The organism is Actinoplanes sp. NPDC048796, assembly GCF_040650035.1.
Taxonomy (GTDB): domain Bacteria; phylum Actinomycetota; class Actinomycetes; order Mycobacteriales; family Micromonosporaceae; genus Actinoplanes.
The window spans coordinates 225276-281468 of record NZ_JBEZGO010000009.1; the positions used below are offsets into that span (position 1 = coordinate 225276).

52 protein-coding genes and 1 pseudogene (2 of these 53 running past the window's edge) are annotated in these 56193 nt (G+C 71.9%); 18 read left to right on the top strand and 35 right to left on the bottom strand.

Annotation, left to right across the window (positions count from 1 at the left end; translation table 11 throughout):
• Nucleotides 1-31, top strand: partial view of a ricin-type beta-trefoil lectin domain protein gene (locus AB0C26_RS32315; RefSeq protein WP_360255209.1) — the 3' end only. Its footprint begins 1202 nt before the window's first position; only the last 31 of its 1233 coding nucleotides appear in the window; its start codon lies beyond the left edge, outside the window; its stop codon occupies nucleotides 29-31.
• 55 nt (nucleotides 32-86) lie between these two features.
• Here the strand turns inward: AB0C26_RS32315 and AB0C26_RS32320 are convergent, their stop codons facing one another.
• Nucleotides 87-725, bottom strand: coding sequence for a tetratricopeptide repeat protein (locus AB0C26_RS32320; RefSeq protein ID WP_360255211.1), 639 nt, complete (start codon nucleotides 723-725; stop codon nucleotides 87-89).
• Between the two features lie 132 nt (nucleotides 726-857).
• Between AB0C26_RS32320 and AB0C26_RS32325 the strand changes: the two genes are divergently transcribed.
• The gene (locus tag AB0C26_RS32325) at nucleotides 858-2054 is read left to right on the top strand and encodes a pectate lyase (RefSeq protein WP_360255214.1); all 1197 of its coding nucleotides are present in this window, start codon (nucleotides 858-860) and stop codon (nucleotides 2052-2054) included.
• 37 nt (nucleotides 2055-2091) lie between these two features.
• Here the strand turns inward: AB0C26_RS32325 and AB0C26_RS32330 are convergent, their stop codons facing one another.
• The 4 genes and pseudogenes from AB0C26_RS32330 to AB0C26_RS32345 form a co-directional block, all read right to left on the bottom strand.
• Complete coding sequence (locus tag AB0C26_RS32330; RefSeq protein ID WP_360255216.1) at nucleotides 2092-3693, bottom strand: DHA2 family efflux MFS transporter permease subunit; 1602 nt, start codon at nucleotides 3691-3693, stop codon at nucleotides 2092-2094.
• A 130-nt stretch (nucleotides 3694-3823) separates the two neighbouring features.
• The gene (locus tag AB0C26_RS32335) at nucleotides 3824-4132 is read right to left on the bottom strand and encodes a hypothetical protein (RefSeq protein ID WP_360255532.1); all 309 of its coding nucleotides are present in this window, start codon (nucleotides 4130-4132) and stop codon (nucleotides 3824-3826) included.
• Between the two features lie 74 nt (nucleotides 4133-4206).
• Nucleotides 4207-4475, bottom strand: a pseudogene (locus AB0C26_RS32340) (transposase); the annotation flags it as partial.
• Nucleotides 4476-4705: 230 nt separating this feature from the next.
• Nucleotides 4706-5992 carry a serine hydrolase domain-containing protein gene (locus AB0C26_RS32345; RefSeq protein WP_360255218.1) on the bottom strand — a complete coding sequence of 429 codons (1287 nt, stop codon included), beginning with the start codon at nucleotides 5990-5992 and terminating at the stop codon, nucleotides 4706-4708.
• A gap of 114 nt (nucleotides 5993-6106) precedes the next feature.
• Here AB0C26_RS32345 and AB0C26_RS32350 point away from each other — a divergent pair, with 114 nt between their 5' ends.
• Nucleotides 6107-6967, top strand: coding sequence for a tetratricopeptide repeat protein (locus AB0C26_RS32350; RefSeq protein ID WP_360255221.1), 861 nt, complete (start codon nucleotides 6107-6109; stop codon nucleotides 6965-6967).
• A 100-nt stretch (nucleotides 6968-7067) separates the two neighbouring features.
• On the opposite strand, the gene AB0C26_RS32355 is transcribed toward AB0C26_RS32350, so the two are convergent.
• The 3 genes from AB0C26_RS32355 to AB0C26_RS32365 form a co-directional block, all read right to left on the bottom strand.
• Nucleotides 7068-7871 carry an SAM-dependent methyltransferase gene (locus AB0C26_RS32355; protein WP_360255223.1) on the bottom strand — a complete coding sequence of 268 codons (804 nt, stop codon included), beginning with the start codon at nucleotides 7869-7871 and terminating at the stop codon, nucleotides 7068-7070.
• 25 nt (nucleotides 7872-7896) lie between these two features.
• The gene (locus AB0C26_RS32360; RefSeq protein WP_360255225.1) at nucleotides 7897-9231 is read right to left on the bottom strand and encodes an aromatic acid exporter family protein; all 1335 of its coding nucleotides are present in this window, start codon (nucleotides 9229-9231) and stop codon (nucleotides 7897-7899) included.
• A gap of 113 nt (nucleotides 9232-9344) precedes the next feature.
• Nucleotides 9345-9515, bottom strand: coding sequence for a hypothetical protein (locus AB0C26_RS32365; protein WP_360255227.1), 171 nt, complete (start codon nucleotides 9513-9515; stop codon nucleotides 9345-9347).
• A gap of 368 nt (nucleotides 9516-9883) precedes the next feature.
• Between AB0C26_RS32365 and AB0C26_RS32370 the strand changes: the two genes are divergently transcribed.
• Nucleotides 9884-10291, top strand: coding sequence for a YhjD/YihY/BrkB family envelope integrity protein (locus AB0C26_RS32370; protein ID WP_360255229.1), 408 nt, complete (start codon nucleotides 9884-9886; stop codon nucleotides 10289-10291).
• Nucleotides 10292-10308: 17 nt separating this feature from the next.
• On the opposite strand, the gene bla is transcribed toward AB0C26_RS32370, so the two are convergent.
• Entirely contained in the window at nucleotides 10309-11220 is a 912-nt protein-coding gene (bla, locus tag AB0C26_RS32375; protein ID WP_360255231.1) for a class A beta-lactamase, read from the bottom strand.
• Nucleotides 11221-11352: 132 nt separating this feature from the next.
• On the opposite strand from bla, the gene AB0C26_RS32380 reads away from it, so the two are divergent.
• Nucleotides 11353-11670, top strand: coding sequence for a hypothetical protein (locus tag AB0C26_RS32380; protein WP_360255233.1), 318 nt, complete (start codon nucleotides 11353-11355; stop codon nucleotides 11668-11670).
• Nucleotides 11663-12250 carry a phosphoesterase PA-phosphatase gene (locus AB0C26_RS32385; RefSeq protein ID WP_360255236.1) on the top strand — a complete coding sequence of 196 codons (588 nt, stop codon included), beginning with the start codon at nucleotides 11663-11665 and terminating at the stop codon, nucleotides 12248-12250. The genes AB0C26_RS32380 and AB0C26_RS32385 overlap by 8 nt, the downstream gene beginning before the upstream one ends.
• 98 nt (nucleotides 12251-12348) lie before the next feature.
• On the opposite strand, the gene AB0C26_RS32390 is transcribed toward AB0C26_RS32385, so the two are convergent.
• From AB0C26_RS32390 to AB0C26_RS32405, 4 genes are all read right to left on the bottom strand, one after another.
• A complete protein-coding gene (locus AB0C26_RS32390) occupies nucleotides 12349-15888 on the bottom strand; it encodes a pentapeptide repeat-containing protein (RefSeq protein ID WP_360255238.1) in 3540 nt (1179 codons plus the stop codon).
• A gap of 72 nt (nucleotides 15889-15960) precedes the next feature.
• Nucleotides 15961-16230: a hypothetical protein gene (locus tag AB0C26_RS32395; RefSeq protein WP_360255240.1), complete on the bottom strand. Its 270-nt coding sequence runs from the start codon at nucleotides 16228-16230 to the stop codon at nucleotides 15961-15963.
• A gap of 2 nt (nucleotides 16231-16232) precedes the next feature.
• Entirely contained in the window at nucleotides 16233-18008 is a 1776-nt protein-coding gene (locus tag AB0C26_RS32400) for a HAMP domain-containing sensor histidine kinase (protein WP_360255243.1), read from the bottom strand.
• Nucleotides 18005-18700: a response regulator transcription factor gene (locus AB0C26_RS32405; RefSeq protein ID WP_360255245.1), complete on the bottom strand. Its 696-nt coding sequence runs from the start codon at nucleotides 18698-18700 to the stop codon at nucleotides 18005-18007. The genes AB0C26_RS32400 and AB0C26_RS32405 overlap by 4 nt, the downstream gene beginning before the upstream one ends.
• A 90-nt stretch (nucleotides 18701-18790) precedes the next feature.
• Here AB0C26_RS32405 and AB0C26_RS32410 point away from each other — a divergent pair, with 90 nt between their 5' ends.
• The 3 genes from AB0C26_RS32410 to AB0C26_RS32420 are packed head-to-tail and all read left to right on the top strand — an operon-like array spanning nucleotide 18791 to nucleotide 21686.
• Nucleotides 18791-19858 (top strand): peptidoglycan-binding domain-containing protein, encoded by a 1068-nt coding sequence (locus AB0C26_RS32410; protein WP_360255247.1) that lies wholly within the window; start codon nucleotides 18791-18793, stop codon nucleotides 19856-19858.
• Nucleotides 19855-20526 carry an ABC transporter ATP-binding protein gene (locus tag AB0C26_RS32415; RefSeq protein ID WP_360255249.1) on the top strand — a complete coding sequence of 224 codons (672 nt, stop codon included), beginning with the start codon at nucleotides 19855-19857 and terminating at the stop codon, nucleotides 20524-20526. Before AB0C26_RS32410 ends, AB0C26_RS32415 begins: the two co-directional genes overlap by 4 nt.
• Nucleotides 20523-21686: an ABC transporter permease gene (locus AB0C26_RS32420; RefSeq protein WP_360255252.1), complete on the top strand. Its 1164-nt coding sequence runs from the start codon at nucleotides 20523-20525 to the stop codon at nucleotides 21684-21686. The genes AB0C26_RS32415 and AB0C26_RS32420 overlap by 4 nt, the downstream gene beginning before the upstream one ends.
• Nucleotides 21687-21712: 26 nt before the next feature.
• Here the strand turns inward: AB0C26_RS32420 and AB0C26_RS32425 are convergent, their stop codons facing one another.
• Nucleotides 21713-25258, bottom strand: a complete 3546-nt coding sequence (locus tag AB0C26_RS32425) for a hypothetical protein (protein WP_360255254.1) — start codon at nucleotides 25256-25258, stop codon at nucleotides 21713-21715.
• A gap of 88 nt (nucleotides 25259-25346) precedes the next feature.
• On the opposite strand from AB0C26_RS32425, the gene AB0C26_RS32430 reads away from it, so the two are divergent.
• Nucleotides 25347-26177, top strand: coding sequence for a hypothetical protein (locus AB0C26_RS32430; RefSeq protein ID WP_360255257.1), 831 nt, complete (start codon nucleotides 25347-25349; stop codon nucleotides 26175-26177).
• 61 nt (nucleotides 26178-26238) lie between these two features.
• On the opposite strand, the gene AB0C26_RS32435 is transcribed toward AB0C26_RS32430, so the two are convergent.
• The 5 genes from AB0C26_RS32435 to AB0C26_RS32455 form a co-directional block, all read right to left on the bottom strand.
• Nucleotides 26239-26817: a hypothetical protein gene (locus tag AB0C26_RS32435; RefSeq protein WP_360255260.1), complete on the bottom strand. Its 579-nt coding sequence runs from the start codon at nucleotides 26815-26817 to the stop codon at nucleotides 26239-26241.
• Between the two features lie 99 nt (nucleotides 26818-26916).
• Entirely contained in the window at nucleotides 26917-29772 is a 2856-nt protein-coding gene (locus tag AB0C26_RS32440; protein ID WP_360255263.1) for a glycoside hydrolase N-terminal domain-containing protein, read from the bottom strand.
• Nucleotides 29773-29793: 21 nt separating this feature from the next.
• The gene (locus AB0C26_RS32445; protein WP_360255265.1) at nucleotides 29794-31491 is read right to left on the bottom strand and encodes a ThuA domain-containing protein; all 1698 of its coding nucleotides are present in this window, start codon (nucleotides 31489-31491) and stop codon (nucleotides 29794-29796) included.
• Nucleotides 31492-31505: 14 nt separating this feature from the next.
• Entirely contained in the window at nucleotides 31506-34334 is a 2829-nt protein-coding gene (locus AB0C26_RS32450; protein ID WP_360255267.1) for a PQQ-dependent sugar dehydrogenase, read from the bottom strand.
• A 222-nt stretch (nucleotides 34335-34556) separates the two neighbouring features.
• On the bottom strand, nucleotides 34557-35015 hold the full coding sequence (locus AB0C26_RS32455; protein ID WP_360255269.1) for an SUKH-3 domain-containing protein: 459 nt from the start codon (nucleotides 35013-35015) through the stop codon (nucleotides 34557-34559).
• 31 nt (nucleotides 35016-35046) lie between these two features.
• Between AB0C26_RS32455 and AB0C26_RS32460 the strand changes: the two genes are divergently transcribed.
• Nucleotides 35047-37026: an AarF/ABC1/UbiB kinase family protein gene (locus tag AB0C26_RS32460; protein WP_360255271.1), complete on the top strand. Its 1980-nt coding sequence runs from the start codon at nucleotides 35047-35049 to the stop codon at nucleotides 37024-37026.
• On the opposite strand, the gene AB0C26_RS32465 is transcribed toward AB0C26_RS32460, so the two are convergent.
• The 3 genes from AB0C26_RS32465 to AB0C26_RS32475 form a co-directional block, all read right to left on the bottom strand.
• Nucleotides 37016-37432, bottom strand: a complete 417-nt coding sequence (locus tag AB0C26_RS32465; protein WP_360255274.1) for a hypothetical protein — start codon at nucleotides 37430-37432, stop codon at nucleotides 37016-37018. The genes AB0C26_RS32460 and AB0C26_RS32465 overlap by 11 nt on opposite strands.
• Before the next feature lie 38 nt (nucleotides 37433-37470).
• Nucleotides 37471-39900, bottom strand: a complete 2430-nt coding sequence (locus tag AB0C26_RS32470; protein ID WP_360255276.1) for a hypothetical protein — start codon at nucleotides 39898-39900, stop codon at nucleotides 37471-37473.
• A gap of 62 nt (nucleotides 39901-39962) precedes the next feature.
• Nucleotides 39963-40886 carry a DMT family transporter gene (locus AB0C26_RS32475; protein ID WP_360255278.1) on the bottom strand — a complete coding sequence of 308 codons (924 nt, stop codon included), beginning with the start codon at nucleotides 40884-40886 and terminating at the stop codon, nucleotides 39963-39965.
• A gap of 72 nt (nucleotides 40887-40958) precedes the next feature.
• Here AB0C26_RS32475 and AB0C26_RS32480 point away from each other — a divergent pair, with 72 nt between their 5' ends.
• On the top strand, nucleotides 40959-41897 hold the full coding sequence (locus tag AB0C26_RS32480) for a LysR family transcriptional regulator (RefSeq protein WP_360255281.1): 939 nt from the start codon (nucleotides 40959-40961) through the stop codon (nucleotides 41895-41897).
• Here AB0C26_RS32480 and AB0C26_RS32485 read toward each other — a convergent pair.
• From AB0C26_RS32485 to AB0C26_RS32505, 5 genes are read right to left on the bottom strand one after another with little or no spacing between them, the layout of a single operon-like run.
• Complete coding sequence (locus tag AB0C26_RS32485; protein ID WP_360255284.1) at nucleotides 41839-42441, bottom strand: DUF6346 domain-containing protein; 603 nt, start codon at nucleotides 42439-42441, stop codon at nucleotides 41839-41841. The two genes, AB0C26_RS32480 and AB0C26_RS32485, sit on opposite strands and share 59 nt — an antisense overlap.
• 22 nt (nucleotides 42442-42463) lie before the next feature.
• Complete coding sequence (locus AB0C26_RS32490) at nucleotides 42464-43483, bottom strand: hypothetical protein (protein WP_360255286.1); 1020 nt, start codon at nucleotides 43481-43483, stop codon at nucleotides 42464-42466.
• Entirely contained in the window at nucleotides 43483-43788 is a 306-nt protein-coding gene (locus AB0C26_RS32495) for a type VII secretion target (RefSeq protein WP_360255288.1), read from the bottom strand. The genes AB0C26_RS32490 and AB0C26_RS32495 overlap by 1 nt, the downstream gene beginning before the upstream one ends.
• Nucleotides 43785-44171 (bottom strand): YbaB/EbfC family nucleoid-associated protein, encoded by a 387-nt coding sequence (locus tag AB0C26_RS32500; protein ID WP_360255290.1) that lies wholly within the window; start codon nucleotides 44169-44171, stop codon nucleotides 43785-43787. Before AB0C26_RS32500 ends, AB0C26_RS32495 begins: the two co-directional genes overlap by 4 nt.
• A gap of 59 nt (nucleotides 44172-44230) precedes the next feature.
• Nucleotides 44231-44713 (bottom strand): hypothetical protein, encoded by a 483-nt coding sequence (locus AB0C26_RS32505; RefSeq protein WP_360255293.1) that lies wholly within the window; start codon nucleotides 44711-44713, stop codon nucleotides 44231-44233.
• A gap of 588 nt (nucleotides 44714-45301) precedes the next feature.
• On the opposite strand from AB0C26_RS32505, the gene AB0C26_RS32510 reads away from it, so the two are divergent.
• Nucleotides 45302-46033, top strand: a complete 732-nt coding sequence (locus AB0C26_RS32510) for a trypsin-like serine protease (RefSeq protein ID WP_360255295.1) — start codon at nucleotides 45302-45304, stop codon at nucleotides 46031-46033.
• A gap of 4 nt (nucleotides 46034-46037) precedes the next feature.
• Complete coding sequence (locus tag AB0C26_RS32515) at nucleotides 46038-46880, top strand: polysaccharide deacetylase family protein (protein ID WP_360255298.1); 843 nt, start codon at nucleotides 46038-46040, stop codon at nucleotides 46878-46880.
• Here the strand turns inward: AB0C26_RS32515 and AB0C26_RS32520 are convergent.
• Both AB0C26_RS32520 and AB0C26_RS32525 read right to left on the bottom strand, forming a co-directional pair.
• Nucleotides 46861-47100, bottom strand: a complete 240-nt coding sequence (locus tag AB0C26_RS32520; RefSeq protein ID WP_360255301.1) for a hypothetical protein — start codon at nucleotides 47098-47100, stop codon at nucleotides 46861-46863. The genes AB0C26_RS32515 and AB0C26_RS32520 overlap by 20 nt on opposite strands.
• A gap of 14 nt (nucleotides 47101-47114) precedes the next feature.
• Nucleotides 47115-47903 carry a SigB/SigF/SigG family RNA polymerase sigma factor gene (locus AB0C26_RS32525; RefSeq protein ID WP_360255304.1) on the bottom strand — a complete coding sequence of 263 codons (789 nt, stop codon included), beginning with the start codon at nucleotides 47901-47903 and terminating at the stop codon, nucleotides 47115-47117.
• A gap of 186 nt (nucleotides 47904-48089) precedes the next feature.
• On the opposite strand from AB0C26_RS32525, the gene AB0C26_RS32530 reads away from it, so the two are divergent.
• Together AB0C26_RS32530 and AB0C26_RS32535 are read left to right on the top strand one after the other, a co-directional pair.
• Nucleotides 48090-48740, top strand: coding sequence for a lytic polysaccharide monooxygenase (locus AB0C26_RS32530; RefSeq protein WP_360255306.1), 651 nt, complete (start codon nucleotides 48090-48092; stop codon nucleotides 48738-48740).
• A 48-nt stretch (nucleotides 48741-48788) separates the two neighbouring features.
• Nucleotides 48789-49337, top strand: coding sequence for a hypothetical protein (locus AB0C26_RS32535; protein WP_360255308.1), 549 nt, complete (start codon nucleotides 48789-48791; stop codon nucleotides 49335-49337).
• Here AB0C26_RS32535 and AB0C26_RS32540 read toward each other — a convergent pair whose 3' ends face one another.
• Nucleotides 49338-50153 (bottom strand): SAM-dependent methyltransferase, encoded by an 816-nt coding sequence (locus tag AB0C26_RS32540; RefSeq protein WP_360255311.1) that lies wholly within the window; start codon nucleotides 50151-50153, stop codon nucleotides 49338-49340.
• A gap of 110 nt (nucleotides 50154-50263) precedes the next feature.
• Here AB0C26_RS32540 and AB0C26_RS32545 point away from each other — a divergent pair, with 110 nt between their 5' ends.
• Complete coding sequence (locus AB0C26_RS32545; RefSeq protein ID WP_360255313.1) at nucleotides 50264-51424, top strand: PQQ-dependent sugar dehydrogenase; 1161 nt, start codon at nucleotides 50264-50266, stop codon at nucleotides 51422-51424.
• A gap of 3 nt (nucleotides 51425-51427) precedes the next feature.
• On the opposite strand, the gene AB0C26_RS32550 is transcribed toward AB0C26_RS32545, so the two are convergent.
• From AB0C26_RS32550 to AB0C26_RS32570, 5 genes are read right to left on the bottom strand one after another with little or no spacing between them, the layout of a single operon-like run.
• Nucleotides 51428-52033, bottom strand: coding sequence for a hypothetical protein (locus tag AB0C26_RS32550; protein ID WP_360255315.1), 606 nt, complete (start codon nucleotides 52031-52033; stop codon nucleotides 51428-51430).
• Nucleotides 52030-53334, bottom strand: a complete 1305-nt coding sequence (locus AB0C26_RS32555; protein WP_360255317.1) for a hypothetical protein — start codon at nucleotides 53332-53334, stop codon at nucleotides 52030-52032. The genes AB0C26_RS32550 and AB0C26_RS32555 overlap by 4 nt, the downstream gene beginning before the upstream one ends.
• The gene (locus AB0C26_RS32560) at nucleotides 53331-54131 is read right to left on the bottom strand and encodes an ABC transporter ATP-binding protein (RefSeq protein WP_360255320.1); all 801 of its coding nucleotides are present in this window, start codon (nucleotides 54129-54131) and stop codon (nucleotides 53331-53333) included. Before AB0C26_RS32560 ends, AB0C26_RS32555 begins: the two co-directional genes overlap by 4 nt.
• Before the next feature lie 19 nt (nucleotides 54132-54150).
• Complete coding sequence (locus AB0C26_RS32565; RefSeq protein WP_360255322.1) at nucleotides 54151-54948, bottom strand: hypothetical protein; 798 nt, start codon at nucleotides 54946-54948, stop codon at nucleotides 54151-54153.
• The gene (locus tag AB0C26_RS32570) at nucleotides 54945-55478 is read right to left on the bottom strand and encodes an RNA polymerase sigma factor (RefSeq protein WP_360255513.1); all 534 of its coding nucleotides are present in this window, start codon (nucleotides 55476-55478) and stop codon (nucleotides 54945-54947) included. Before AB0C26_RS32570 ends, AB0C26_RS32565 begins: the two co-directional genes overlap by 4 nt.
• Before the next feature lie 210 nt (nucleotides 55479-55688).
• Here AB0C26_RS32570 and AB0C26_RS32575 point away from each other — a divergent pair, with 210 nt between their 5' ends.
• On the top strand, nucleotides 55689-56193 hold the start of the coding sequence (locus AB0C26_RS32575) for a histidine kinase (RefSeq protein ID WP_360255515.1). Its footprint extends 590 nt past the window's final position; the window shows 505 of its 1095 coding nt (coding positions 1-505); it begins with the start codon at nucleotides 55689-55691; its stop codon lies beyond the right edge, outside the window.

The window sequence follows — 56193 nt, forward strand, 5'->3', positions numbered from 1 at the left end:
CACCCCCAACCAGAAGTGGTCCCGCGCCTGACCGCAGGACCGGTGGCGATCGGCGCGCTCCGGCCCGCCGATCGCCACCGCCCGGGTCAGATCCGGCTTCGGGCCTGCTCGAGGTGCCGCGTGATGGCGTGCGCACCGTGATCGCGGGCGATGGCCTGGGCCTCGTCGAGTATGGCGAGCGCGTCCGGGCGGCGATCCTGCGCGGCCGCGATGTAGGCCAGGCCGACCATGTTGGAGGCCACACCGGCCAGTGACCCGGTCTCGCGGCGCAGCCGGGACGACTCCTCCAGGTACTGGCGAGCCTCGTCCAGCCGGCCGGCGGCGTGGGCCGCGATGCCCAGGTGCCGCAGAGCCTCGGATCGGGTGTGCTTGTCCCCGGCCTCCGCGGCGAGCTCCAGGTACGGCGTCGCGGTCTCGTTGTCGCGCCGGATGAACTGGTGGACACAGCCGATCCAGAACAGCGCCTCGGCCTCACCGCGCGCGTCGTTCAGAGCCCGGTACAGCTCGAGCGCCCGCTCGAACAACGGCAGCTCGGCCGGATCCTCGGCGGCCGGCCCGTCACCGCTCTGGAACCGCGCGTGCCGGATCTTCCCCCGCGCCAGGGCCGTGTCCGCCTCGAGCGCGTCCAGCGCCCGCTCGGCGTCCGTCAGCGGGCCGGGGTCACCGCCGTACACGGCCCGCTCGTACGCTTCCCTGGCCTGTTCGAGCCGATCTTCCGTGATCATGGCGAACAGTCTTTCACTGCAAATCCTGCAACTCCTTGTTTCGGCATCGACGCATATCTATCGTCCCGAGGTAAGCGCTTTCCTTCGTGGGCGGTAGCGCGACGCACCCGAACCGACGAAAGCGAGACGAGGATGAAACGATCGATCGCCCTCAGCGTGGGGGCCACCGCCGTCGCGGCCGCCACCATCATGCTGACCCTGCCGGCCGGCCCGGCCCTGGCCGCCGACAACCTGAGCCTCGGGGCCGGCGCCGACGGGTCCAGCAAGGCCAGTGGCACCAGCTACGGCAACGTCAAGGACGGGAACACCGGCACCTACTGGTCGCCCAACGGCTCGACCGGATACGTCTCGGTCAAGTGGGGCAGCGCCACCACGGTGTCCTCGGCCGTCGTCCGGCAGGCCTCCGGCGGCGGCTCGATCGGCGCCTGGCGGGTGCTCAACGCCGACAGCGGCGCCGTCCTGGCCAGCGGCAGCGGCAGCCCGAGCACCATCTCGTTCGCCTCGACGTCGCTGAAGAAGCTGACCCTCGACATCACCAGCGCGTCCGGCGCGCCGCGGATCGCCGAGTTCGAGACGTACGGCGGTGGCGGCGGCACGACGCCGACGACGCCACCCACCACACCACCGACCACCCCGCCCACGAACCCCGGCACGCCGACCGGCTCCTGGCCGTCCTCGGCCGGCTCGGCCAGCGTCTCGGGCACGATCAACGTCTCGGGCACCTTCGACGGGGGCATGAAGACGTACTGCTGCATCGGTGACGGCTCGCAGAACGAATCCCAGGACCCGATGTTCAAGATCGCGAACGGCGGCACCCTGCAGAACGTCATCATCGGCTCCCCGGCCGGCGACGGCGTGCACTGCGAGGGCACCTGCACGATCCGCAACGTGTGGTGGAACGACATCGGCGAGGACGCTGCCACCTTCAAGGGCACCGGCGGCGGCACCAGCTACGTCATCGGCGGCGGCGCCCGGTCCGGCAGCGACAAGACGTTCCAGCACAACGGCAACGGCACGGTCAGCATCTCCGGCTTCTACCTGAGCGGCTCCGGCAAGCTCTACCGCGCCTGCGGCAACTGCTCCAGCTCGTACCAGCGCCATGTCAAAATCGACAACGTGCTGCTGAACGACATCGACATGGTCGCCGGCATCAACAGCAACTGGGGCGACACGGCCACCATCACCCGCGTCACCCTGCGCAACAGCTCCAGCGCCACGGTCTGCGGCAAGTACCAGGGCGTGGCCAAGGGCAGCGAGCCCAAGTACCTCGGCGAGGGCTGGAACGACGCCAACTGCAAGGTCAACCGCAGCGACATCACGTACGGGTAGCGATGCCCCCAGCCGGGACCGCTCCGGCCGCGACGGGTCAAGACCCGCGTTCGGAGCGGTCTCGGCGAGAGCGACGGGTCAGCCGCACCGAGGCGATGAGGCCGATCAGCAGGAACCCGGCCGCCGTGAACGCCGTCCATCGGGTGGCCGTCGACAACGCCCGCTCGGCGTCGGCGGCCAGGGGTGCCGTCGGCGGGGCGGCGGCCAGACCGGGTATCGCCGCGCCCCCGCTGTCCTTGACCGCCGACACGATCGCCGAGCGCTGCCGCTCCGGCAGGCCGCGGTCCTGAAGCGCGGTGCTCAGCTGCCCGGCGAGGACGCTGAACAGGACGGTGCCCAGCACCGCGATACCCAGGGCCGAGCCGAGCTGCCGGGTCGTGCTCTGAGTGCCGGAGGCCTGGCCGCTCATCTCCACCGGCACGTCGGCCAGCACCACCCCGGTGATCTGGGCGGTGGCCAGGCCGACGCCGACGCCGTAGACGAACAGCATCGGCGCGACCTGCCACCAGGCGGCGCCGGGCGCGGCGACCAGCCCGACGCCGACGACCCCGGCGAGCTCCAGCAGAATCCCGAGCCGTACGGAGAAGACGGCGCCCCGGGCGGCCGTGAGCGGGACGGCCAAGCCGCTGGCCACAAAACTTCCGGCCGCCAGCGGCAGCAGGACCAGCCCGGTCTCGAACGCGCTGTAGCCCCGCACGTTCTGCAGCCACAGCGGCAGCGCGAAGAGCAGGCCGAACTCGCCCAGGCTGACCACACCGGCCACCACGTTGCCGTTGCGGAACGAGGAGATGGCGAACAGCCTCAAGTCGAGCAGGACGGGCCGGCCGGCCGCGTTGCGGCGCCGCTCCACCAGCACGAAAGCCAGCAGGCCGGCCACGGCCAGCGCGAAGGCGAACGGCACCGGCGACAATCGCGCCGTCCAGCTCAGGCCGGCCACGTCCACCGGACCGGTGCGCTCGAACCAGCCGTACTCGCGGCCCTCGATGAGCGCGAAGACGAGCGCGGCCAGGCTCACCACGGACAGGACGGTGCCGGCCCAGTCGTTGCCGCCACGGCGGCGAGGCTCGCGCGACTCGGGCAGCAGCAGCGGCGCGCCGATCAGCAACAGCAGCCCGAGCGGGACGTTGATCCCGAACGCCCACCGCCAACTGAACTCGGTGGTGAGCCAGCCACCGAGCAGTGGCCCGAGCGCTGCCGTGCCGCCGATGGTGGAGCCCCACACGGCGAACGCGATACCGCGCTCCCGCCCGGTGAAGTTGGCGTTGAGCAGCGACAGGGACGTGGGCAGGATCATCGCTCCGCCGATGCCCTGCACCAGCCGGCAGGCGATCAGCACGGGTGGCGTTGGGGCCAGGGCGCATCCGACACTGCCGAGGACGAAGACGCCGATGCCGGCCATGAACAGCCGGCGCCGGCCGGCCCGGTCGGCCGTACGGCCGGCGACCAGCAGGAGCGAGGCCAGGACCAGGGTGTACGACTCCTGGATCCACTGCGCGTCGCTCGAGGTGGCGCCGATATCGTCGATGATCGACGGCACCGCGACGTTCACGATCGTCGCGTCCACGATGATCATCGCGACACCGAGGCTGACCACGATCAGGCCCAGCCACCGCCGACGGCCAGATATCTCCGTAGTCATGAATCTTGTTATACAAGTATCTCGACCATCTAGCTACCTGAAGATCTTATGAACCCGTGCGGAGGGATGTCCCTATGGGTTCTGTCAAGCGGCGAGGGCGAGCTTTTCCGCCGGTTTGTGTCTCTTGCCCTCAGCGCGTTTGCGGTCGTAGGGCCCGGCTGAGCGGGTCGGACAGGGCCGCGAACGCAGACCGGAACAACGCGCGTTTGAGCTGCTTGTTGCCGCCCTTGGGCGGGTGCTCCCCGCAGATGCTGGTGTTCGAACGGCGGGCATCGAGCATCCCCTCGATCCGCCCGGCGAGCTCTTCACCCTGTTTCAGCAGCTCCCGCGGGCTATTGGCCAGCTTCGGCAGGATGGTCTCTGTCGCGGTCGTGCCGGGAACGACCACCGTCTGGGCGTCCAAGGCGGTAAAGATCTGCTCGACAAGGCGGGCACCCATGCACGGTGCCCGCGGCTTGACGATCTCGGTAAGACCAGCATCTCCAACTCGGCCAGAGTGTCATCACCGGCATCGACCCGACGCAGCGTGTGCGGCAACGTGCGAGCGGCGTCCGCGATCACATAGGCGTCACGGGCGTCGGTTTTCGCCGTGCCCGGGTGCGGATCGGCGAGCCGGCGCATGACCAGACCGGGCAGGTAAGCGATCTGATGCCCAGCGGCGAATCGCGCAGCCGTTTACCTGTTGGGTCCAGCGCGACCGCATGGTGATCGCTCTTGCCGACGTCCAAGCCGAGGAATACGCCGTACTCGTCGCTCACGTCTTCGTCTCCCACGATGTCCATCATGGGCTCGGCCGCCGTATCTGAGCGTCGGACTGCCGGCAGCCACGTTACGAAGAGACCGACCCAGAATGCGGGTGGCCGGGTCCCTATCAGCGGTCTCGCCGACGCCACCCGGCCCGGCGACAACACCCCCCGGATCATGCGTGCGACAGAAGCAGTAAGTCATACCGGACCGAGCGACCGAGCAGCCCCGGCTGGGGACGATCAAAAAGGTAACGGGCGCTGAGGGTCTACAAGTACCGGGCCAGCGTGGAAGCGACCTCGGCCCGCATCGGGTCGGGGTTGGCCCAGCTCCAGTTCGGGTGGGCCCGGTTGGTCATCAGCGACACCACCAGCTTGCGCCGCGGGTCGACCAGCAGCGAGGTGCCGGTGAATCCGGTGTGGCCGAACGTCGTGGGCGACGACAGGTTGCCCATGAACCAGGGCTGGCGCAGGGTCACGCCGAGACCGTGGTCGGACGGGCGGCCGGGCCGCTCCGGGTCGACGGCGGGCAGGCCGGCGTTCTGGTTGGTGAGCATCTGCTTGACGATGGCCGCCGACAACAGGCGCTTGCCACCGTAGACGCCCCCGGCCAGCAGCATCTGACCGGTCAGGGCGACGTCGCGGGCCGTGCCGAACAGCCCGGCGCTGCCGATCACCCCGCCCATCTGGGCCGCGATGTCGTCGTGCACGACCCCGCGCAGCAGACCGCGGGACGTCCGGGCGTCGGTCGCCACCAGCCGCGCCGCCTGGTCGGCCGCGGAGAGCCACTTGCGCGGGTTGAAGCCCATGTACCGCAGGCCCATCGGGGTGGTGATGCCGTTGCGGACGGCCACATCGAGGCTGGTGCCGGTGACCTTCTCGACGATCTGGCCGGCGACCATCAGGCCGGCGCTCGAGTAGCGGAACGTCTTACCGGGCACGGCCCCGCTGACCAGCGGCGTGGCCAGGACCCGGGCCCGCTGGGCGGCGGCCGACAGGCCCTTCACCCCGGTGACGCCGACCGGCAGCCCGCTCGTGTGCGCGAGCAACATCCGTACGGTCACCTTGGCCTTGTTCGTGCCGGTGAACCCGGGCAGATAGCGGGCGACCGGGGCGTTCAGATCGACCTTGCCCTTGTCGACCTGCTGAAGCAGGGCGATCGCCACGTACACCTTGGTCAGCGAGGCGAGATCGAAGATCGAGTCGGTTCGCATGGCCACCCGCTTGGCCGCGGCCAGCTCGACCGGCCCGGCGCCGTAGCGCAGCGCGTGCCCGACGGCGAGGTTCACGGTCGTCGAGTTGTTCACCATCACGACCAGCGCGGCCCCGGCATAGGTCGGGTGCTTCGGGTTGGCCGGGGTCGCTTTCAGATACTTGGTGAGTACGGCCTTGAGCGGCGCCACATACGCCGGGGCGGCCGCGGCGGCGACTCCACCACCCGTACCGCCGCTGTCCTGTCCTTTGACCCAGTCGTTCTTGTCCCGGCCACAGCCGGCGACGGCGGCGGTCAGCGCGGCGGCTCCGGCACCCAGGACATGGCGGCGACTCAGCGACATGGCCGAGATCATGCCATCCGCGCGCTTCGTTTGCTGTACCCCGCCGCCCACCATGTCGCCGAAGCCGGCATTTCCGTTCGCGCACGGCCCGGCCCGTGAGGCACGATCACGATCGTGGAGACGACCTCAGCTCAGTTGCTGCGCCGGGCGCACGCAACCTCCGACGTCGACGAGCTGATCGACATCGGGTGCGATCTCGCGGACAGCGGCGAGGCTGACGGCGCGGAGTGCTGCTTTCGGCGGGCCTCGGAGCTGGGTGACGCCGCCGGCGCCTTCAACCTCGGCAACACCCTGGCCGGCCAGAGGCGCTTCCCGGAAGCGGTGGACGCCTACGAGGTCGCCCTCGAGCGTGGCGAGACCGGCGCGTGGCTGAACCTCGGTCTGGTGTTGCACGAACTGGGCGACCTGGCCGGCGAGATGCGCGCCTACGAGCGGGCCGAACGGGCCGGCGACAGCGGCGGCGCCCTGGGGCTGGCCTTCTGTCTGCGGGAGCAGGGCGAGCGCCACGCGGCCATGGGGGCGATGGAACGCGCCGCTGCCGCGGGCAACGAACTGGCCGCGGCGGTGCTGGCCTGCTGGCGCTGGGACGAAAGCCTCGACCCTTCGCTCGAGCCGGCCCTGCGCGCCGGAGCGGAGCTCTACCCCTCCACCCGCGCGGACCTCGGCGACCTGCTGGTGACCACGGGCCGGATCGAAGAGGGCCGGCTGGTGCTGCTGCGCGGCATGGAGCTGGGCGAGACGGACAGCATGGTTCCGCTGGGGAACCTCTACGCCGATGTCCTCGGCGACGCCGGCGCCGCGGAAGCCGCCTACCGGGCCGGCGCCGAGCTCGGCGACACCCACGCCCATCACAACCTGGCGAACCTGCTCCAGAGCCACGGCGATCTGGCCGGAGCCGAGCGACATTTCCGCCTGGCCGCGGAGGGCGGAGACACCCTGGCCGCGGCGGCGCTGCACGACCTGCTCGGGAACTGAGCACGCGGTTCAGCATGGTCGAGCCCGCGACTGCGCCCAGCTGGTCATCGCCGCCTACGACGCGGGCCTGGTACGCCCGGCCCGGCCCCACTGAGCGGGTCTACTTACGCGCGACCGCGCCGTAGACGGACACCTGGTCGTCGGACGGCGCGGGCTCCGTGGGCTCGCCGAGGTCGGGCCGCCACGCCGGGACGACCCGCAGGCCCGGGTCGACCATCTCCAGGCCGGTGAAGAACCGTTCGATCTCCGGCTTGGAGCGGACCCGCATGGTGACGCCCTGCCGGCGGTAGATCTCGGCGACCTGGGCCCACGCCTCCGGGCGGAAGTCGCCGGTCAGGTGGGACAGCGCCAGGTAGCTGCCGGGCGGCAGCGCGGCCAGCAGCCGTTCCACGATCTTTCCCGGCTCGTCCTCGTCGCCGATGAAGTGCAGGATGGCGATGAGCAGCAGGCCGACCGGGCGGTCGAGGTCGAGGGCGCCGGTGCGGGTCGCCGCGCGGAGGATGGCGTCGACGTCGCGCAGGTCGGCGTCGACGTACTCGGTCCGCCCGCGGGGATCGCCGGTCAGCAGGGCCCGGGCGTGGGCCAGCACGATCGGGTCGTTGTCGACGTAGACGATCCGGGACCGGGGCTCGACCGCCTGGGCGACATGGTGCACGTTCGGAGCGCTGGGAATGCCCGTACCGATGTCGAGGAACTGGTCTATGCCCCGCTCGGCCAGGAACCGCACCGCCCGGCGCAGGAACAGCCGGTTCTCGCGTGGCGGGATCCGGCTGTCCGGGTTGGCCTTCAGGCCCCGGTGTGCCGCCTCGCGATCGGCCGCGAAGTTGTCCTTGCCGCCGAGCAGGTAGTCGTAGACCCGCGCCGGGTGAGGACGGTCGGTGTGCAGGTCGTCGTGCTCGGCCATTGACCGATCATCGCACGTCGATCTGTCAGCCGTCCGCCCCGCCGCCGCTCTTCGGGGTCACCGCCTTCTCCCAGAAGCTGCGGACGACGGGTACGACCTCGGACACCGCCGGGATGCCCGGGCCCTTCTCCCGTTCGCCGACGGCGAGGGCCGGGGCCGAACGCTCCAGCGATCCGGCCATCCGGTCGATGTCGGTGATGATCGAGCCGGTGAGCACCAGCACCCCGGTGTCCTCGATGCCCGTACGCACCTTGTGCAAGGTCTGCCGGCGGGCCTCGCGCAAGCCGTCGAGCAGGTCTTCCAGGTTGCCGGCGTCCTGCGTGGTGTCGGCGTCCGGGTCGGTCTCCAGCGTGGCGTGCGCGGCGAACGCCTCCGAGGCGGCCGTGAGCAGCGGGCCGATGTCGTCCGGCACGCCGGGGCAGTGTGGTGTCGCGGCCGCGTCGAACAGCGTCCGGGCCACCGAGTTCACCTGGTGCACCCCGTGCTCGAGGACCCGGAACGTGTGGTGCACCGGCGCCACCTCGGTCAACGGTGTGGTCAGCGACCAGCGGGCCTGCCGGTCCAGGTCCTCGACGGCGTCGACCGCCTCACCCAGCGTCTCGCCGAGCTCGCGGGACCGCGCCAGCCACTGCGCGGCCTGGTCCCGGCCGTACCCGCGGGCGGCGCCGGCCCCGAGGTCGCCGAGCAGGCTCGCGATCTCGGTCGACAGATGGGCCAGCTTGCCGTGCGCCCGTTCCAGCGGGGTCATCCCGCCGACCAGCGGGGACAGGATGATGCCGACCACGATGCCCAGGCCGGTCGCGCCGACCCGTTCCCACACGAAGGTCTCGGTGACGGCGCTGCCGGCGACCAGCACGCCCAGCGAGGTCGCGGGCACGGTGACCGAGCCGTCGCCCAGGCGCAGCACCCGGCCCACGATGAGCCCGCACCCGGCGATCACGGCGATGGACACCGGGCTCGGGCCGAACACCCCCCACACCCCCACCGCGACGCCGATCCCGGCCAGGGTGCCGACCAGGCGTTTCGTCCCGTCCCGGAGCGAGGCGTGCGAGCTGAGGTGCACCGACAGGATCGCCGAGATGGAGGCGGTGACCGCGCCGACGATCTGCAGGGTGGTGGCCGCCGACCAGGCGACACCCGCGGCGATCGCGGCCACCAGGATGGAACGGGCCGTGGCCGGGTCGACCCGCTCGTACCACCGGCGCGCCACCCGGCACAGGCCCGGCGGCAGATGCGGTTCCACCCACGCCAGCAGGTCCCGGCCGGCGGCCTCGACCACCGGTTTGACCTTGCGGCGCAGGATCAGCACGACCAGCGCGCAGAGCGTGAGGCTCCCGGCGACGATCGTGATCGGGTTCACGCTGCGGCTTCCTCTTGACGAGCGGGTGATCCGGTCGCAAAAAGTATCCGCAGACGCGATGGCAAATGTGCCGAATACGGGAATTGTGACGGAGCCCGCGCCGCCGCCTGACGTCAGATCACGTGCAGTCCCGCCGAGCCCCTGGCGTCGCGTAGCACCGCCTCGGCGTCGATGTCGTCGATCTGCGCCAGCGGCACGGCCTGCTCGACCGCGTCGGCCGCGAGCACTCGCCGCCGCGGCTCGTCCGGCAGCTCACCGCGCCGGCCCGGCACGGGGACCGTCACCGGCCGCGACCGGCCACCCCGGCTCCGGCCGGCAAACCAGCCGGGCGGCGGTACGACTGAGCCCGGCCGGCCGGGGTAGTCGGGCCGGATGGCTCGGCGTCCTCTCGCGTACCTCGTGGCGGCCGGCCGGCGGCTTCGCCGGCGGTTCGGCTGGATCGACCATCTGATCCGGGCCGGCGTCCGGTACGACCAGGCCGACGGCGGCCGGCTGTCCGCCGCGGTGACGTACTACGCGTTCTTCGCGACCTTCGCGCTTCAACTGGTGGCGTTCGCCGTCTTCGGGCCGGTGCTGGACGACCCGGGGGTGCTCCGTTCGATCCAGCACTACGTCGCGAAGGACCTGCCGACGATGGATGTGGAGGCGCTGCGTGACGCGCGGGCCACCGCCCGCCGGCTTGCCGCATCGGTGGCTCACCGCCCTGGGGTTCCTGCTGGGCGTCGCGGTGAACCTGGTCCTGGCCTGCGGTGCCCTGACCGGGTTGCCGCGGGTGCGCATGCCGTGGCGCCGGCTGATCGGGCCGGCGCTGCTGGTGGCGGTGGCCATGGAGTTGCTCAAGACGATCGGCGGTGTGTACGTACGGCTGACCGAGGCCAACCCCGTCTATCAGCTGGTCGCCGGAGCGGTCGGTCTGCTGGTCTTCCTCAACGCCATCAACCAGATGTTCCTGTTCGCCGCCGCGCTCACGGCGACCAGCACCACCGGCCGCCCCGCCGACCTCGCCGAACACGGCGGCCGCCCCGTGCCCGGCCCGGACGCGACACCGGTTGAGCGGTGAGGGCGGCGTCCGCAGAGTCACCCGGTGGCCGGCAGCTGGGCTACTACCGCCCGGGCCGCCTCGGCGATCAGGGTGTCGTCCGAGGACGCGCCGGGCGTACGGCGGTCCGACTGAATGGCGATGACCAGCGGGCCGCCAGTGGGCGGCCAGACGACGGCGATGTCGTTGCGGGTGCCGTGGCCGCCGCTGCCGGTCTTGTCACCCACCTTCCAGCCGGCCGGCACGCCGGCCCGGATGAGGGTGTCGCCGGTCGTGTTGCCCACCAGCAGGTCGATCAGCTTCTGCCGGCGGGGCGCGGGCAGGTCGTCACCGAGCACGAACCGCCGCAGATCGGCGCCGAGCGCCCGGGGCGTGCTCGTGTCCCGCCGGTCGCCCGGAACGGCCTCGTTCAGCGCGGGTTCGGTCCGGGTGACGTACGTCGTGCCGTCGATGATCCTCCGCAGTTCGCGCTGCAACCCCGGCGGGCCGCCGACCAGCCGGAACAGCAGATTGGCGGCCGTGTTGTCGCTGTGCTGGACCGCGGCGGCGATCAGGGCCTCGACCGGCAGGCCCGTGGCCACGTGCCGGGAGGTGACGGGCGCCCATTCCAGAAGGTCCGCTTCGGTGTACGTGACGGTACGCCGCAGCTCGGCGCCGGACAGATCCCGCAGCAGCACGCCGGCCAGCAGGGCCTTGAAGGTCGACGCGTACGCGAAACGCTCGTCGGCGCGGTGGGCGACCGTGCGCCCGGTGCCCGTGTCGACGGCGTACACCCCGAGCCGCGCCCCGAACCGGCGCTCGAGCTCACCGAACGCGCGGGTGTCCACGACCGGCGGCGCGACAGCGGCGGGTGAGGCCGAGCTGGACGGTGTCGCCGGCGGCTCCTTAGGGCCGTCGCAACCGCTCAGCAGCGCGCCGAGGAGCAGGAGAGGAAGAAGCGCACGGGTCATACCCGAAGAGCATGGTCGGCTCAGTCAACGCCCGTCTCAGATAGTCTCAGGCCGATGAGTGCGATGTTCCCAGGGCGCTTAGGCCCGCCGTACGCCGTTGTCGCGGCCTGCGTGCTCATCGGGATCGGATGCTTGTCGTTCTTCGTGGTCATGGTCCACGACGGCGGCAACGACAAGGTCAGCGGCGCCGAGTGGGTGATCGGCTCGCTGATCGTCTGCACGGCGGTCGGGGCCTCGTTCGCCTACAAGCTCCTGCGGCGGGCCCGCGGAATCGCCCGCTTCGTCATGGTGATCGCCGGCGTCCAGGTGCTCGCCGCGCCGGCCGAGTGGTTCTACCAGCATTCGGTCTCGGCCGGCAGTGTCCTCCGGGCCCTGATCGGTGGCGGCATCGCCGTCCTGCTGGCGCTCCCCTCCGCACGCGCCTGGTTCGACCCGGCCCTCGATGACTAGCTCCCGGCCGGCGCGGTTGATCACCGAGGTGTTCACGCCGGGCATCCTGGTCGCCGCGCTGCTCCTGCTGGTGGCGTGGCACTCGTCGGACACCGCGCTGCAGGCGGTGGTCTACGGCCTGGTCGCGACCGCGGCGGCGAGCGTGCTGCCGGTGCTGTACATCCTCCACGGCGTCCGAAAGGGAAGGCTCAGCGACAAACACGTCGTGGTGCACTCCCAACGACGGGTGCCCCTGCTGATCATCCTGCTCTCGACGGCGCTCGGAACCGCCGCGCTCGCCCTGGCCGGGGCGCCGAGGGAGCTGCTGGCCCTGATCGCCTCGATGGTGGCCGCCCTGCTGATCGCCGTGCCGGTCACCGTCTTCGCGCGGTGGGGCATCTCGCTGCACGCCCTGGTCGCGGCCGGCACCGTGGCCGCCCTGACCGTCGTCTACGGCCCCGCGGTGTCACCGGGCTGGCTCCTCGTCGCCGCGGTCGGCTGGGCCCGGGTCCGGCTGAAAGAACACACACCGGCCCAGGTCCTCGCCGGCGCCGCGGTCGGCGCCACCGCCACCGGCATCATGTTCCCGCTGCTGCTGTGAGGCCGCGACGGGGTGTGGCATGGGTCGGCCGACTGGGCGGGCCGAGGGCGGTGGCCGGCGGGTGGGGCCGGGTCGGCGCGGTGATCCGCTCGAGGCATTCAATCGACCAGGACCGCGCCGGCGAGGGCGAACGCGTCCAGCAGCTCCGCCTTCAAGCCGCATGATCGGGAGATCCGGGCGCCCCGTAGCCCTTCGTGAAGCGAGGTGCGTGCCACCAGGGCCCCGGTGTCGATCCGGCGGCGGCCTACTTCACCGGTGGCCGCCGCGTACAGGAACGTCTCCCCATCGGGATGGGCGTCGGTACCTGCGTGCAATCCTGAAATCCGCGCCGACCACGCCGCGTTGCTGCCGGCCAAAGGCCACGCGGTCAGCTTCCCGCCGTCCGCACGGAGCAGCATCCGCTGATCGGGGTAATAGCGCAGTTCGCCGGCGAAGTCCGGCCACGGCGCGCCGTGGAGGTCTTCGGGACCGGCCAGCATCTGTCCGTCCGGCCCGATCATCGTCGGGCCGTCTTCCAGCGATACGTACAGGAGATAACCACCATCGATGAATGACATCGCGCCCGGGCCGAGGACCGTGTCGGCCATCGACAACCATCGACCGGTTGCCTCGTCGAGGCGACTGACGTGGAGCCTGCCTTCGGAGTAGCGGGTGCAACTCAGACCGCCGCCTGGTATCTCGTGGATGGCCGACCGCCGCCCAGTCCGGCGGCGCGGGCTAGGGTCCTCACAAGTGCCGATTTTTTCCAGCGTCGCGCGGGCCAACACGTCGAGCCGGCCTTCCTCGCGACTCTCGGTCAGCACCGCTGATTCGCCCTGCCAGGTGAGTGGCACCGCCCATCGGAGGTTGCGAACCTTGGAGCGCTGGCCGGTCACCATGTCGATGACAGCCGGCCCGGCCGTGTAGCTGTAGACGCGCCGGTCGTCGAGAACCAACAGGGACATCGACTTCGTCAATGCCAGGCCCGACGAGGTGGCCAGCGTACGGAACTCGCTTGTCAGATCGCCGTCGGTCCAGACACCGCACTCGTGGGCCATCTCGGCCACGATCGCGCCGGAGGGTGTGACGGCAACGGCGTGGATCCGCCGGTCCGACCGCAACGCCGATGCCCCGGTCAGTTGTGCGCCGGTCAGATCCGTGCCGGTGAGGTCGACCGTGATGACATCCGAGTCGCTCAGGTCGGCCCGGCGCAGATCCGCGTGGCGCATGGTCGTGCGTCTCTCGCCGGCCCGCAGGCCGTACGGCTGGGCGATCTTCAAGCCGGGCAAGGCCAGATCGGACAGGTCGACACCGTCGTACTGGCTCAGAAGCTTGACGCAGTTGGCGGCGACCAGGCCGGCCGGCTCGTCGCGCGTGGTGTGGGCGATCGCCAGTAGCTGTTCATCGGTGACGCCGGCCAGCATCGGGCGCAGGAACGTCAGCAAGGTGTGATCGAGGGCCAGGGCGCCGAACGTCTCGGCCAGCGTGGACGTCGGCTCCGGGCGGAGCCGCCCCAGCGGCTTCAGGCGGCCGTCGACCCGGTCGCTGCGCATGTGTTCCGACCAGGTCGCGTCGGCCGCGCCGGCGATCCCGCCGATGAGGTCGAGGAACGGGCCGCCCAGCAGGCCCAGCTCGGCCGCGAACTTGTAGGCGACGAAGAACTCCAGCAGCGACCGGTGGGCCGGCCGGTAGTCGCCCGCCGCGTTGCGGACCAGCAGCGTCTGGGCCCGCATGTCCTGTTCCCAGTGGTCGATGTCGCGGGCCTTGCTGACCGCCGACCCGAGGAAGGTGCGCAGCTTGTCCGGGAACTCGCGGTAGTTGAGCGTCATCGCGTTCTCCGACAGCATCTGCCAGGAGAGCTCGCACAGGAAAAAGACCTTGTCGACCCGGTCGGTGAAGGTGCGGGCCATGCCGATGTCGTTGTCCATCTTGGCCCGCAGGGCGTGCAGGTACACCTGGGCGATGTCGATCGGCTGGTCCGCGCTGATCGACGGGATCGCCGTCATCACCAGGTCCGACATCACCGGGCGGCGGAGCAGGTCGAGCAGGTACGAGTTGCGGGTAACCCGTTCCACGAGGGCGTCGTCATCGGTACGCCCGCGTAGCATCCGGCCGATCTGTTCGTCGTCCAGCGGCGCGATCTCGATGACGTCGAATCTCGTGCGGCCCTCGGCCGGGGCCAGTTCCTGACCGGCGAACAGCGCCCGCACCCGCTCGGCGTCCGGGAAGTACTCGGTTCGGCTGCTCAGCAGGACCTTCGAGCCGGGCACCGCGATCTTGGCGAGCTGTTCGAAGTTGAACGCCATCGTGTGCCGGTCGACGCGCGCCGCCATCTCGTCGAAACCGTCCAGGATGAGCAGCAGGCGGCCGGTGCGGTTGAGGTACCGGAACAGCTCGGTGGTCATCGGGATGTCGTGGTCGGCGAAGAACTTGGCCGCGACCGCCTCGACGTCGGAGACGTTCGCGTAGTCACGCAGCGGCACGAGCAACGGCAGCCGTGGCCGTTCCGGATGATCGGCCGCGCGGGCCGCCGACCAGGCCCGGCCCATCGTCCAGGCCAGGTGGAGGCTGAACCAGCTCTTGCCGGTGCCGAACTCGCCCAGCACCGACAGGTGGTCGCCGTCCGGGTCGTCCAGCCACTGCCGTACGACCGTCTCGAGCCCACCGTCTCGCCAGCTGTACTCGCTGTCGGCCTGGCGCACCCCGTCGAGGTCGAGCTCCTCCCGGACGCCGGACAGCGTGACGTACGCGGTGTCCAGGCGCAGCCGGGCGGCCTCGGCCTCGAGCCAGTCGAGGTACGGCGTGAAGTCGGCCGACATGCCGACCAGCCCGGCGAGCGTCAGGCAGGTCACGCCGGTGTCGCGGGCCGCGCTCCGGGCAGCCGGGCTGATGCGCTGGGCGGCCACCGTCCACGCACTGTCGGCCCGGCCGTCGGCGACGATCCGCTGCGCCCGCTGCACGTGCTTGGCCCGCATCTCGCCGTCGACCGCGAGGACCGCCACGTGGCCGGGCCCGCCGGTCGCCGCGGGCATGCGGACGATCCAGCCCCGCGTCCCGGCCTCTTCCGGCAGCTCGAAGACGGTTCCGTACCGCTTGGCGGCCAGCCAGGCTCCGACGTCGCGGCTCAGCCGGTCGAGCGGGGTCAGGGCGGCGCGGGCCGGTTCGATCCGCTGGCGCCGGGCCTCCTCGGCCTCGCGCACGGCCCGGACCTGCTCGGCCACCGCGTCCACCTTGTGCACGAGCTCCGTCTCGTGCGGCGTACGACCGGCCGCGACCGTCTTCAGGAACGCCTCGATGAACCTGTCGTCGACCGCGCGCACGTCCTGGTGGGTCAGGTGGCCGAACTCGCCGCTCTCGCGACCGCGGTCGACCGTGTTCACCAGCTCGACCCGCCAGCCCTTCCAGTCGCCGCTCTCGAAGCCGGCGAGGAACGACTCCTGCATGTACCGGTCACTGAGCAGCAGCTCGACCGCCTCCGACCGGCCTTCGGCGAAGGCGACGACGGCCCGCGCGTAGACGGCGCCGGGGTCGGTCTCCGTCCGCGGCAGCGCCCGCACCTTCTTGAGCCCCCGGATGACCCGGCGATCGCGCATGGCCCGTTTCAGGGCCACCCCACCGAGCATGGTGAACAGCGGGCGCAGCAGGTTCAGCAACGGCACGCAGAAACTATGCCCGGCCACAGTTGCAAGCGGTAGTGCTCATCCGGGTGGTGGTACGCGGTGACACTGACGTCAGAGGCGCCGGGGCGCCGCCGGGCCCTCCAGGAAGAGCAGCAGCTCGTGGAGGCCGTTCTGTTCGCGCCAGAGTTCGGCGGTGATGACGGTTCGCTGCTTCGGGCTTCGTTGTGCCTTGCGGCGGGTCCACATGCGGGCGACCAGCTGTCTTTTGTCCCCGCCGCCGGCGACCGGGGCGGCGCCGCACCACTGGACCAGCCAGTCGCCGGTCCACGCGGCTGCCTCGTCGGGCTCGACCCAGTCCCGTACCCGCACCCAGCCCCGCATGCTCACCATTCTTCCGGATCGGGGGCCTTGAGCCGAACCGTGAAGGTGGTTCCCTCGCCGGGGACACTCCGTACCTCGATGCCGCCGCCGTGGGCCTCGGTCAGTTTGCGGGCGATGGCCAGGCCCAGGCCACTGCCGCCGGTGGCGCGGCTGCGGGACTCGTCGGCTCGCCAGAAGCGGTCGAAGATCTTCGGGAGGTTCTCCGGGGCGATGCCGACGCCGGTGTCCCGGACCGTGATGGTCGTGTCCGTCGCGGTCACCGTGACCGAGCCGCCGCGCGGGGTGTAGCGGATGCCGTTGGAGACCAGGTTGCCGATCAGCTGCCGCAGCCGGACGGCGTCGGCCTTCACCACCGGCTGGCCCGTCACCTCCATGGTCAGGCGGACCCCGGCCGCGTGGGCCGGAGCCCGGTGACTGTCGACCACCTGGGCCAGCACCTCGCGCAGCGGCGCCGGCCGCAGGTCCAGCCGTAGCGGCCCGGCCAGGTCGCTCAGGTCGTCGATGATGTGCTGGAGCAGCAGGGCCTCCTCGTGCAGGAGGCCGACGAGCTGGGCGTCGGTGGGCGCCAGGTCGTCCTGGGCCGCCTCGAGCCAGCTGCGGATGTTCGTGAGCGGGGTGCGCAGCTCGTGCGCCACGTCGCTGACCATGGCCCGGCGCTGCGCCTCGGCGCGGTCACGGCGTTCGGTCGAGTCGTTGAGGGCGCGGGCCAGCCGGCCGATCTCGTCGCGGGTCGACACCGGCACCGGGCCCTGGCCGGCGGCCTCCGTGAGCACCCGCAGCGGGCGGACCAGGCGGCGGCCGACCAGCACGGTGACCCCGATGGTGGCCAGCAGGACGCCGCCGGTGGTGGCGACGATCCGGATCGTGTTCTGCTCGGACAGCGTGAACCGGGTCTGGTCGGCGCCCGCGGCGGGGTCGGTGACGAACAGCAGGGCGGGCGGGGCGACGTACGACTGAAGCATGGCCCGTCGGGACTTCTCCACACAGCCGCGGACCCGGGCCGGCGGCGCGGCCGCGCTGGTGCTGTCGGGCACGGCCACCGGTTCGGGACGGTCGGCGATCAGGAAGTACGTCGAGAAGTCCGGCCGTACGCCGAGCCGGAGCTCCCGGGGCAGCCGGGCACAGGTGGTGACCAGTCGCCCGAGCTCGCGCAGCGGGCCCTGCTCGGCCGGCGTCGTCGCCGTGGGCAGCCGGTCGTTGCAGGCCGCGGCGTTGCTGTCGATGCCCGGTCCGGTCGGGACGACCGACGGGCGCCCGTTGGGCAGCCTTACCACCTCGCCGTCGCCGCCACCCTCGCGGATGCAGGTCAGTGTGTCGGCCGCCAGCTTGTCGAGCCGGCCGCGCTGGGCCGGTGGGACCAGGAACGGGCCGGTCGCGCGCGGGTCGATGCGTTCCGTGCCGCCGCTGAGCGCCAGATCCAGGTTGAGCGGGTCGACGGTGGCCGAGGCGCGGGCGCCGGCCAGCGAGGGGCCGGGGCCCGAATCGGCGATCACCGCCCGGTCGGCGGTCATCAGGGTGATGCGGCGGCCGAGTTTGGCCGCCCGGTCGCGGATCAGCTCGGGGGCGCCGGACCAGTCGGGGTGCCCGGCCGCGTAGCCGACCAGCAGGTCGTAGACGCCCTTGTCCTCGGTCAGCGAGCGGCCCTGTTCCTGGCGCAGGGCCCGGGTGGCGGTGGCGGTGGCCAGCCAGGCGGTCGCCGCGATGGCGGCGACGGCGATCAGCACCGACGTGACCAGCAGGCGGGTGACCAGGCTGTGCCGCAGCGGAACCCGGCTCACGGCGTCTCCGCGGTCAGCTTGTAGCCGACCCCGTACACGGTGAGCAGATGGGCCGGATTCTGCGGATCGGCCTCGATCTTGCGGCGCAGGTTCATCACGTGCACGTCGATGGTCCGCTCGGTGGAGCTGCGGTCGATGCCGCGCGTGTGGTGCAGCAGCTGGGCCCGGCTCAGGACGCGGCCCGGCTGCTCGGACAGGGCGGCCAGGATGGCGAACTCGCCGCGGGTGCACTCGACCCGCTCGTCGCCGACGGTGACGTGGTGGCGTACCGGGTCGATGCCGAGCCGCCCGACGCGCCGCAGCTCGCCGGCTTCGGGCGGCGCTCCCCGGCCGGCCCGCCGCAGCAGGGTCCGGACCCGGGCCATGAGTTCCCTCGGGCTGTACGGCTTCGTCAGGTAGTCGTCGGCGCCCAGCTCGAGCCCGAGCAGCATGTCCTCCTCGGTGGCCCGGGCGGTCAGCATCAGCACCAGCACGTCGGACTCGGCCCGCAGCGTGCGGCACACGTGCAGGCCGTCGAGGCCGGGCATCATCACGTCGAGCACCAGCAGGCCGGGCCGCCACCGGCGGGCCGCCTCGAGCGCCGCGCGCCCGTCGTGCACGACACGGACCTCGTGACCCTCGGCGACGAGATAGCGCCGTACCACCTCGGCCTGGCGGGGATCGTCCTCGGCGAGCAGGACCTGAGCAGACATGGCGGCGATGGTAGGTCGGCGGCGCGAGGACCGGAGATCTTCGCGGGACACCTGACAGCTTTCTAACGATCTCCGGCGACGCTCGTCGCCATGCAACCGAAGATCGTGGCCTGGCTGGGCGGGATCGTGCTGGCCGGGGCGCTCGGGGCCGGCGGAGTGGTCGCCGTCTCCCGGCACCGGGCGGCCCCGGAGCCGGTGCCCGTGCCCCAGGAGAAAGTCGCGACGGCGAAGCTTCAGCGCCGCACCCTGTCGACGACGAAGAAGCTCGACGGCAGCGTCGGCTTCGGCGCGGCCCGGCCGCTCTCCGGCCACACCGGCGCCACCGTGACCTGGTTGCCGGTCGCGGGCGCGACGATCGTACGGGGAAAGCAGCTCTTCCGGGCCGATGACAAGCCGGTGATCCTCTTCTACGGCGGCATGCCGCTCTACCGCCCGATCGCCGGGCCGAACCTGGTGGGCCGGGACGTGGGAATCGTCGCCAAGAACCTGCGCGCGCTGGGCTACCGGATCGGCCACCAGCCCTCGACGGTCCGGGACGGGGAAGGCGTGCTCACCGCCGATCTCATCAAGGCCGTCAAACGCTGGCAGGAGGACAACGGGCTCCCGCCCACCGGCACGATCGCGGTCGGCGACGTCGAGGTTCAGTCCGGTGCCGTACGGGTCGACTCGATCACCGTCCAACCCGGCTCTCCGGCCAACACGGAGCTCATGACGGTCACCTCCACCCGCAAGGTGATCACCGTTTCGGCCGAGCTCGACACGGCCGCCGGGCTCGGCCGAGGTGACCACGTGACCGTCACGCTGCCCGACGACCGTACGGTCAAAGCCCGGATCCTCTCCGTCGGCCGCGCCCTCGCCTCACCCGAGGGCGGCGTGGCCGACGGCGCGGCCAAGCTGACCGTCCTGGTCACCGCCGACAAGCCGGCCGACCTGGCCCGGCTCGACTCGGCCGGGGTGCAGGTCAACGTGGCCGGCAAGGTGGCCGAGGACGTTCTCGCCGCGCCCGTCGAGGCGCTGGTGGCGCTGACCGAGGGCGGCTACGCCGTGCAGGGCCCGGACGGCCTGGTCGGCGTCACGACCGGCATGTTCGCCGACGGCTGGGTGCAGGTCAGCGGCCCCGGCCTGGCCGAGGGCATGGACGTGGTGGTCGCCTCGTGACGCTCGTGTCGGTCGGCCACGTGAGCGTGCGCTACCCCGGCGGGGTGACCGCCCTCGACGACGTGAGCCTCGCCGTCGACCGCGGCGAGCTGGCCGCCATCGTCGGCCCGTCCGGTTCCGGCAAGTCGACGCTGCTCAACATCATCGGCACTCTGGACCGCCCGACCAGCGGCACCGTCCGCATCGGAGACCGGGACGTGGCGACCCTGCGTGACCGCCGGCTGTCGGCGCTGCGGGCCCGGGAGATCGGCTTCGTCTTCCAGCAGTTCCACCTGACCGACGGGCTGAGCGCGGCCGAGAACGTCGCCACCGGCCTGCTCTACGCCGGAGTGCCCCGCCGCCACCGCCGCGAACGGGCCCTGCACGCCCTGGAGCGGGTCGGTCTCGCGCACCGCGCCCGGCACCGGCCGAGTGAGCTGTCCGGCGGCGAGAAGCAGCGGGTGGCGATCGCCCGCGCGCTGGCCAACGGCCCGTCGCTGGTGCTGGCCGACGAGCCGACCGGCGCCCTGGACACCGCCACCGGCCGCACGGTCCTCGACCTGCTGCGCCGGCTCAACGAGGAGGGCACCACCATCGTGCTGATCACCCACGACCGTGACATCGCGGCCGCGCTGCCCCGGCGGGTCGAGATCCGCGACGGCCGGATCGTCTCGGACGTACGCCGATGAGCCCCGTCGACCTGCTCGGGCTCGGCCTGCTGGGTGTGCGCACCCGCCCGGGCCGGGCGGCGCTGTCCGGGCTCGGCATCGCCATCGGGATCGCCACGATGATCGTGGTGACCGGCCTGCCCGCGTCGGGTCAGGCCGCCCTGGTGGAACGGCTCAGCGCGCTCGGCACGAACACCCTGCAGGCGACGGCCCAGCCCGATGTCCAGCCGCCCGCGCCGCTGCCCGAGTCGGCGGTCGAGATGGTCCGGCGCATCGGCCCGGTGACCGGCGCGTCGGCCGTGGCGAACACCCACGCGGCCGTACGCCGTAACGAGCGCACCGCGTCCAGCGGCCTGACCGCCCTGGCCGCCCGCCTCGACCTGCCCGCCACGATCCAGGCCCGGATCCGTTCGGGGGCCTGGCTGACCGCGGCCACCGAGAGGTTCCCGGCCGTCGTCCTCGGCTCGGTGGCGGCGGCCCGGCTGGGCGTCACCGATCTGCCCCGGGGCGACGCGGCGCCGCAGGTGGTGATCGGCGACCGCCGCTTCACCGTGGTCGGGATCCTCGGCCCCACGCCGCTCACACCCGACATCGACCGGTCGGTGCTGGTCGGCTGGCCCGCCGCGAAGTCCGAGCTCGGCTTCGACGGTCACCCCACGGTTCTTTACGTACGCGGTGAGGAGGCGCAACTGGAAGCGGTACGCGACGTGCTGGCCGAGACCATCTCCCCGGAACGCCCCGGCGCCGTGACCGTCACCCGCCCGTCGGACGCGCTCGCCGCCAAGCGGGCCACCGAAAGCAGCTTCTCGGTGCTGTTCCTGGCCCTGGCCGGGGTGGCCCTGGTCATCGGCGGCCTCGGCGTGGCCAACACGATGGTCGTCTCGGTGCTCGAACGCCGCTCCGAGATCGGCCTGCGCCGGGCCCTGGGCGCCACCCGGGGCCAGATCCGCGGCCAGTTCCTCACCGAGTCGGTCATCCTGGCCGGCGCCGGCGGCGTGGCCGGAGCCGGCCTGGGCCTGGCCGCCACGGTCGGCTACGCCGCCTGGCAGAACTGGCCCCTCGTCATCCCGGCCGGACCGGCCGGCCTGGGCGCGGCCGGCGCCGTGGTCATCGGCGTCCTGGCCGGCGTCTACCCATGCGTCCGGGCCGCCCGCCTCACCCCACGGGCCGCCATCTCCTGAACCACCCGCCCTGAACGTCCCAGGAGCTAATCGCCGTCCAGGGTCCAGACCCGCCGAACGCCGTGGAAGTATCCGGTGAGGAAACGAGCCATCCGGGCGGGATCACGCACCGGGGGCGGCTGTGGGGCGGCCCGAGGGAGAGGGACCAGGTTAGCCATCGGCACACGCTGGGGAAGACCGCTTCCACCGAGGAACCCGCCGATCCTCGGCTCGGCGTGGCGGACCGCGCGCCAGCTGACGTCGCTGGGACCGGCCCAGTCCAATTCCGTCAAGCGGGCGCCGCGGTCGCTGAACCAGGCCGACAGGACCGCCTCGTAGACCACGAGGCCGTCGTCCAGGGTGCCGTCCGGTATCGCGATGGTGGTGTCCGCGGTGTCCGGGGTGCGCACGCCCGCCGGGTGAGGACGGAACGGGAGCAAGCCGGTGCCGGTGGCCGAGGCAGCCGGTACCGGCCGGCCGATGTGGATCTCGAGGGCGATCAGTTCTCCGGCCGTGGCCACCAGGACCTGGCCGCGGTCGCCCAGGCGCAGGCCGGTGACCGGCACGCCCACGTGGATGCTGTCCAGCTCGGTGCCGGTGAGCAGCGACCACACCCGGACCTGGCCGTTCTGGTCGCCGGTGAGGCCCAGGGGGATCGCCTCGTCGAATCCGACAGCCACCGCTGTCACGGGTGCGTCGTGGGTGAGGGAGCGCTCGGCCGTACCGTCGACCATCACCACCGCGTCGGTGGTGGCCCGGGCCAGGCAGACCACCCGCTCGTCGATCCAGATGGCGTCCTGCGGCATGAGCGGCTCGGTGAGAGAGCCCAGGAGCCGGCCGGTGGGCAGGTCGATGATCGTCGCCGCTCCGGAGGTGTCCACCACCAGCACGGTTGGGCGGCCCGCGGTCCGCTCCACGATGAGGCGCCGGGGCGGCCGGTCGACGTCGACCGTGCGTCCGTAGCGCTCCCCCGTCTCGGCGTCGAGGATCCGCACGACACCTTCCGCGTCCGCGGACACCGCCAGAGTCCGCCCGAAGGCGGCGCCGAACGCCACCGCGGTCACCGCGCCGTCGTGCCGGTCCGGGACCCGCATCAGCTCCTTGCCGGTCGCGAAGTCCCGCGCCGAGACCGAACCGTCCTGTTCGCCGACCGCCACGATCGAGCCGCTGCCGGTCGAGCCGAGCGCCAGGGCGGTGCAGCGACGGTCTCCGAACGACAGCGACCAGCGCGGCCGCCAGGACAGCGCCTCGTGACCGGGCAGATCGACGAGACGCCGCACCATCGCCGAGTGGCCGGCGCGGGCGGCGGCCAGGGCGAGAGCGGTCCGCAGCCGGCGGCCGGCCGGCGGTGGTTCGGCACCGTCCAGGGCGGACCGGTAGATCTCGGCGACCGCCTGGTGCCGGGCGTCGTCGCTGCGTGCCATCGCCTCGCGCACGACCGCCGGGTCGGCCGCCACCAGCCATCCCTCGTCCAGCACGATCTCACCGAGCCGTCCCGCCTGGTCGGCGTGCTCGGCGATGTGCCGGAGCGTGTACGGCGAGGCCAGGTCCCAGCGGCGGCCCGGGTCCTCGCCCGGCGGCGCGACCTCGGAAAGCAGCCCGTCGAGCACGCGCCCGGGGTCCGCCGAAGGCTTCAGGTGGTCGGCGAGGCTCTGATGGTAGAGCTGATAGAGGATCGTCCCGTCCCGCTGGTCGGGGCCGGCCCGCAGGTAGAAGCGCGCCTCGTCCAGCGCGCCGAGGACGGCACGGACGTCGCTCGAGGGGTCCTGGGCCCGGCGCAACGTCTCCGCCGGCATGCCGTCGCCGCGCGCGTGCGCCAGCACGGTGAGGGTGTCGCGGACGCGGTCGTCGCACTCGCGCGTCCGCAGGTCGAGCTCGAGCAGGCCGGGCAGCGACAGCGGCACCGTCGCGCCGAGGTCCAGCGCCCAGCGGTTGTCGGCGACCGGTTCGTCGTACGCGCTCAGCACATGGCCGGCGAACAGGCCGGCGACCAGGAAGGCGCCCGTCTCCCGGTGCGCCTCGTCCCCGGTCAGCCGGGTCGCCACCTCGTTGGCCACGGTCATGGCGGGACCGACCACATCGCGCCGGTTCCAGCGCCGATCGGTCAGCAGGAGTTGGAGGACGTACTGCCGGATGTCCTCCCGCAGTTGCGCCGGCTCGGCCCGGTCGAGGTCGAGCAGACCACCGGCCCGCTCGGCCTCGGCCACGAGCGGGCGGAAACGCCGCCACGGCCGCATGCCGACCAGGAGACGAACCGCGCGTCCGTCGGCACAGGTGGTCCTGAGCAGCGGCAGGAGCAGATCCTCCATGATCTTTTCCCCGTCGACCGCCTCGTCCAGCGCGTCGATCACCACGACGGGCGGCTGGTCGAGTTCGGCGATGCGGTCGATCAGCTCCGGCGCTGTCAGATCGGCGGTTCTGGTGCCGAACAACTGATGCTCGATCGACGCGATCACCTGGTGGGGGCCCCGTTCGTGGGCGTGCACGGCGGCGAAGCGCGGGCAGGGCCGCAGGATGTGGTCGAGGTGTTCCCACAGCGGCCGGGTGTGCTCGTGAAGGTCGGGGTGGGCGGCGCAGACCAGGATGCCGATCAGGGCCGATTTGCCGGCGCCGGGGCTGCCCGTCACCACCCGCAGAGTCACGTCACCTTCGAGGTTGGCCCACGGTGCCAGATGACGCAGCTCCCGGTCCCGGCCGCGGAAGAAACCGGTCGTCGTGGCGGTCGCGACGGGACCGTGCGCCGCGGCCCGGCCGATGAAGTGCGCCGGATCGAGGCCGTCGTCCAGCTGGTCGACGACCGGTGCGAGGCGCGCGTAGGGATCGGCCGCCCGGCGCCCGGCGTGGCCGGCATGACGCGGGTTCGGGAAGAACGGCAGCGCGGACGGCATCGCGCTGATGTCCACCAGACTCGCGGTCACCCGCTGGGAGAACGCCAAGCGGCGATCCGCCTCCCACGTCACCGCGCGCCGGATTCGCTGGGCGATGGTGGTGATCGGTGCGTACCGGCGGGACTCGTCGATGTCGAGGACGCCTTCGAGTAGATCGCGGTTCACCTGGGTGACCGCGCGGGTGAACCGGCCGCCGTACGCCCGTTCCGACGGCCCGCACGCGGCAATCACCCAGGCCCGCGCGTCCTCGTCGCTGAACTGCGGCTGCCAGCTCAGGCGGGCGGCGTCCCCGGCGAAGCAGATGTCGAGCAGGAAAAGCGTCAGCGGCGCGTACGGGCCGGCGTCCACCACCGCACGCAGCCAGGTCTCCACGGCGGTCAGTTCGGTGTGCCGGCCGTCGGCCGCGACCACACGCAGCGCCCCGGTACGGGTGATCCACCCATGGCTGAGGACATGCACCACCAGGATGTCGGAGGGACCCAGGCGGTCGATGGCCTCGAGCACGGCGTGACCCAGGTCCTCGGCGGAGCTGTCCGGTTCGAGGGTGGTGCGCGCATAGCCGAGGTCGGCGAAGGAACCGGCCAGGGCGGCGATCTGGCCGGGGGCGTCCGGGAGGTCGGCCAGGCCCTCGGCCGGGGACGTGTCGGCACCGAACCGCCCGAATCCCGCGCAGATCACCTCGCGCGCCTGGGCCGTCTCGGGCACGCCACTCCTTACCGAAGTCCGTATGACCGGTTCGCTAGCGTCTCGAAGAAACCCTCATCGAGTCAAGATGCGGAAGGAACCCGCCACCATGAGCTCGCCCGTAGTCGCCGTCCACGGTATCTGGAACCGCCGGCGCGCGGCGCCCGAGGCCGCGGCGGTGGCGCTGGCGTCGAAGTGGAGCCTGAGTCTCGCCGCCGGATATCGGGCCGCGGGCCTCACCACGGCGCCACCGTCGGTCGCCGGGACCTACTACGCGCATCTGCTGAACGACGGGGCGCAGGGCGCCGTCCCGGATCTCGACCGGCTCACTCCGGACGAACAGCGCTGGGCCTGGTCGTGGATCGAAGCCTTGGGCGCACCGGACGAGGCCGCGCAAGGGCCGGTCACCTATCCGCTGCGGCAGGGGCTCGATTGGGTGGCCCGCCGGCACCGCCGGAGCGCCGAGATCGTCGGCCGTCTCATGTCGGCCTTCCTGCGTGAGGTTTACGTGTACATGACCCGGCCCGGAGTCCGGGAGCGCTGCCGCGACATCGTCATGGAGGCGATCGTGGGCAGCGGCGCCCGGATCGTGGTAGCCCACTCGCTGGGCTCCGTGGTGACCTACGAGGCGCTGTGCGCCAACCCCGGCCACGACGTCGATCTCCTCGTCACCGTCGGTTCCCCGCTGGCCCTGCCCGGTGTCGTCTTCGAGGGTCTGGTGCCGGAACCGCGCGACGGCCGCGGCGCCCGCCCGGCCGGAGTGGCGCGCTGGGTGAACATCGCCGACCCGGGCGACCTGGTGGCCGTTCCGGCTCGCCTCGGCGACCGCTTCCCCGTCGACCGGCACGACGAAGCGCACCTCGGCGCGGTCGACTTCCACACCCTCGACGGCTACCTGTCGTGCGGCCTGACGGCGGCGGCGATCGCACCGTACGCCTGAACACCGTGGACATCCTGTCCGAGGGCCGCCCGCCTCACCCCACGGGCGGCCGTCTCCTGAGCTACTTCCGGGCGGCGATGTCGCGCTCGCAACCGGGGATCAGGTCGAGGCCCATCGAAATGGACTTCGCGTCGTTCTGGTCACCGCCCAGCGCGATGCTGAGCCCGTCGTCGCTGATCTCGACGTACCGGACGCCCTTCTGTTTGAGGCACTTCACCGTCTCCCGCGCGAAGTCCTTGGCCTCCGGGTTGGCCGGATCCTTCTCCCACGGCGGCAGCGGGTAGAACTGCGGCTCACAGATCTTGTTGGCCGCCTCGAACTTCTCGGTCTGCTTCCCCGATACGCCGACCGGCCCGGTCTGTGCCTTCTTCCGCTCCTGCTCGATCGTGCTGCCCTTGACCATGCCGCCGTGGTCGGACAGGCATTTGTTGTACGGCCCGAGCAGCGCCTCGAACTCCTCCGGTGTCGTGTCCAGCCGCTCCCGGGGCCGCTGAGCCTTCGGCGAGGCCGACGCCGGGGCCGAGGTCGAGGCCGACGGGCTGACCAGGGTCGCCACCTTCGCCGTGCTCGTGTCCTCGGCCGGCTTGTCGCAGGCGGTCAGCGCGCTCAGCGCCACGACCGCCACCACCAGTCTCCGCATGATCTGACTCCCTGTCTCCGTGGCCGGGCTGGCTCCCGGCCGGGAGCCAGCCTGACCAGCGGACGTCAGGAAGTGATCAGGTTCTCCGTGCCGTCGGGGTCACAGGCGCTGGAGCTGGAAACGCTGGTTGGCGCCGGCGCCCGGTGTCCACTGCGAGATCCGGGCGCCGTCGGCGGTGGCGGCCTGCCACACGTCCATGGCCAGCCCGCTCTGGCGGTTGAGCAGCCGGACCACTCCCCCGCCCTGGTCCTCCACCCGCCACTGCTGGCTGGTGGCGTTCGTGTCCGGCTGCTGGGTGATGTCGGCGCCGGTGCCGTTCCCGGCGACCTGCAGCACCAGCCCGCTGTGCCGGGCCCGGATCCGGTGGTAGCCGCCGTCCGAGGCCAGGAAATCGAACTGCTGGTTGAGGGCGGTGGTGGGCTGCCACTGGATCAGCTGCGCGCCGGCGGTGGCCGACGCGCCGTTGATGTCGGCCGCCTTCTGACTGTGCTGGGCCACCAGCCGGTAGTACACGCCGGTCTCCACCGGCCCCGACCGGGTGGCCGACGCGCGGTAGGTGTGGCCGGCCTGGCCGGCGAACTCGACCAGATCGGTCTCCAGCCGAGTCGCCTGTACCACCGCGCCGCTCGTCTCGTCGCGGATCTCGAACGTGCCGGTGAAGACCCGGCCGCGGACCCGGACCGGGCCGGCGCGGTCGGGCGTGATGGAGAACTCGGTCCGGGTGGTGCTCCAGGTGGCGCCGACCGTGTGTCCGCCGCGGCCGCGCAGCCCGCTGACGCTGCCGGCCGGCCAGGCCGACGGCAGCGCGGGCAGCACATGCAGCTCGCCGTTGTGGCTGTGCAGCAGCATCTCGGCGATGCCGGAGGTGGCGCCGAAGTTGCCGTCGATCTGGAACGGGGGATGCAGGTCGAACATGTTCGGCGCGAGCCGGTCCGTCCGCACCAGATCGCGCAGGAGTTTGTGGGCGCGCGCCCCGTCCTCCAGCCGCGCCCAGAAATTGATCTTCCACGCCAGTGACCAGCCCGTCCCGTCGTCGCCGCGCAGTTCCAGCGTCTGGCGTGCGGCCTGGTAGAGCTGGGGTGTGCCGCGCCGGGTGATCTGGTTGCTCGGGTGCAGGCCGTACAGGTGGGAGACGTGCCGGTGGGTGCGTTCGGTCTCCACCCAGTCGGCGAGCCACTCCTGGATGTTGCCGCGCGAACCGACCCGGGTCGGCGCCAGCCGGTCCCGGGCCGCCAGCACCTGGGTGCGGAAGGCCGCGTCCACGCCAAGGACCTCGGTGGCGCGGGCGACACCGGTGAACAGGTCGCGCAGGATCTGGTTGTCCATCGTCGGCCCCGCGCAGACGCTGGCGTTCGCGTGGTGGGCCAGCTCCGGGGAATTCGCGGGGTTGGTGACCAGATACCCGAGGGTGGGGTGGGCCACCAGCGAGTCCAGGAAGAACTGCGCGGCGCCCTTCATCGCCGGGTAGTTGGCCCGGAGGAACGCGACGTCACCGGTGAACAGGTGGTGGTCCCAGATCATCGTGGCCAGCCAGGCGCCGCCGGTCTGCCACATGCCCCAGAACGCGCCGTCGACGACCGACGACCCGCGCCAGGCGTCGGTGTTGTGGTGGGTCACCCATCCGCCCGCGCCGTACTGGACCTGTGCGGTGCGGGCCCCGGTCACCGCCAGATCCTTGATCATGTCGAAGACCGGCAGGAAGCATTCGGACAGGTTCGTGGTGTCGGCCGGCCAGTAGTTCATCGGCAGGTTCGCGTTGACGGTGTACTTGGAATCCCAGGACGGGGCCATCTCCTGATTCCAGATGCCCTGCAGGTTGGCCGGCTGGGACCCCGGCCGGGAGGAGGCGATCAGCAGGTAACGGCCGTACTGGAACAGCAGGGCCGACAGCTGCGGGTCGTTGACGCTCGCGTGCTGGGCGATGCGCACGTCGGTGGTCTGGTCGGCCGCCGAGGTACGGCCCAGGTCGATCGTCACCCGGCTGAACAGCGCCTGGTGGTCGGCCACGTGCCGGGCGCGCAGCTGGTCGAAGCCGACGGTGCGGGCGGCGGCGAGGTGTCCCCGCGCGATGCCCTGGTAGTCGCCGTTGACCGTGCGGTAGTTGACGTAGCTGGAGCCGATGGACACCAGCACGGTGACGCTCGTGGCGCCGGAGACCCGGAGCGTGCCGCCCGAGCTGCTGACCGTGCCCCCGGTGACGCTCGCGCCGGCCAGGGCGAGGAACCGGACCGAGCCGGCGAGGCCCTCCATGTCGCCGGAGATGCCGTCGAGGGCGATCGTCGCGGAGTCCGGGCTGGACGTGGTCGTCCGTTGCGGGCTGTCGAACGTGGCGCTGAAGGTGATCGCGTTGGCCCGGTCGGCCGTCAAGCGGACCGCCACCACCTGGTCCGGCGCGCTCGCGAACACCTCCCGCTGATAGCGCACGCCGTTCTGCACGTACGTGGTGGTCACCGTGGCCGTGGTCAGGTCGAGCGTGCGGTCGTACTGCGACGCGCCGGAGGCGCTGCCGACGGCGAGCCGCAGGTTACCGACGGGCTGGTAGGCCAGCTGCCCGACGGGGTTGCCGAGCATCGTCTGGTTGATCAGATCCTGGGCCGCGACCCACTGGTCGGCGAACACCCGCCGGCGGATCTCGGCCAGGTTGGCCGCGCCGCGCGTGTTCGCCGAGTCGTAGGGGCCACCCGCCCACACGGTGTCCTCGTTGAGCTGGAGCCGTTCGGTGTCGATGTTGCCGAACACCATGGCCCCGAGGCGCCCGTTGCCGACGGGCAGGGCCCGCAGCCAGTCCGTTCCGGCCGGCTCGTCGTACCAGAGCGCCAGATCCCCGGCGGCCAGCACACCCGCCGGCGGCGCCGCACCGGCCTTGGCCGCCGCGGTCCACCCGGCCGGCATCAGCGCCGCCCCGGCCCCGGCCACGCCCGCGGCCAGGAGCTTCCTGCGTGTCACGTCACCCATGTGAGGTCTCCCCGCGTCGCGTCACGGAAGGGTCCAGCGCTGGTTGGCGGCGCCGTGGCAGGTCCAGATGATGAGCTGGGTCCCGTCCGCGGTGCCGGCGCCGTTGGCGTCCAGGCATTTGCCCGACTGGGGGTTCACCAGCGAGCCGTTGGTTCCGGGGGCCCAGTTCTGGCCGCCGGAGCCGTTGCACGTCGACAGCTGGACCGGCGCGGCGTTCGCGGTGCTGCCGCCGGCGACGCCCATGCACTTGCCGAGCGAGCGCAGGGTGCTTCCGTTGACCGTCCACTGCTGGTTGGCGCCGCCCGTGCAGCGCCAGAGCTGGATCTTCGTGCCGTCGGCCGAGCTGGCGCCGCTGACGTCGACGCACTTGCCGCCGGCGCTGGTGATCGGGCCCGTCCGAGGCGTCGTGCCGCCCAATTCCTTGATCCGGACGTTGCGGAACGACACGTCGTCACCGGTTCCGTGGTTCTGGAGGCCGATGTAGCCGGAGGTCAGCGACCGGGCCGGGTCCGTGTTGGTGAAGTCGTTGATCAGGACGCCGTTCAGCAGGACCTGGAGACGTTCGCCCTCGACCAGCAGCTCGTAGGTGTTCCACTCGCCCGGCGGGTTCAGGGCCGCGTCGCGGGCGGCGATGTCGGCCGACTGGGACCCGTACACCGAGCCGGTGGTCCGGTCGGCCGAGTCGGTGGCGTCGATCTGCACCTCGTAGCCGGTGGTCTGGGCCGAGTCGGGGGTGCTGCCGGCCGGGAATCCGAGCAGCACGCCGGAGTTGTCATCGCCCGGCGTCATCCAGTCGAGCTTGAGCGAGTACGAGCGGAACTCCTTGGCGCTGTACCACAGCATGCCCGGCCCACCGGACGAGGTGAGCGTCGCGTTGCTGTTGGCGAAACTCCCCGGTCCGGCCTGCGACCAGCCGGTGGTGGAACCGTTGTAGAGGGTGGTGTAGCCGGTCTCCGGCCGGCAGTCGGCCTTGGTGCGGTTCGCCGCGTACCTGATGCCGCCGAGGATCAGCGCCCGGAAGCCGGCCTCGCTGTAACTGGCCTGCGTGTGCCCGCCACCCGCGTAGAAGGAGCGACCACCTTGGTAGGTCTTGCACCAGGTGTGCGGGTGGTCGCCGCCCATCGTGCCGCCCGAGTAGGTCGACTCATCCAGTGTGGACAGTACCCGGGCCGACGACCGGGGGTTGGTCCGGAAGTTGTACCACTCGTCGGTCCGGGTCGCCGCCGGAGCCAGCCCGGCGGTGGCGGCGTGGGCCCGGTTCTCCGTCCGCACGGTGGCCGGCTGGATCGCCGGGTGCGAGGCGAAGTACGCCCCGACCAGCTCGCCGTAGAACGGCCAGTCGTATTCGGTGTCCGAGGCGGCGTGCACACCGACGTATCCGCCGCCGGCCCGGATGTAATTCTCGAAGGCGGTCTGCTGCGTGGAGTTGAGCACGTCGCCGGTGGTGTTGAGGAAGACGACGGCCTCGAACTGGGCCAGGTTGGCCGCGGTGAACTGGCCGGCGTCCTCGGTGGCGGTCACCGTGAAGCTGTTGGCCGCGCCCAGCTCCCGGATCAACTGGATGCCGGCCGGGATCGCGTCGTGCCGGAAAGCGGCGGTCTTGGAGAACACCAGCACGTCGTACGGTGCGTCGGCCGCGCGGGCCGGGCCGCCGGTGCCCGCGAGGGTCAGCAGCACCGCCGCCGCCACGCCGAGGATTTTGGAAGTGAGTGGGCGCATGGCCGGGATTCCTCTCATGGCAGGGTCCAGCGCTGGTTGGTGCCGCCGTGGCAGGTCCAGATGATCAGCTGGGTGCCGTTGGCGGAGCTGCCGCCGTTGGCGTCGAGGCACTTGTTCGACTGGCCGTTGACCAGGGATCCGTTGGTCCCGGCGGTCCAGTTCTGGGCGGCCGAGCCGGTGCAGGCCGACAGCTGCACCAGGCTGCCGTCGGCCGTGGCACCGCCGGCCACGCCCATGCACTTGCCCAGCGCGCGCCAGGTGCTGCCGGTGCGGGTCCACTGCTGGTTGGCCCCGTTGTTGCAGGTCCACAGCTGGATCTTGGTGCCGTCGGTGGTCGCCGAGCCGTTGACGTCGACGCACGACCCGCTCGCGCCGACGATCCGGCCCGTACCGCCACCGGTGGAGGTGGCACCGAACGTGAAGGCGTCGACGTCGAACAGCGTCCCGGATCCGCCCTGGAAGGTCAGATACAGAGTGGTGGTGCCGGACGGGACGTTGGACAGAGTCGTCGACACGTCGGTGAAGGTCTCATAGCTGCCGGTGACCGGCACGGTGACCGAGCCGAGCACGGTGCCGGTGGCCGATCCGGCGCGGACCGAGATCGTGCCGCCGGCGCCGCCGGACGACACCCGGGCCGTGAACCGGTTCTCGCCCGCGAGGGAGTACCGCGAGAACGCGATCCAGTCGCCGTTCTGGATGTCACCGACGGTTTGGCCGCCCTCGGCGGTCGTCTTGCTGTACAACGAGGTGCCGGACTGGGTGCCGCGGTGCTCGGCCTGCCGGTGCCGCGGCTGGAGAATCTTCTGTGCGCGGGTGGTCAGCGCGGGCTGGCCGTTGGCGCCCAGATCGGTGTATTCCGCGTCGAGGACCGCGAACAGGTTGGCCGCGGTGTCGTGCTCGCCGTCCACCGGGATCCGCAGCGTTCCCGAACATCCGGTGGCCGAGCTGATCGGGTGCGCGTGGTCGTCGTGACCGAGCAGGTAACTCAGCTTGACCCGGCTGCAGTCGACGGCGCCGTCCTCGGGATCCGACACCGTGATCGTGTACGGCACGTTGTCACCGAAGCTGAACAGGGCCCCGTCGGCCGGCGTGTTCAGCACGACCGTGGGCGCGGTGTTGCCCACCGTGACCGTCATCGAGGCGCTGGCGGTGAGGCCGGCGGGATCGGTCACGGTGAGGGTCACCGTACGCTCGCCGGCGGTGGTGTAGGTGTGGCTGGGGTTGGCCGCCGAGGACGTGCCGCCGTCCCCGAAGTTCCAGGCGTAGGTCAGCGCACCGCCTTCGGGGTCCGACGAACCGCTCGAGGAGAAGTTGACGGTCAGCGGGGCCGCGCCGGACGACGGGTTGGCCGCGACGCGGGCGATCGGCGCCTGGTTGTTGCCGGCCCCGTTGTACTCGATGCGGTACAGGGCCGAGCTGGCGTCGCCGTTGCCCCAGCCGGTGCCGTAGTCCAGCACGTACAGGGCTCCGTCGGGGCCGAAGGCGCTGTCCATGACCTGCGTGCCGCGCCACGGGAAGTCGCTGATCTGCCCGGCCGACCCGTCGGCGTTGACGTCGATGGTCTTGATCCAGCGACGGCCGAACTCCATCGCGAAGAAGTGCCCGTCCAGGGTCGCCGGGAACTTGACCGTGGACGGGTTGGACGCGTCGTACCGGTAGACGGCGCCGCCCATCGGCGACTCCGATCCGCAGCCGAACGCGGCCAGCGAGCAGTTGTCGTACTTGATCCACGCGGCGCGGGCGGCCGGCAGGTTGGTCAGGCCGGTGTTGCGCGGCGAGTTGTTCACCGGTGCGGCGCAGTTGAACCGGCTTCCCGAGGGACCCGACGGGAACGTGTAGTCCACGTAGGTCTCGTTCGTGGTGTTCGAGCCGGTGCAGTAGGGCCAGCCGTAGTTGCCGGCGGAGGTGATGCGGTTGAACTCCACCTGGCCCGCCGGCCCGCGCGCCGAACTGGCCGTGCCGGCGTCGGGTCCGTAGTCGCCGACGTACAGCACGCCGGTCGCCTTGTCGACGCCGATCCGGAACGGGTTGCGCAGGCCCATCGCGTAGATCTCGGGCCGGGTCCGGGCGGTGCCGGGCGGGAACAGGTTGCCCGAGGGGATCGAGTACGACCCGTCGGCGTTCACCTTGATCCGGAGAACCTTGCCGCGAAGGTCGTTGGTGTTGCCGGCGCTGCGCTGCGCGTCGTAGACCGGGTTGCGGTCGCCGCGCTCGTCGAGGGGCGCGTAGCCGCCGGAGTCGAACGGGTTCGAGTCGTCGCCGGTGGACAGGTAGAGGTTGCCGGCGGCGTCGAAGTCGATGTCGCCGCCGACGTGGCAGCACATGCCCCGGTTGGTGGGAACCTCCAGGACGGTCACCTGGCTGCCGGTGTTCAGGGTGAAGTCGGCGTTGAGCGTGAACCGGGACAGCCGGTTCACGCCGTTCCACACGGAGAAGTCCGTGCCGGTGGCCGGGGCGTCTCCACTGGGCGTGGAGAGGGGCGGCGCGTAGAAGAGGTAGATGAACCGGTTGCTGGAGAAGCCCGGATCCACCCCGACGCCCTGCAGCCCTTCCTCGTCATGCGTGTAGACGGGCAGGGTGCCGATCGTGCTGGTGACCCCGGTCGCGGTGGTGCGGCGCAGGACGCCGTTGCGGGCCGTGTGCAGCACCGAGCGGTCCGGCAGCACCGCCATCGACATCGGCTCGCCCAGTTCGCCCACCCCGCGGGCGAGTTCGACCTGCTGGAAGTCGGCCGCGTTCACCGGGTGCGAGGCGGCCGGGGACGCGGTACCGATAACGGTCGCCACCATGCCGGCGGCGGTGAGAACGGCGGTTGCTGCCGCCACTGAAGCGCGTGCTCTCATGAGCTGATCACCTTCGTCGTCGGCTTCGGATGTGGCCGGTGAACGCTGCCCTCAGGAAAGAACCCACACTCAGGGCCGCGAATGGTGAACGTTAACAACCTGTGCCGTCAAACGCTAAGCATGGAATAGAAGTGAGTCAATACTTGACACGCTATTCACATTCCGGAAATCGCTAAAGACTGTTACGGCGATACCGGCGTAACACTTTTACCATTGCGATTTTTAACAGCCACTGCACCGCTGCTGTCGTACCGGCCGAGGCATGACACCGCGGCACAGGGCGATCAGCCCGGCATCGGCCGGACCGTCGAACACGGCCAGCCAATCGACGACCAGATAGAGCGATCCCCGGTCGTCGATACCGAGGAAGAACCGGCCGTGGTCGAGCTCGCCCAGCGGGTAGAGGGACCGGCCGAGGATCTCGCTCCACTCCCGGAACCGGTCCTCCTCGCCCGCGCACAGGGCCGGATCCACCTCGAACGGCTCCTTGGCGGCGGTCCGGCCGAAGCCGTGGACGTCCACCGCCAGACCACCGAACTCGGCCAGGAACGCCCGGGCCGCCGGATGCATGGTGATGCCGTCGACGGCGTCCCGCCACGGCGTGGTGTCGACCCGCCGGCCGGGAAACCAGCCGGCCCGGCGCAGAGCCCTGTCGACCCCGCGCGGAAACCTGTCACCCATACCGCAGATCCTGCCGTTATCGTCACTCCTCGTGGAACGAGCCCTGTCGATACTGTTGTTCGTCCCCATCGTCGTCGTGACCGTGCTGGCGTTCGCCGCGGTCATCCGCCGGCTCCTCGGTGTCCGGGTCGGTTTCGTCCGCGCCCTGCTGGCCGCCGTGCTCGCCATGATCGTGACGGCGCCGATCCTGTCCGCCTTCGCCCCGGCCGACCCCGGGACGGTCAGCGGCGGCGAGGCTTTCCTGCTGGCCACCGCGTCGCTCATCATCGCCGCCCTGCTCGCCATGGCCGCGCTGGTCGTTCTCGAGGTGCTGCTGCCCACGGGGTCGCTGCCGGGGCCGGTCGAGGCCGCGCGGGGCCTGCGGCGCCGGATCGAACGCACCCGGCGCTACTCGACGATCGTCCGGATCGTGCTGCGGCACGGCCTGGGCCGGTTCCTGCGGGGGCGGCCGCAGCCGGGCCCCACGTCGGCGGCGGCGCGGCGGCGACTGGCCCGCTCGCTGCGGGCCGCCCTCGACGAGGGCGGCGTGACCTTCGTCAAGATCGGGCAGCTGCTGTCCACCCGGCGTGACCTGCTGCCGGCCGAGTTCATCGAGGAGTTGACCGCGCTGCAGGACCGGGCCACCCCGGTCCCCTGGCCGCAGATCGAGGCGGTCCTCGCCGCCGAACTGGGCCGGCCGGCCGCCGAGGTCTTCCGCGAGATCGACCCGGAACCGCTGGCCGCCGCGTCGGTGGCCCAGGTGCACACGGCCCGGCTGGCCGACGGCACCGAGGTCGTCGTGAAAGTGCGGCGGCCCGGCATCGCCCGGATCGTCGAACGCGACCTGGACATCCTGCTCCGGCTGGGCGACATGCTGGAGGAACGGACGGCCTGGGGCCGGGCGTTCGGCGTACGCGGTCTGGCCCGAGGATTCGCGGCGGCCCTGCGCGAGGAGCTGGACTTCACCGTCGAGCGCGACAACCTTCAGGCGATGGCCGCCGCGCTGGCCGGATCGCCCGAACGTGGCGTGCGGGTGCCCACCCCGTACCCGCGATTGAGCTCCGAAAGGGTCCTGGTGATGGACCGCCTGCCGGGCACGCCGCTCGGCGCGGCCGCGCCGGACCTGAACCGTCTCGACGAGCGGCGGCGCGCGGAGATCGCGTCCGGCCTGCTCGACAGCATGCTCGACCAGATCCTGGTGCACGGGATCTTCCACGTCGACCTGCACCCGGGAAATCTGCTGCTGACCGCCGACGGCGCGCTCGGCATGCTCGACCTGGGCTCGGTCGGCCGGATCGACGCGGTGACCCGGACCGCGATCGGCCGGCTGCTGCTGGCCGTCGGCCGCGGCGACTCGGTTGCGGTCACCGACGCGCTGCTGGAACTGCTCGACCGGCCCGGCGACGTCGACGAGCGGGAACTGCAGCGGGTGGTCGGCGCGCTCATCGTGCGGTACGCGGCACCGGGCAGCACGGTCGGCGTCACGGCGGTCACCGCGCTGCTGACCACCTTCGCCGCCCACGGACTCGGTGTGCCGCCGTCGGTCGCGGCCGTGTTCCGGGCGGTCACCACCCTGGAGGGCACGCTGTCCCTCGTACATCCACAATTCGATCTGGTCGGACAGGCGCGCTCGTCGGCCGGCCGCCGGATCGCCGACACCCTCACCCCGGACAACCTGCGCGACGCCCTGGAACAGGAGCTGAGCACCATCCTGCCGATGCTGCGCGGACTCCCCCGCCGCGTCGACCGGATCGGCGACGCGATCGAACACGGCCGGCTGCGCCTCAACGTCCGGCTGTTCGCCGACGACCAGGACCGGCGCCTGGTCACCGGCCTGCTCCATCAGGTGCTGCTGACCGTCATCGGCGCCACCGCGGGCGTGATGGCCGCCCTCCTGCTCGGCACCGACGGCGGCCCCCGGGTCAGCACCGGCGTCGCCCTGTTCCCCCTGCTGGGCTACGGCCTGCTGGTCGTCTCGGCCGTCCTCATGCTGCGCGTACTCGTCACGGTCTTCCGCGGGACTAGTGATTGATGATGTTGCCGCCCTGGACGCCCTGCGCCGTGGAGTTCGGCGCGCCGGCCGTGACGTGCATGACCCAAAGGTTCTGCTCGGCCGGCAGCCGCTCGCCCAGTTGAGTGATCAAGGTGCGGAGCTCGTCCGCGACCGCGGGCTCCTCCTCGATCAGGTCGGCCAGCCGCGTCTGCCAGATCACCCGCTGACGGCTCCGGACGGTGTCCCGCTCGGCGACGGACGCCCGCTCGACCTCCGCCGCGGACTCGTCGAGCCGCCGTTGCGTAAGCGCCGCCCGCTTCGCGTCGTCCCGGCCGAAGAGCCGGCCGATTCCCTCCCGCGCCATCTTCCACGCCTCGGTGCCGGCGGCGGCCGCCACGGCCGTCCCGCCCGCTTCGGCCAGCGGCAGAATCCATTCCAGAGACATGAACCGATTGTGACCCGGCGACGCCACCCGGTCGATGGTCAGGTCGCGAACCCTCTGATGAGGAAGCCGGCGACGATCTCGTCGATCGCATGGTCGTCGTGGTCGTCCTCGCCGTCCGGACCACGGTAGAGGCGCTCGGCGGCCTGAGCCGCCGCCCGCTGGTCGTCCGGGTCGCCGCAGCATCGCGAATACGCCAGCAGGATGGCCGCGTGCAGGTGCCGGTTACGGCGGCCGTCCCGCTCGATCAGCCAGCTGGAGACGGCGTAGGCCGTGCGAAGCCGCTCCACGGCTTGGTCCCGCCGCCCGGCCCAGGCCAGCAGAACGGCCCAGGTGCTCAGCGCCCGGGCGGCCCGGGGCAGCAGGGTCACGTCGGCCTGGCTCAACCGGCCGAGTTCGGTCACCGCCCGGTCCGCCGCCTCCAGCCGCACCACAAGGGGCAGCCGGCGCGAGAGGGCGACGGCCGACCAGGCGTCGATCAGGTCGAGAAGGTACCGGTCGTCCGGCGCCTCCCGGTTGACGCGCAACCACGTCTCGGCGGCCTCCCGGGCCACGGCGGCGGCTTCGCTCTCGGCGAAGGTAGCCCGCCGGTAGGTGGCCTCGGCGGACAGCGACCGCGCGAGCCGGACCGCCTGTTGCTCGTCGCCGTCCGCGAGTCTGCGCCAGAGCTCGGTGGCATCGGCCTGATATCTCGCGGCCGCCTTCGACAGCCCGGACGCCTCGGTCAACAGCGCGTGCTGACCGAGCTGGGCGGCTCGGTCGGCGTCCAGCACCCGCGCCTCCCGCCACAGGGCGAGCGATGTCCGCGAGTCCTGCAGCGCCTCGCCCAGCCGGCCCAGACCAGCCCGGATCTCGGCGCGGCAGCCGTAGGCGCGGGCCAGCTCGGCGCCCGGCCGCCGCGCCCAGTGCGCGATCGCCAGGTCGACCGGCTCCTCGGCCTCGGCCAGATGCCCGGCCACCAGCAGGCGCCGGGCGAGGCGGTAAGCGAGGGGAGCGTAAAGGGCGACTGGGTCGGTGCGTTGCTGGCGCCGGTAGAGACGCCTCGTCAATACCGCCAGCGGCTCCATCAGGTCCGGCGGGCCGTCCATCGGCATGACGGCCTCCAATGCCGACAGCGTGGCCACGTCCAGACCGCGGAGCCCGGCCAGCAGACTCAGCACGGGGCCGCCCGCCGCCAGCGCCGCCTCGGGATGGGCCCGGAGCAGCGCGCCCAGCTGTTCGTGGCCGAAAGCGGGCCACCGCTGGGCCACGCTGACCGCCATGGCCAGGAAGGCCGGAACCCGGTGCCACGCGGGCCCGGCCAGGGCAGCCAGCACCTCGGGCAGCCTGCCGGCCGTCCACGGATCGGTCTCAAATCCCCGGTGACCAGTCGACTGCAGCGCGACGTAGTCCTCGGCCATCCGATCCGGCTGGATCGGCGCGAAGGCGTCGGCCGGATAGCTCATCCGGTGGTCGTCGAGCATCCGGGACACCTCGTCGCCCGGCGCGGCCAGACCGGTCGAGGTCAGCAGGGCGGCGGCCTCGGCGTACCCGAGTGGACCGGCCAGGCACGCCAGGTAGACGATCCGTGCCATCGTCTCCGGGCGGGTGCCCACGACCGCCCGCTCGTGCAGCTCGGACCAGTGGTCGTACTCACGCTCCAGCAGATACGCCGACAGGACGCCCGGATCGGACGGGATGTCCTCCCGGCGATCGGCCGCGTAGACGGCGGCGAGCGCGGCCATCTGAATCTCGAGCGCGGTCGGATTCTCCGACCAGGCTTCCGGTGGTACGGCCCGGAGCCCACCCGGAATGTCCAGAGCCCGGGCGAAGCCGTCCCGGGCCGCCTCGAAAAGGCGCTCCCGCTGCCCGGAACCGGGTGGCAGCGGCCCCAGCGCCAGCGCCTCGGCCGTCACGCCGAACTGTCCCCGCAGGAACCGGCTGATCCGCCGCCACCATCCGCCGGAGGGCCGGGCGAGCAGCAGGATCCGGGCCGAGCGCTCATGCAGCCGCTTGTCGGCCAGCAAGGCCCGCAACGTCGGCACCGGCCAGCGTTCGGCGTAGTCCACGACCACGAGCCGGCTGGACGATCCGATCGGGGCCGGCCGGACGTCCACTCCTCCGCCGGGCGTGGCGGTCAGCGGCGTCCAGCCGTCGGCGACCGACCGGACCGCGAACTCTCCGGCCAGACGCGTCTTGCCCTGCCCACCGGTGCCGTGGATGAGCATGACGCCGAACCGGTCCGGCGCGTCGCGCCACCCGCCCAGCCGCTCCAGCTCCTCGACCCGGCCGTGGAAGGCGACGAACCGGTGGGCGTCGGCTAGCAGCCGGCTGGGCTGACGGCCGAAGTCCTCGGGGACGGCCGGCGTGCCGGCGCCCAGCGGGTCGAGCCGGAAACCGGGATCGGGCCGATAGACGTGCAGGTCGCCGCCCTGCACGAAGTTGACGACGCTGCCCGGGGCTGCGCGTACAGTGCTGTCGAAGCGCTCCATGACCACCCCGCCCGATACGGTCCCTAGGGTGAGCGTCCTCTTCGATCGGCCCGTACGCGACATCACCGTCCACTCGGGTACGTAGACGACGTCGCCCAGGCGCGGCGGCGGCTCACCGCGCCGCTCCGGTAGCCGGCCTCGACGCGCTGGCCGTAGTAGGTGCCGGCGAGGACCAGGGCGATGCCGGCGACCGCGACCGGGGTCAGGCGTTCGCCGGCGACGCCCACGCCGATCAGCACCGCCCACACCGGCTCGGTGCCCAGCAGCAGGCTGGCGCGGGCCGCCGACGTACGGCGGATCGCCCAGAGTTGCACCAGGAACGCGAAGACGCTGCACCCCACCGCGAGATAGAGCACGCCGAGCCACTGCCCCGGCCCGAAGGCCCGCACCGCCGCCGGCAGGGCGGGCGCCGCGAGCAGCGTGAACAGGACGGCCCCGACCACCATCTGCACCCAGGTGAGCGTCACCGTGTCGTACCGCCGGCCGTCCGTCAGCCGTCCGGAGAGCGTGACGTGGGCCGCGCGCACTACGGCGGCGGCGAGCATCAGGGCGTCGCCGGCCGTCGGCGCGCGCAGACCCGGGCCGGCCACGAGCAGGACCACGCCGGCCACCGCGACCGCCGCGCCGGCGAAGAACCGGTGCGGCAGCCACCGCCGGCGCACGGCGCCCTCCAGCACCGGGGTCAGCAGGATCGTCAGGCTGATCAGCACTCCGGCGTTGGTGGCGCTGGTCATCGACACCCCGTACGTCTCCAGCACCAGCACCGTCGCCTGGGTGACGCCCAGCAGCGCACCGACGCGCAGCTCCGGGCGACTCGGCCGCCGCCCGGCCATGGCCGGCGCCAGCGTGAGCGCCGAGGCGGCGAAGCGCAGGGCCAGCACGGCCAGGACCCCGCCGGCCAGGACGAGGGTCTGCGCGGCCAGGTAGCTGCTGCCCCATACCACCGCCACGGCCAGCAGCAACAGATCGGTGCGGCTCATCGACATGGTCGCAGCCTGCCGCCGGGTTATCGTGAAGACAAGACGCGTCCCTTTGAACCAACGATGTAGTGAGCCCTAATGGATCTGCATCACCTGCGGCTGCTCCGGGAACTCGGCGACCGGGGCAGCGTGGCCGCCGTGGCCCGGGCGATGCACATCACCCCCTCGGCCGTCTCCCAGCAGCTGCGGTCGCTGCAACGCTCGGCCCGGGTGCCGCTCACCGAGCGCAGCGGCCGCCGCCTGGTGCTGACCGAGGCGGGCCGGGCCCTCGCCGCCGCGGCGATCGACGTCGCCACCGCGCTCGACCGGGCCGGCCGGGCGGTCGGCGCCTACCTCGACGACCCGGCCGCGCCGGTCACGGTGGCCGCCTTCCACAGCGCCGGGCTGACCTACTTCGGGCCGCTGCTGGCCCGGACCGGCCTGCCTCCGGTGCGGTTCTCGGACGAGGACGTGGCCCAGGCCGGCTTCCCGGCCCTGGTCGCCGACTACGACCTGGTGCTGGCGCACCGGCTGGCGCACAGCCCGCCCTGGCCGGCGGACCGGCTCACCGTCGTGCCGCTGGTCCACGAGCCGCTGTACGTCGCGATGCCCGCGAACCATCGGCTGGCGGCGACCACCACGCTCACGGCGGCCGACGTCAGCACCGAACCGTGGATCTGCGTCCGCGAGGGCTTCCCGCTGGAGGGCGTCCTGACGGCGATCGCGGCCGCCGCCGGCCGTCCCCTCGACATCGTCCACCGGGTCAACGAGTTCACTGTGGTGGCCGCGATCGTGGCGGCGGGTGGCGGGCTCGCCCTGCTGCCGGGCTACACCAGCCGGCCCGAGCCGGGCGTGGTGCTGCGCCCGCTGTCCGACCTGCCCGCCGCGCGGCACATCGACGTGCTCACCCGGCCCGAAAGCCTGCACCGGCTCGCGGTCCGCACGGTCCTGGGCGCGTTGCGCGAGACAGCGGCCGTTCTCACCGGCGCCGGAACAGGCGCTGGAGGGCTCCCTGGGCCAGGGACCACAGGGCGATGATCGTGATGACGCCCGGGATCGCGGCCACGACGAACAGGATGATGCCGAGCGTGGCCAGCAGAGGCCGCGGCTCGAAGTCGGGGCGGGAGTAGGTGGGACCGCTGCGGCCGTAGCCGTTGTTGCCCAGCTCGACTGTCGTGCCCACCTCACCGGCGTGGAACAGGTGGGGCTTGTCGAAGTAGGAGCGCTGGTGGACGCCGTCGTTCCACTCGACCGAGACCAGGCACTCGTCCCAGTATCCGTAGATCACGCCGACCGGGCCGCGCCGCTCGCACGACTCGACCTTGGCCTGGCCGACCCGGCGGGCGTCGTCGAAGTCCTTGCCGTTCAGCGACATCAGCGTGAACGCCGTCTGGAAGATCACCACCAGAGAAAGGACAAGACCGGCGAGCTTGAGTACGGCCTTCAGCCGCCCCGAACTGCCCGGCTGGACCGGGGACACCGTCGTGGCGTCGGCCGCCGGCGGCGGCTCCGGGGCCGTCGCCCGCTGGAGCCTGTCCATCCGCTCGCGGAGCTCGCGCATGCGCTCGGATTCTTCAGCCACGGAAGCGGCACTCCTGTCTCGGTCAGAGCGGAAGATCGATCGCCGGTGGATCCTTCGGTGTCATCTTGTCCAGGGTCGACCCCGCGTTCTGCGACCCGTTGGCCCGGGCGGAGTTGACGATGGTCTCCTTGATCACCGTGCCCACCGTGCCGTGGATGGCGGTGTGCCCATCGCTGATCTTCGAGAACGCCGTCTGGTACGCCTTTCCCCACTCCGCCAGGCCACTGGTCGGGTTTACCATCCGGGTGCCCGCGGCTTCCAGTCGGTAGGCGCCAACAATACTGGCGCCGTGCGCGGCTTCCCGCATCTTCACGGCCAGGGTCTCCATCAGGCCGCCGAGCCTGCCGACCTGCTGGGCGAGTCGCCTGATGACCGTGGTCAGCTTCTGCAGCACGCTGACGATCTTCGAGGTGCACTCGGCCACCAGCACGGCGACCTCGGCGACGATCTTCGGGATCGTCACGACGAGGAGTGATTGCAGGGCTTTCGAGATGATGGCCCCGATGATCTCGGCGATGATGTCGCGGAGCGTGTTGCGGACGACGCCGATGATCGCGCCGGCGGTGATGGTGCGGTTGGACAGCGCCTCGCACGCCTCGCCCAGGGCGGCGACGTTCGTCGCGTGCTCGGCCGCCCGGTGCCGGTAGGCGTCCGCCGACTGCGCCGTCCACTCCGCGGTGCTGGACTTGACGTCGTCGACGAAGGTCTCGACCGACTTGAACAGCTCGGTCTGGACGTTGCGCCAGGTGATCGCGTGCGCCTCGATCTCCTTCGGGTTGCCGCACAGGTCGTCCAGCGGCTTACGCAGCACCTCCACGTGCTCGATCAGCCAGCCGACACCGGCCGCGAAGATCGCCTGCAACGGGTCCATGACCGCGCCCAGCGCCCCGAGCGCGGTCGCCCCCGCGTTGCCGGCGGCGCCGCCCCACTCGCCACCGAGGGCCGAGTCGATCGTGCCGACCGAGGACTCCACCAGACCGGCGCCCTCGTACCACTTGCGGTCCGCGTCCGGGGCGGCCAGCTCGGGCCGGTTGTCGGCCATCACTTGCCCCCGAGCCGGTGGGCCGCGTTGGCGTCGGTGATGTCCATGTCGTCGGCCGTGGCCCGGATCAGATCGGCCAGCGTCTGCGCCGCGGTGGCGGCCTCTTTGATGCCGCCGACCAGATCGTCCTGGACCGGGTTCAGCTTCCCGGCGAACCAGCCGAACATCACCCCGTACGCGTCGTTGCTGGCCCGCACCCACGCGCCGGCCTGCGCACCCTTGTCGATCATCGCCCCGGTCTCGTCGACCACGCCGGCGTGCCGGCGCATCGCCTCGGAGTTGATCTGAATGTCGGGCTGAGTCATGTCCGGCGCCCCTCGTCGTCGTCCTCGACCGGCTCGGGGAACCGCTCGGCGTACGTGCTGCTCAGGAACGAGGCGGTTTCCGAGCCGCCCCCGTAGATCTCCGAGGCCACCTCCCTCATGGACGCGGCGAGCTGGGCTTGGGCCCGGCGCGACGTCCGCAGCACCAGCGACGCGAGCTCGTCCAGCGGAAGATCACGAGCCGCGGCCCCGAACGCGAGGCTGGCCAGACCACCGGACGAGTCCACGGTCAGCCGCACCTCACCGTCCGGCGAGGACGCCGAGACGACGTTCGCCTCCAGACGGCGGCTCAACTCGAGCGACCGCGCCACCTGCGCTTCCGCCTGTAGCTCGAACGAACGTACCCAGTCATCCGGCGTCGTCATCCTGTCGTCTCCCCCCGGCCATCGACCACTGTCGCAGGGTTGCGAAACTGGACGTACGACTAGGGCAAGTCCCAGGTCGGTGCTTGAGCTGCGGCCAGAACGTGCCAACCGGCTGTGCCGCCCCGCAACGGCCACGCGCGCGTGGCGCCGTAGCGGGTCTCGATGGTACGGAGGTTCTCGGCGAGACGGCGGTTGACGCCGGCCAGCGCCTCCGCTGCTCCCGGCGTGTGCCGGGCCACCTGACGTTCGATGGCCTCGGCCGACGCGCTGTAGTTGTTCAGCGCGGTTTCTGTATCCCGGGCGATCTGCTCGGCGTTCACCGACGACAGCGCCAGCAGCGGGGGTTCCGTGTCCTCGGCGAGCGCGGCGACAAGCCGGTCGTGGCCGTCCAGGATGACGTAGCAGTCGAGCCCGCTGATCCACCAGAGCAGGATCGGTGCGAGGACTCCGGCTTCGACCTGCTTACGGTACGACTTGACCCGCCCCGCGTTCCGGCCGCTCAGCGGGCGCAGCGGCAGGACCCGCCAGGCTCCGTTGTCCACGAACCAGTCGATATAGCCCTGGCTTTCCGGCACGAGGAGCTCTCGCCATCTTTCCGCCGGGGTGGATGCCCGGCCGACCGGCCGCAGGTGGGTGGCCTCGGGACTCAGCGCCCAGCGGCCGGCGTGCAGTGGTCCACCAGCGGTAGCGGTCAGCGCTCGGGCGAAATGGTATGCCCACCGGCCATGCCGGACGACGCTTGACTCCTCGGACCCGACGGCCGCCGCTCGCGCGGCGCGGACAGGGGGGATCGGTGACCGGAAATGACCGGTCACCGCGTACTCCACGCCGGAGCGGTCACGGTCGACATGGGCCAAGAGGGCGACGGCGTCGTTCTGACGAAGCGCGAGGCACCCCCGGCCCGCGGCTTCCACTCTCAGCGCGGGAACAGCCGGCTGATCGATGTCGAGGACGAGCGCTTCCCCAGGTCTGCCTGCCACGACCCCATGATCGGTCAGCAGCTCGGGAAACGCTCACCATTTTGTTCGGTGCCGGGCGGGTCAGGGGGTGGCACGAATCGGGGAGATCGTCTTGATCAACTCGGATTAGCGTCGGGCGGGCCTGCTCCGCCGATGTGAAGGAACCGTGCCATGTTCTCTCGACGATCGTTCGCCGCCCTTGTCGCCGCCGTGGCGGGTGGGGCTGCCCTGGCCGTGTCGCCGGTCACCCCGGCTCAGGCGATCGTGGGTGGCAAGCTCGCGACGAGCGCGCCCTGGGCCGTCCGGGTCTACGAGGACGGTCAGCCCATCTGCACCGGCGCGGTGGTGGCGCCGCGGTGGATCATCACGGCCGGGCACTGCGTTCGGTTCGACAACTCCGACATCAGCTTCCGGGTCGGCCGGCTCGACCAGCGCCGGGGGCAGGTGGTGAAACGGATCCCGGGGCACACCGTGTTCGCACCGAACGCCGACGTGGCACTGGTGGAGATCCCGCCGGTCAAGGTCACCCCGATCCCGCTTCCCGCCAAGACGGCCACGCCGGCCAAGCGGGGGACGCTGCTGACCGTTCAGGGCTGGGGCGCCACCTGCGAACCGAACGAGAGTTCGTGCCAGTCGAACCTGCTTCGGCAGGCAACCGTCCGCGTGATCGCGCACACCGACAAGCGCTGTGATCTGCTCGCCGGCACGGCCGACTACTGCGCCGAGAAGCGGTCCGGCCTTCCGGTGGGCGGCGACTCCGGGGCGCCCGCGCTGACGTACACCAAGAAGGGCCGCGCCGTCTTGGCCGGTGTCTTCACCGCCTCCGACCGGGAGGCTGTCGTCGCCGTCGCCGACATCACCAAGGCGCGGGCCTGGGTCGCCAAGACGATCGGCGCGAAGTAGACCGATGGCGATCCTCCGCAAAGCCGTTCCCCTGCTCCTGATCAGCGCTCTCACCCTGTCCGCCTGTTCGCACGGCGAGACGCGAGCCCCCGGCGAGACCCCCGCGCCGAGCCCGTCCTCAGCCACGGCGGCCCCCAGCACGCCGGCGCCGCCGCCGTCGTCGGCCCCGGTCTCACCGAGCCCGACCGCGAGCGCGAGCTCGAGCGCGACCGCGAGCCCGAGCGCGACCGCGCGAGGCTCCGGCCCGGCCGGCAGCCTCATGACGACCGGCTCGGCCGCTGTCGCCCTCACCTTCGACGACGGGCCGGACCCGGTGCAGACGCCGAAGATGCTCGCCCTGCTGGCCCAGTACCACATCAAGGCGACGTTCTGCCTGATCGGCGAGAACGTACGCCGAAATCCCGAGTTGGTACGGCGGATCGTCGCCGCCGGGCACACCCTGTGTGACCACACCTGGAGCCATAGCCTCACCATCGGCAAGCAGCCGGCGGCGGTGATCGAGTCGGACCTGCGGCGCACCGCCGACGCCATCCACGCCGCCGCGCCGAACGCGGAGCTGAAGTATTTCCGCGCCCCGGGCGGCAACTTCACCCCCCGGCTGGTCGGCGTCGCCGCCCGGATGGGGATGACCTCCCTCTACTGGAAGGTCGATCCCCGCGACTGGAGCCACCCGCGCGGCGAGACACACCAGCAGCATCAGCAGCGGGTGATCGACATCGTGCTCCACCGCACCCACCGCGGCGCGATCGTCCTCTCGCACGACTTCAACCAGCCCGACACGATCGCGGCGTACCGCACGATCATCCCCGCGCTGAAGAAGAGAGGGCTTAATTTCGTGGCCCTGTGACGCGGTGCCAGAGGTCGGCGCCGTGGCCGGCCGCCTCGGGGCCGGCCTCGTGCGAGCGGTCGCGCCCGGCCCGCAGGAACAGCGCGGGAAACCGGTCGCGGTCGTCGGCGCCGGACCGTCGGCGTCCAGGTCGTTGCCGGCCACCGCCTGGTCGAGCCGCACCCGCGAAGTGGCCGGGTACCGGCACCTCGCGCGGCCGGGCGAAGCCACGATCACTCACCGGTCGAGTGTGGCTCAGCCGTCGAGCAGCAGGCGCAGCTTGGTGAGGGACTTGGCCAGCAGGCGGGAGACGTGCATCTGGGAGACGCCGATCTGCTCGGCGATCTCGGCCTGGGTGCGGTTGCCGTAGAAGCGCAGCGACAGCAGCTGTTGTTCGCGCTCGTCCAGGCTGGCCAGGGCCGGGCCGAGGGCGATCCGCAGCTCGGCCAGTTCGTAGCCGTGGTCCTCGGTTCCGATGGTGTCGGCCAGCTCCTGGGAGTGGTCCTCCCCGACCGGGGTCGACAGGCTGGTGGTGCTGTAGGCCCGGGCTCCCTCCAGTCCCTCCAGCACGTCCTCCTCGCTCACGCCCAGGTGAGCGGCGACGTCGGCGACCGTCGGGGGCCGCCCCAGGTCGTGGGTCAGCGTGCCGTTGGCGGCGCTGATGGCGATCCGTAGTTCCTGCAACCGGCGGGGCACTCGGATGGCCCACGACCGGTCGCGGAAATGTCGCTTGATCTCGCCGAGGATGGTGGGGATGGCGAACGCGGCGAAGTCGGTGCCGTGCGAGATGTCGTACCGGTCGACCGCTTTGATCAGGCCGACGAGCGCGACCTGCACCAGATCGTCGGTGGGTTCACCACGGCCGACGTAGCGGCGCGAGAGGTGTTGAGCGAGCGGAAGCCACGCCTCGATGACTCTCTGGCGTAGCCGCCCGCGCGCCGGATCACCGGCCGGGGTGGTCGCGAACGTGGTGATCAGAGCACTGGCCTGGTCGCGGTCGACGTCGATATGGGTGCGGTGTGCTGAGACAGCCGAAACCTTCATCAGGGTCTCCTGCCGAACGTGCGGTCCCCGCCGCCTCGGCCAACCTATCCCTTCAGACGACCATGCGCTAGCCGAACGGATGAGGAGATACACATGGCATAGACGTCGGTTGATATTTGGACAGTTTGGTGCAACTCTCATTGGGAGCGCTCCCATCATCCGATCACCGACGAATGGAGGCATACCGTGCGTCCACCCGCGAACCCCCGTCATCCCCTCCGGGTGCTCGCCGTGGTTCTCGCCACGCTGATCAGCACGCTGTCCTGGGCCGGCACAGCCCAGGCACACGGCACGATCGTGAGCCCGGCCACCCGCGCCTACCAGTGCTGGCAGGCCTGGGGCAGCCAGCACATGAACCCGGCCATGCAACAGCAGGACCCCATGTGCTGGCAGGCCTTCCAGGCCAACCCGGACACCATGTGGAACTGGATGAGCGCGCTCCGGGACGGCCTGGGCGGGCAGTTCCAGGCCCGTACGCCGGACGGCCAGCTCTGCAGCAACGGCCTGGCCCGCAACGACAGCCTCAACCAGCCCGGCGCCTGGCGGCAGACCAACCTCGGCCGCAACTTCGCCGTCCAGCTGTACGACCAGGCCAGTCACGGCGCCGACTACTTCCGCGTCTACGTGAGCAAGCAGGGGTTCAACCCGGCCACCCAGCGCCTCGGCTGGGGCAACCTCGACTTCATCACGCAGACCGGCCGGTACGCCCCGGCGCAGAACATCTCGTTCAACGTCTCGACGTCCGGCTACACCGGGCACCACATCGTCTTCGTCATCTGGCAGGCCTCGCACCTCGACCAGGCCTACATGTGGTGCAGCGACGTGAACTTCACCTGATCGACTCCGGCCCGGGCCGTCGGCGGCCCGGGCCGGTGAAGGGCCGACATGTCTTCGCACTGGTACCGCAACCGTTACACCGGGGTGGCGGCGATCCTGCTCGCGGTTTCGGCCGGCGCGGCCGCCCTGGTCCACTCGCCCGGCTCGGAGGCCGAGCCGCCCGATCTGCGCACGCAGATCACCGACCGGATGCGCGTCACGCTCGAGAAGTCCGACCCCGGTCAGCACCACCACGCCGGCCACGCCACCACACCGGGGACCGCGCCGGTGATCTGCGGGGTTCACCTGTACGGCTTCGAGCCCGCCGGAGCCACGGAACTGGCCGAGGTCCGTACGGTCTACGGCTTCCACCTCTGCGGGGTGGCCGAACGGAAGAGCCCCTGGGACGTGGCGGTCAAGCTGGCCGGCCCGGTGATCGTCGACATGGCCACCGACCCGCCCGGCATCCAGCCGGTCGAGGCCACCGAGGACGTCCGCTTCGTCGACCGGCTGCGCCAGATGTTCCCCGGCCCGTACGCCGAACTGGCCCAGAAGGAGGCGCTGACCCCGGACGAGATGACCGAGCTGCGCCGCCGTTACGACGACGCGGCCGGGTAGTCACCTCGTCCGCGCGACCGCCCCGTACCCGGTGGCCTCGGCCGGCGTGGGCCGGGGGCCGGGACCCGGCCGCCAGTCGGAGACCGAGACGATCCCCGGTTCCAGCAGGTCGAGGCCGTCGAAGAAGCGGGTGACGGCGGCCAGCGAGCGCGGCGAGAACACCGGCTTGATGTTCTTGTTCACCGCGTTCATGGCCGCGATCGTCGCCTCGTCGAGCGGGTCGAAGGTGGCGTGCGACAGCACGAGATAGCTACCGGCCGGCAGGGCCGAGACCAACTGCTTGACGATGTCGTACGGGTTCTCGTGCTCCTCGACGAAGTGCAGCAGCGCCACCAGCAGCAGCGCGACCGGCTGGGAGAAGTCCAGCGTGTCGCGCAGGGCCGGGTCGGACAGGATCTTCTCCGGGTTTCGGGCGTCGGCGTCGATGTAGGCCGTGGCGCCCTCGCGGGAGCTGGTCAGCAGGGCCCGCGCGTGCACGAGCACCAGCGGATCGTTGTCGACGTAGACGATCCGTGACTCGGGCGCGATGCCCTGCGCGACGTCGTGCACGTTCTCGTTGGTGGGCAGGCCGGTACCGATGTCGAGGAACTGCCGGACGCCCGCCTCGGCCGTCAGGAAGCGCACCGCCCGCTGCATGAACGCGCGGTTCTCGCGGGCCGCGGTGCGGATGTGCGGGAAGACGGCCGCGATCGCCTCGGCGGCGTCCCGGTCGGCCTGGAAGTTGTCCTTGCCGCCGAGCCAGTAGTCGTACCGGCGCGCCGGGTGCGGCCTGGTCACATCGAGGCGCTCAGAAATGTCCGGGCTGTCGGTGCTCACCAAGGTCCCCTGTCATCCGTGACGTCAGGCCGCCGATCGTAGCCCGCCCTTGAAATATTGACGATTCTCAATGTAACGTGGGAGCGCTCCCAATCGGTTAGGAGTCGAACATGTCGCGCATGGTCACCCTGCTGGCCGGTCTGCTCGTACTGGTCCCGTCCGCGGCCGCCGTGTCGCGCACCCGCCCGGCGCCCCTCGCCGAGCTGACCGTGACGTCCGAGCAGGTGGCCTCCGGCCTGCGGCGCCCGATCGCGATCACCGGGCTGCCCGACGGCCGGATGCTGATCGCCGAGAAGGCGGGCACCGTCCGCGCCTACCATCCCGACACCGGCCTGGCGCCCGACCCGGTGCTCGATCTGACGGCCCAGGTCGACATGTCGGACAACGAGCGCGGCCTGCTCGGCATCACGCCCGCGCCGGACTTCACGCGGACCGGGATGCTGTACGTGTCGTACACCAGCCTGCCCTCCGGCACCCTCACCCTGGCCCGGCTGCCCCTCGGCGCCCCGGAGCGGCGCCAGGTCCTGCTCACCCAGGAGCACGCCGAGTACGGCAACCACAACGGCGGCCAGGTGGCCTTCGGCCGCGACGGACTCCTCTACTGGTCCACCGGCGACGGCGGCCACGCCAACGACCCGTTCAAGTCCGGCCAGGACCTCGGCACCCTGCTCGGCAAGATCGTGCGGATCGACGTCAACCGCGCCTGCGGGCCGAAACCCTACTGCGTGCCCGCCGGCAACCCGTTCGTGCGGAAGCCGGGCGCCCGGCCCGAGATCTGGCTGTACGGGCTGCGCAACCCGTGGCGCTTTTCCATCGACGTCGACAACTCGCTGTGGATCGGCGACGTCGGCCAGGGCCTGGTCGAGGAGATCGACCACATCCGCCCCTGGCAGGGCGGATCCAACCTCGGCTGGTCCTGCAAGGAGGGCACTCCGGTCTTCGACCAGGAGCAGTGCAAGGCCGGCGTACGGTACGTCGACCCGGTCTTCGAGTACGAGCACTACATGACCGAGAGCTGCTCGGTGACCGGCGGCGTGGTGTACCGGGGATCCCGCACCCCCGAGGCCCGGGGCACCTACATCGCGAGCGACTACTGCTCGACCCTCGCGTTCGCGGTGCGCCCCAAGCCCGGCGGAGGCTACGAGTCCGCCACGATCGGCACCTTCCCCACCCAGCCGACCGCCTTCGGCACCGACGTCGACGGCGAGCTGTACGTCCTCAGCGACTACCCGGGATGGCTGAGCCGGGTACGGATCGACGCCGGCGCCTGAGCCTCACTGCTGGGCGGCCTCGGCCGGTGACCGCGGGGCCGGACCGCGGGCCGCGTAGGCGACCAGGCCGCCCAGCGCGAACAGCACCGCCGTCACGGTCGCGGCAGTGCTCGACGGTGGCTGCGCCGGCCAGGTCAGGACCTCACCGGCGACCGGCGCCGAGCGGGGGAACAGAACCGCGGCCATCGTCCAGACCAGCGGCAGGAACCAGGCGCGGGCGGTGCCGAGCGTCGCGGCGCCCAGGGCGGTCAGGCCGAGCAGCCCGGCCGTGTCCCGGGCCACCAGCTCGGCCGGGCCGAACCGGGCCCCGGTCGCCAGCGTGGCCAGCAGCAGCACCGTCACGAGCAGGCCGGCCGCGAGCAGATGGGCCGCCCGGCGCGGCAGCCACGCGAACGCGGCGGTGCGTTCCAGCTCGTCGTCGGGGCCGCCGAAGGTCGCCGTCAGGCAGACGATCAGCAGCATGACGGTCAGGACGACCATCTGCTCGCCCATCTCGGGGGTGTCGGCGAGCGCCAGCCCGAGCGCCCACAGTCCGAGGAAGCAGGCGACGGCCGCGGCGACCGCCACCGGAACCCGCCGGGAGCGCAGGTACAGCGCGAGCCATCTCATTGCCTGCCCCCGGTCAGCAGTCCCTCGGCGGCCGTGCACGTCACCGCGGCCTGGCGCACCGCCTGAACGCGGGCCACCGCCTCGGTCTCGGGCAGTTGCCGCAGTCCCTGCCAGAGCCGCACCGCCTCGCCGAGGTAGTCCGCCTCGTACCCGTCGATCGCCGGCTTCGTGCCCAGCAGCCAGTGCGCGGCCGCCAGGCGTTCGGCCGGCGCCGGGCCGTTCTCGCACGCGGGCGGGCCGTCGAACGCCCCGCTCACCACGTCGTCGAAGACCTCGGCCCGGTCCTCGCCGGCCCCCACGCTGATCAGCACGGTGTCCGCCCGGAACTCCGGGTACGTCTCCGCCCGGTAGGTCGTGGTGTTCTCGTTCACCCCGGTCGGGGCGCCGGGAAGCTTCGCCAGCACCTTCAGGCCCTCGCGGGCCGGACCGGCGACATCGTCGATCCGCCCGGCGTGAACCCGGGCCACGCATACCCGGGGTGTGCCGTCGGTGCAGACGAGCTCCTGGGCGACCGGGTCGACCGCGTCGGTGACGATCCGGTTCTGGTGCGGCATCACGACGATGGCCAGCACCGCCCCGGCCGCGAGGGGCAGCAGCGCCGCCGTACGGGCCCGCCAGCCGGTGGACGTGAGCAGGACCACGGCCGCGCCGGCCAGCGCGGCCAGCCAGACGGCCTGCGCCCCGCTGACCCGGGACGGCACATCGGCGTACGAACCGGGCATGTTCATCTCGTAGATCGGCGAGAAGACCAGGGCCAGCCAGCCGCGCGGCCGGGTCATGGCCGGGATGGTCAGCAGCAGCCCGAGGCCGGCCAGGCCGAGCGCCGGCGCCACACCCCGCCACGGCAGGAGGCGGCCGACCGCCACCCCGGCCCAGACCGCCGCGACCAGCGCCAGCCCGCCCACGGCGGTGACGACGAAGAACCGGGCCGGGAAGTACTCGGCGCTCCGGGCGATCCACAGCCCGCCGGCGACCCCCATCAGCAGGTAGCCGGCGACCACCCCGACCGCCATCGCGCCCAGGGTGGGCAGCACCCGCTGCGCCGCCGGGCGCGGGGTGCTGGCCAGCAGCTCACCGACCCGCGTGCGGTGCTCGCGGCGGCCCTGCCAGGCGCCGGCGGCCAGCGCCAGCGGCCACAGCACGGCCAGGAAGAGCCGCTGCGTCATGGCCAGCTGCATCCACCCGGTACCGAAGCCCGCCCCGGCGTCCAGAACCAGCAGCAGAATGCCGACCACGGCCAGGGCCAGGGCCGATCCGAGCGCCGCCGAGCGGCGCAGCTCGATGCCGAAGACGTGGCTCACCGGGCGCTCACCGCCCGGTCGCGGCGCAGCAGCGCCGAATAGCCGCGTTCGGCCGGGCTGTCACCCGGGTCGCCCGGGCCGCCTTGGGCGATCAGGTCGTCCGGCGTGCCCTGGTGGACCAGCCGGCCCTCGTTGACCAGCACCACGTCGGTGCAGGCGGCCACCACGTCCTCGACCAGGTGGGTGGAGACCAGCACGCAGCTGTCCACCCCCACGTCGCGCAGCAGCTCGCGGAAGTCGAGACGCTGCTCGGGGTCGAGGCCGACGGTGGGCTCGTCGAGCAGCAGCACGGCCGGGTCGTTGACGATGGCCTGCGCGATGCCGGCCCGGCGGAGCATGCCGCCGGACAGGGTCTTCATCCGGGCGCCGGCCTTGGCCTCGAGGCCGACCCGTTCGATGGCCCGCTGCGTGGCACCGGGGATCGCGGTCTTCGGCATCTCCTTGAGCCAGGCCATGTACTCGACGAACTCGCGCAGCGTGAACCGGGGATAGAAACCGAACTGCTGCGGCAGATATCCCAGCCGGCGGCGGACCTGACGCAGGTCGGCCCGGCCGTCGACCGGCTCGCCGAGCAGCCGCAGCCGCCCGCCGGCCGGCTTCAGCACGGTGGCCAGCGCGCGCATCAGGGTGGTCTTGCCGGCGCCGTTCGGGCCGAGCAGGCCGTGCACGCCGGTGCCGAGGGTCAGGTCGAGCCCGTTGACGGCGAGGTGCCGGCCCGCGCGTACCCGAAGGTCCTCGGTGTGAATGGCCCAGGGGTGGAGGGTGGGGGCCGTCTCGGCCGCGCTCACCGTACGCATGTCGTTGCTCCTCAGCGAATCAGTTACGGCTGGACAGCCGGCGGAAGGTCGGGGCCTGGATCGCGGCGAAGCCGCACAGGGCGAGGGTCAGCAGCACCCAGCCGAGGGAGCTGCCGGGCTGAAGCACCACGGGCATGTCGGCGGTCACCACGGTCGGCAGGATCACGGCCAGCGTCCAAGCGGCGCCGAGTACGACGGCGGCCCGGCGCACCCCCGCGTACGCGCCCACAGCGATCGTGGCGGCCGTGAAGGCCAGGCAGGGCAGCAGGGTTACGGCCAGCGAGACGCCGGTGTGGCTGCTGGCCAGGGCGAGAGCCGGCACGACCACGGACAGCACCGCCGCGGTCCGCCGCAACAGCATGGCCAGCCCGGACCGGGGCGTGCCGGCGATCAGCTCCCAGGCCGGGTCGTGCCGGCGGCTCCACGCCACCGCCACCCCGGGCAACGGCGCCACCGGCGCCAGCAGGGCCACCAGCGACGGGAAGGCCGGCTGCACCGCCTGGAGCAGCGCGGCGCAGGCCAGCACCGCCACCGTCATGGTGAGCCACGGGACCAGGTGCCAGACCAGCCAGCGGTGGCGGGCCGGCGCCCAGCGCCGTCGCGGGGCGGGAGCCGGTCCGGTCGCGATCCCCCGGTCGACGCCGACGGCGATCCGGTCGAGCAGTGCCCGCGTGTCGTCGGTGGCGTAACCGGCCATCAGCGACCGGCAGTCGGCGCAGCTCTCCAGGTGCACCTCGACCGACCAGGCGGTGACCTCGTCGAGGGCGGCCTCCCGGTCGGCGTAGCGGGCGATCACGGCCAGGCTCGGATGGGTCATGAGAGGGCCTCCCGCAGGGCGATCCGGGCCCGCCGGGCCCGGGACTTGACGGTGTTCTCGGGCACGCCCAGCAGGACGGACGTCTCGCGCACCGAGAATCCGTCGAGCACCATGGCGCGCAGGACCTCGCGGGCCTCCGGCGGCAGCTCGAGCAGCGCCTGCTCCAGCTCGTGGCCGACCCAGCCCGCCAGCACCTCGTCCTCGGCGGCCGGGGCGACCGTCTCGGCCAGCGGCACGGCCGGCAGCTGCGCCTGGCGGGCCCGCCGGCGGAACGCGTCGACCAGGCGGTGGGCCGCGATCGTCCAGAGCCAGCCGGCCGCGCTGCCCGAGGTGGCCTGCCCGGCGAAGCTGCCCGCGGCCCGCCAGACGGCGAGGTAGGTCTCCTGCATGACGTCCGCGACCACGTCGTCGTCGGCGCAGCGGCGGCGCAGCCGGGCGAGAAGCCACGGCGACGTCCGCCGGTACAGCTCGTCGAAGGCGCGCCGGTCACCGGCGGCGGTGCGGCGGACGAGTTCGGCCTCGTCCAGAATTCGTCTCACACCAAGCAAGACGTCAGTCTCATCCCCCTCGGTGCGGTCGCGGCTGTGACCTGGGTCACTCATGCGCGTGTCCCCCACCCGAGCTACAGCGAACTGTCCACTCCCCGGTGACGATTTCGAGCGTACGGCTCCGTAGTTTTCCGGCATGCGCTTTCTCGTGCGGTTGGTCGCCGTCCCTACCGTCCCTACACTCGCCGAGTGATGAGCCCCCGCCGGCTGGATGTCACGGTCCGCGACCTGCCCCTCGCCGTGTCCCTCACCGCCATCGCCCTCGTGCCCGCCTGGCACCAGCACGGCACCCGGCTGGCCGACCTCGTCCCCGAGCGGCCGTTCGGCCTGGTGGGTGTGCTGGTGGTGGCCGTCGAGTGCCTGCCGCTGGCGGTACGCCGGCGGTGGCCCACCGCCGCGCTGGCCCTCGTGTTCGCCGGGTTCACGTTCGACCAGCTCCTCGGCTATCACACGGTCGGCGGCACCGCACTGGCCGTCGCCCTGGTCAGCGCGGGCGCGCACGCGCAGCGCCGCCGGCGGGCCACCATGGTCGCCGCGTCGGCCGGATTCGCCGTGCTGATGGCCGCGCTGGACCGGATCGGCCGGGTGGGGGCGGCCGACGTGGTGCTGTTCTACGTGTCGCTGGCGGCCTTCTGGGGCATCGGCTCGGCCCTGCGCGTCAACCGGCTCGCCGAGACCGAACGCACCCGGCACGCCG

Coding starts and splice junctions, on each gene's coding strand:
- AB0C26_RS32320 (WP_360255211.1), bottom strand. CDS start 725: ATGATCACGGAAGATCGGCTCGAACAGGCCAGGGAAGCGTACGAGCGG.
- AB0C26_RS32325 (WP_360255214.1), top strand. CDS start 858: ATGAAACGATCGATCGCCCTCAGCGTGGGGGCCACCGCCGTCGCGGCC.
- AB0C26_RS32330 (WP_360255216.1), bottom strand. CDS start 3,693: ATGACTACGGAGATATCTGGCCGTCGGCGGTGGCTGGGCCTGATCGTG.
- AB0C26_RS32335 (WP_360255532.1), bottom strand. CDS start 4,132: ATGGGTGCCCGCCTTGTCGAGCAGATCTTTACCGCCTTGGACGCCCAG.
- AB0C26_RS32345 (WP_360255218.1), bottom strand. CDS start 5,992: ATGTCGCTGAGTCGCCGCCATGTCCTGGGTGCCGGAGCCGCCGCGCTG.
- AB0C26_RS32355 (WP_360255223.1), bottom strand. CDS start 7,871: ATGGCCGAGCACGACGACCTGCACACCGACCGTCCTCACCCGGCGCGG.
- bla (WP_360255231.1), bottom strand. CDS start 11,220: ATGACCCGTGCGCTTCTTCCTCTCCTGCTCCTCGGCGCGCTGCTGAGC.
- AB0C26_RS32385 (WP_360255236.1), top strand. CDS start 11,663: ATGACTAGCTCCCGGCCGGCGCGGTTGATCACCGAGGTGTTCACGCCG.
- AB0C26_RS32395 (WP_360255240.1), bottom strand. CDS start 16,230: ATGCGGGGCTGGGTGCGGGTACGGGACTGGGTCGAGCCCGACGAGGCA.
- AB0C26_RS32405 (WP_360255245.1), bottom strand. CDS start 18,700: ATGTCTGCTCAGGTCCTGCTCGCCGAGGACGATCCCCGCCAGGCCGAG.
- AB0C26_RS32410 (WP_360255247.1), top strand. CDS start 18,791: ATGCAACCGAAGATCGTGGCCTGGCTGGGCGGGATCGTGCTGGCCGGG.
- AB0C26_RS32420 (WP_360255252.1), top strand. CDS start 20,523: ATGAGCCCCGTCGACCTGCTCGGGCTCGGCCTGCTGGGTGTGCGCACC.
- AB0C26_RS32430 (WP_360255257.1), top strand. CDS start 25,347: ATGAGCTCGCCCGTAGTCGCCGTCCACGGTATCTGGAACCGCCGGCGC.
- AB0C26_RS32435 (WP_360255260.1), bottom strand. CDS start 26,817: ATGCGGAGACTGGTGGTGGCGGTCGTGGCGCTGAGCGCGCTGACCGCC.
- AB0C26_RS32440 (WP_360255263.1), bottom strand. CDS start 29,772: ATGGGTGACGTGACACGCAGGAAGCTCCTGGCCGCGGGCGTGGCCGGG.
- AB0C26_RS32445 (WP_360255265.1), bottom strand. CDS start 31,491: ATGCGCCCACTCACTTCCAAAATCCTCGGCGTGGCGGCGGCGGTGCTG.
- AB0C26_RS32450 (WP_360255267.1), bottom strand. CDS start 34,334: ATGAGAGCACGCGCTTCAGTGGCGGCAGCAACCGCCGTTCTCACCGCC.
- AB0C26_RS32455 (WP_360255269.1), bottom strand. CDS start 35,015: ATGGGTGACAGGTTTCCGCGCGGGGTCGACAGGGCTCTGCGCCGGGCC.
- AB0C26_RS32465 (WP_360255274.1), bottom strand. CDS start 37,432: ATGTCTCTGGAATGGATTCTGCCGCTGGCCGAAGCGGGCGGGACGGCC.
- AB0C26_RS32470 (WP_360255276.1), bottom strand. CDS start 39,900: ATGGAGCGCTTCGACAGCACTGTACGCGCAGCCCCGGGCAGCGTCGTC.
- AB0C26_RS32475 (WP_360255278.1), bottom strand. CDS start 40,886: ATGTCGATGAGCCGCACCGATCTGTTGCTGCTGGCCGTGGCGGTGGTA.
- AB0C26_RS32480 (WP_360255281.1), top strand. CDS start 40,959: ATGGATCTGCATCACCTGCGGCTGCTCCGGGAACTCGGCGACCGGGGC.
- AB0C26_RS32490 (WP_360255286.1), bottom strand. CDS start 43,483: ATGGCCGACAACCGGCCCGAGCTGGCCGCCCCGGACGCGGACCGCAAG.
- AB0C26_RS32495 (WP_360255288.1), bottom strand. CDS start 43,788: ATGACTCAGCCCGACATTCAGATCAACTCCGAGGCGATGCGCCGGCAC.
- AB0C26_RS32500 (WP_360255290.1), bottom strand. CDS start 44,171: ATGACGACGCCGGATGACTGGGTACGTTCGTTCGAGCTACAGGCGGAA.
- AB0C26_RS32510 (WP_360255295.1), top strand. CDS start 45,302: ATGTTCTCTCGACGATCGTTCGCCGCCCTTGTCGCCGCCGTGGCGGGT.
- AB0C26_RS32515 (WP_360255298.1), top strand. CDS start 46,038: ATGGCGATCCTCCGCAAAGCCGTTCCCCTGCTCCTGATCAGCGCTCTC.
- AB0C26_RS32525 (WP_360255304.1), bottom strand. CDS start 47,903: ATGAAGGTTTCGGCTGTCTCAGCACACCGCACCCATATCGACGTCGAC.
- AB0C26_RS32535 (WP_360255308.1), top strand. CDS start 48,789: ATGTCTTCGCACTGGTACCGCAACCGTTACACCGGGGTGGCGGCGATC.
- AB0C26_RS32545 (WP_360255313.1), top strand. CDS start 50,264: ATGTCGCGCATGGTCACCCTGCTGGCCGGTCTGCTCGTACTGGTCCCG.
- AB0C26_RS32550 (WP_360255315.1), bottom strand. CDS start 52,033: ATGAGATGGCTCGCGCTGTACCTGCGCTCCCGGCGGGTTCCGGTGGCG.
- AB0C26_RS32560 (WP_360255320.1), bottom strand. CDS start 54,131: ATGCGTACGGTGAGCGCGGCCGAGACGGCCCCCACCCTCCACCCCTGG.
- AB0C26_RS32565 (WP_360255322.1), bottom strand. CDS start 54,948: ATGACCCATCCGAGCCTGGCCGTGATCGCCCGCTACGCCGACCGGGAG.